Genomic DNA, 57,294 nt, shown 5'->3' with positions numbered 1-57,294 from the left:
ACTGCTGCTCCTTTGCATGACGGCAGGATGCGAGGACTATATTGAGGTGGACCTCCCCTCATCGCAGCTGACCGCTTCGATGGTGTTTGAGGATAAAGCTACAGCCACCGCTGCCGTAACGGAAATTTATGCGAAAATGCGCAGTTCAGGTATGCTCAGCGGGTCCGCACAGGGGCTTTCCGCTGCCATGGGGCTCTACGCTGATGAACTGGAATATTATGGCGCATCAACTTATTTTGCGGCCTCCTTCTATAACAATGCCGTACTGCCGTCCACCTCGCAGGTAGGTTCGTGGTGGTCCGGCGCCTACAACCAGGTATACGGTGCCAATGCCGTGTTGGAAGGGTTAGCCGCTTCACAGGCCATCAGCCAGGCTGACAAGGAACCGCTTATCGGAGAGGCGCTCTTTTGCCGTGCGCTGCTGCATTTTTATCTGCTGAATGTATTTGGGGATATCCCATACATCACCACGACCGACTACCGTGTCAACAGGGTAGCGCAGCGTATGCCTTCCCCGGAGGTATACCAAATGATTGCCCAGGACCTTGAACAGGCCCTAACATTACTCCCCGAAGAATACATCACCCAGGACCGTACACGCCCTAACAGGGCAGCCGCGCAGGCACTGCTCGCAAGGGTCTACCTCTACAGTGGGCAGTGGCAGGAAGCGGCGGACATGGCCTCAGCGGTGCTGAACAACACGGCGCTGTACAGCGAGGAACCTGTTGAAACTACTTTTCTTAAGGAGAGTAATGCTACCATTTGGCAATTCTCACCTGCGGCGGAAGGGCAAAACACTGCGGAAGGTGCCACCTTCATTTTTATTTCAGGTCCACCCTCTTTTGCCACGCTTCGGCAGGAGCTCATGGAGGCGTATGAGGATGGGGACCTCAGGAAAGTGCATTGGGTAAAAGAGGTTCCCGGTGATGGCGGGCCATGGTACCACAGCAACAAGTACAAGGAGCGGGCAGCTACAGGCGCCACCCTTGAAATGTCTGTGGTGCTGCGGCTTGCTGAGGTCATACTGATCCGCAGCGAAGCGAGGGCGCGCCAGGGTGACCTTATTGGTGCGCTGGAAGACCTGAACAGGGTACGCCAGCATGCCGGCCTCGATGACACACAAGCGTCCGGTGCCTCTGAAATCCTGGAAGCGATCCTTCGGGAACGCCGCACAGAATTATTTACCGAGTTCGGACACCGGTTTTTTGACCTGAAGCGGACAGCGAACCTCGATGCGGCGCTGGATCCCCTGAAACCCGGATGGCAGCCTACCGATGCGCTGCTGCCCATCCCGGAAAATGAGCTAATCACCAACCCGAACCTGGGTTCACAAAATCCCGGCTATTGAAATGACTATAATGCAAGCGCTAAATGCAATCATGATACAAGGCTTCTACAGGTATTCCTGCAGTTGTGTGCTGGTGCTTTGTACTGCGCTCGTCTTTGGGCAGGCTGCTCCGCGGGAGTCTGGCCATGACCCATTTGCGGGATGGGGTGCGCTCAACCTTCAGGGCATGAGCACTAATGGTAAATGGCTCACTTACTCCATGGCATACGGTCCAGCAGGGGACACGCTGTTCCTGGTCGAAGCCGATGGCTCCCGGCAGCTTGATTTTCCTAGCGGGAGATCGGGCAGCTTTTATGGGGAGCGCTGGTTTGCCTGCCTTGACAACAGCGGCCTTTCACTGGTGGATCTGGAAAATAGGACCGTTAGTGCCTTCCCGGCGGATGCCTTTGGTTTTGCCGAGAGGAAGCAGGCGCTGTTTTTTACAAAGCATACTTCTGATGGCAATAAGGCGCTACGTGTCAAAAATTTGAACGGCAGCATCTCACTGACCTTCCCAGCGGTAGAGGCTTACAGTTATAATAGCGCCACGGGTAAGCTGGCCATAGCAGCAAAGCAGGAAGCAAACCTGTGTATCATAGTGCTGGATATGGATGATTTCAGCCAGACGGAAATCTATTCGGGAACTGCCTCCTGCCGGTCACTGCAATGGCAGGATAAGGGAGATGCGTTGGCTTATATTTTAGGGCCTGCCAAGGTCAATGGCAATGACACTGGCGAGCTGATACTGCACCGTATGGATACAGGGCGAAGCTACACGCTTCAGCCTAATGCATACCCCGGCCTTATCAGGGGAACGATCACAGCCGGTTACGGCCCTATAGTTATATCCGGTGATGCCTCAAAAGTGTACTTCCAGATTGCACCGGAACCCATAGCCGACAGCATCAAAGGGCCCGAAGTCTGGAACGCGGCTGACAGGGTCATTTACCCTTCAAAGGTTACGGTCAGGGAATGGACGCAAATGCCCAAGCTGGCCGTGTGGGCACCGGTGGAAAACACTACGGCAATGCTCACCAGTGAGCAATACCCTTCCGTGATGCTGGCCGGAAACCATCCCTATGCGGTGCTGTGGGATCCTTATGGCAATGAACCCAGCCCGAACATGTACGCCCCACGCACCTACCATATACTGGATATGCGCACGGGCAGGATCAGCCAGCTCCTTAACGACGGCGGGTTTGCGGGGCAGCTGAGCATCTCCCCGGGCGGAAAGTACCTCAGTTATTTCAGGGGCGGCGATTGGTGGGCCTACGAATTCGCCTCAGCCACGCATTACAACCTGACAAAGAGTATACCCTTTCCGCTCTTTAAAGAGAGTTTTGACTGGCCGGATGAGCCACCGGCTTATGGCGTTATGGGCTGGAGCCCCGGAGATGCTGAAATAATGGTTTATGATAAGTACGACGTGTGGGGCATCACACCGGGCAAAGCGCCCAGGCGCATCACTTTTGGCAGGGAGAAAGGGGAACCGTACCGACTCGTTCCCCAGCTGGCGGAGCAGCATACCAGGGGCAACTATAACGGCTCCTATGTAGGGACAGTAAGGCTGGACCGCCCGTTGCTGTTCAGGGTCGGCTCCGTTTCAGGGGCGTATTGCATGAGGCTGGCATCGGGAAAATTTAAAAAGTTTATTGAAACTGATGACATGCTGTCCCACGGGGTTACTGACAGCGACGGAAAGAACCTTGTGTATATACGGCAGAACTACCAAACCCCACCGGTCATTGAAATAGCCGGCTTGGGTAGGGCTCCCAAAGTACGCTACCGCAGCAATAAGCAGTATTACAATATGCAGCCTTTCAGGGCTGAAAAAGTAAACTACTACAGCAGCCAGGGGGAACGCCTTGACGGGATATTGTACTATCCGCAGCAATACAGGCCGGACAAAAAATACCCGATGATTGTGCATATCTATGAAAAGCAGGCATGGGAAATGCAGAAGTTCATACGCCCCTCTTATGACAATGGTGCAGGGTTCAACCCGGCCAATTATATGATGGACGGCTATTTTGTCTTTTTGCCGGATATCTCTTTCACAGGCAATGACGCAAACCCCGGTGAGGCAGCGCTGGACTGTGTGGAGGCGGCTTTGGAAAGCCTGGAGGCCAGGACAGACATTGATAAAGATAAGATCGGCCTTATCGGGCACTCGTTCGGCGGATATGAAACCAACTATATATTGACACGCTCCCGCAGGTTTGCGGTGGCTGTCAGTGGGGCTGCCATTAATGACATCCCCTCTTTTTACCACTTTGTGGTGCCGGAGTTCAAACGGCCGAATTTCTGGCATATGGAATATGGGCAGTTCAGGATAGGAAAGCCTTACCACGAGGATCCCCGTGGATATAACCAGGCATCCCCTTTGTTTAATTCGGCAGGGATCAATACACCCCTGCTCTCGTGGTGCGGCAAGGACGACCAGCAGGTCCCTTATACGCAGCTGATGAGCCTACACCTTTCGTTAAGGCGGCAGGGAAAAACACATACTGCGCTGTTGTATCCGGGTGAAGGCCATACGCTCTCCGGGTATGGGAACAGGCAAGACCTGACCGTACGCATAAAAGAATGGTTTGACTATTACCTTAAAGGCAGGCCGAAGCCCCTTTGGGCAGAGCCTGATAAATGGAATTGAGTTAGTTTAGTTTAAGTTGATTAAGTTGAAAATGCAGTCCGTCGGGACTGCATTTTCTTTTTTGCTTACGGCATGATACGGTACAGTGTCTGTACGCATCGGTTCTGGTCATCCTTGCCCCAAAGCTGGGTTCCTGTGTCCGACCCGCCTACCCTGCACAGGTGGCTGTTGCTCTCAACCTGGCAGTTCTCTTCATTGTTACAGATAAAAACCGTTGCCCCCCTGACAAAGCCGGGTTTTGTGGTTGCGGTCCTTTTCTGTAGCGTTTGCGCATGGGTGGCAAATGCACCCGAAACAGCCACGGCAAATACACCTGCCACAGCTACCCTCTTCAAAAGATTTGTTTTCATAATAAATAATTTTAAGTTGCGGCCTACTCTGTCTCAGGTTTTCGGCCTTACCCCTGCTGCAGTCGTTTTTATTTTGTTGTCGTGAAGATCGCGGGATGCAGCTGGTAATCGACCAGGTACCTTCCCAGCAGCCCGTAGAAATGATTGCCGTTAACCATAAATGACCGGAGTTTTTCACCCCTTTCGTGATACACATAGAAACTGGATATGTAACGGTTGGCAGCGGCATCATACACATCAATAATGGAAGCCTCCCTCCACATATCCTCCTTCTCGAACCGCCCCCTCAGGGCGGACTGGACAAAGAGAAAACCATTGTCGATACAGGCATTGTTATTGACCGTCAGCGGCGGTGCTGATAGTTTATATTCCCGGTGGCTCTTTACGTAAGCCACCTGTACTTGCGCCTTGTCAATGGTATCAATGGTCTTCCCCCGGCTGATCAGGTTGAGGCGGTTATCGGCAAGCAGGAACTGGTTGCGGTAATAATACTGGTACATCAGTTTTTCCTGTTTGGCATCGAACTGGAGCGTCCCGTCCACATCAAAGCGTCCGTCAACCTGGCGTTGGAGCAAGCCACGTTTGATGGATACCTTGCCGTTCGGCAGGTGAATGCCGGCCAGGGTAAAAGTGTTGTCCCTGTCAAAGCACCGTACCGCTATAAAAGAGGTGTCCACCGCCCTGGCCTGCGAAAAATAAATACTGCCCCTCCAGGCCTCCCGCGCCTTCCACCCATGGCGCTGGTGCCCCCTGAAAATGACGGGGACAGTACCGTCGGAAAGGTAAAAGCCACTGGTGCCAACCTCAAGCTGGAGTGACTGGAACGGCAGGTTATCCGGGAGCAGCCTGATGGTGTCCTGTTCCAGGCCAGAAAGCAATGTATCCAGCCGGGTTACAATGAGCGGCGCGGTAGTATTGCCAAGGTATAGGGTATCGTCAGCAGTCCCGGCAAAGTAATAGCTGTTGTACCGCAGGTCGGCCTCACGGACTTTGTTGGGGTTATGCGGGAAATTCCGGATGAAGGTATTGTGCTCCTGCATGGTAGTGGCAGACCGTTTATAAAGGATGCCAATCATGCCAAGGCCAAGTAAACCGAATACAAATAGTTGCATTACAGGCCCGGTAAACCTGCTCCCGTTTGGGCCGGAAAGCAGTAGCGCTGCCGCTGCAAGAAGGACGAAAGCGAGGTTAAAGTACAGGTGTGCCGTCCAGCCCATCTCCTCCAGTATGCCACCGCAACTGCAGGGAATGTAACTGCTGTAATGCAGTACGATATAAATGTATCCGGTGAAGACCAGCATCAGCGTATAAGCGGCCAGCAAGGCAGCCCTCCGGAACTTTTTAAAGAGTAAAAGCACACTGATGGCAAGCTCCGCTACAGGGACAATGACAGACAGCGGTGCGGCATAGGCCGCCGTGACGGGGGACTGGGCAATCTGTATCCTGAAATTTTCAAAATCAAGCAGCTTGCTGACCGCTGCATATACAAAAAGTAAAATGAACAGGCCGCAGACAGCCTCTATGGCGATACCTTTAACTCGGGAGGATATTTTCATTGCACTGTGAATAAATAACTATGGCTAAGTTATCGCAGTACAGTAGGAATCTTATTTTATAAAGCGTGCCTAAAGTTGTAAAAATTAATTAGATTTATAAAAGATGAAGGGCCACCTGTCGGCAGCCCTTCCGGTCATTTTGAGGCGGCCAGTGCCTTAAGCTTTTCACTTAATTCAACAAGCCCCGCCTTTTCCAGGAAATCATGGGAAAGGTCTTTCAGTTCCTGCCGGGCCTCTTCAGGCGCCGAGGCAAACAGGCCTCCTTTGCCCTCTCCTTTTTCCTGTAGCCCCTGCTCGATAACATGGGTTAGCAGCAACACATTTTTTCTCGAGATACGCATGTCGATACGTACCGCATCATTCATTCCCGGGCTGCTCAAAATAGTGTCGAACACCTGCCCCACTTCATTGGTAGTCAGCATACGCTTTAGATTTAAATTAAACATGTAGAGGAACAAATTTAATCAGGCTGCCCCTATTTATCATAGTTATAATTTACCCATGATTGGATTGCTTCCGCCCGCTGTATAATTTTGTTCAGGAACTTGCAAAGTAACGCATGATCACTCTAATGTGAAGCTCGCTGCTGCTGATAGGTAATGATCCGGAAATAACCTTCGGGCAGGCCCTCAGGATTTTTCCCTGGGATGTAAGAATGGGCGAAAAAGAATCCATTGCGCAAATGCTTCATGGACTCACTTTCGCAATGAATGTGATACTTGCTCTGGACAGCATTTATCTCTCTTTAATCCTGAAGGGATTTAAAAGAGCCTGCAGGTAACAGGTAAAAGATGCCGGTAAGAAAGTTTCCGGACACAGTAAGAGATTGCTGTTTCTGTTGCAATCGGCAAGATGAACGGTTGTATCACACAACCGGATCTTGGCCCCTTCACTCGAAACTCGTTGGGGCATATTGCCCAGGCTGGACAAATAATGATAAGTGATAAAATGAAGTATGATGACAGCACAAAAGAACAACCGTACCAAATGGGTGCACCTTCGGCTTCTCCCGGATGAGTATAAGGCACTTCAAAACAAATTTTCCAGGACAACTTGCCGAAGCCTGAGCCAGTTTGTAAGGGCTGTACTGCTTGACAAGCCGCTTGTGGCAACCTACCGGAATGCCTCCCAGGATGATCTTCTCCAGGCTATGGCAACCCTGACGCGGGAGCTTAGTGCAATCGGTAATAATGTGAACCAGTCGGTGAAAAAACTGCATACGCTACGGGAGGGTGAGGCTGCCGGATGGGCGCTTCAGCATGCCTCGGAGTCGGAGCAGCTTCTACTGAAGATCAATGAAGCAAAAGCTTTGCTAAATTCAATGGCTGAGCGATGGTTGCGGTGATTAAGGTGAGCAGTTCCATACACCGCATCCTCAATTACAACGAGAATAAGGTAAAGCAGGAAAATGCGGTTTGTCTGACAGGAGAAAACTTTCCCGGGGATGCGGTGCAGCTGTCCTTTAATGCAAAGCTGAACTACTTTCTAAAGCGTATGGAGCTCAATACCAATGCCCGCCGAAACAGCATCCATATCTCACTGAACTTCGACCCGTCAGAGAAAGATCTTCCTGTTGAAAAGCTTACTGCCATCGCAGCTGAATACATGGAGGACATCGGTTTCGGCAGCCAGCCTTACCTAGTCTACCGGCACTTTGATGCGGGGCACCCGCACCTGCACCTGGTTAGTACGAACATCCTGCCCGATGGCAGCCGGATTGACCTGCATCATTTGGGTATCCGTAAGTCGGAGCCGGCACGGAAAAGGATTGAGGAGGCTTTTGGGCTGGTAAAGGCACAAGACAGAAACACGGCACGCCTTCACGTGGACAGGCCGGGTACCGGGCCCGCGGTATATGGGAAATCAGAAACACGCTCAGCTATACAGAATGTGCTGGAGGCAGTGCTGGACCGATACCGCTATACAAGCCTTCATGAACTTAATGCAGTGCTGGGCATTTACAATGTAAAGGCGGAACGAGGAAGGGAAAGTTCGCGGGTGGAAAAGCACAAAGGGCTGTACTACCGCATCATCAATAGTTATGGACAGCCCGTGGGTGTACCAATTAAGGCCAGCCTGTTCTATAACCGGCCGACACTTGCAAGGCTTGAAGGCAAATTTGCCCGAAATAAGATAGCAGGTAAGGTACATACGGCAAGGATTAAGAACATGATCGACCACCTTGCCGCGGCAAAGGTGAAGCCTTCATTGGAGGGATTGGAAAGTGCTTTGGCTAAGGAAGGTGTCATCATGGTACAGCGGCGGAACAGCCAAGGCTTTTTATACGGGCTGACCTACGTTGACCACAAGACTGGTGCAGTTTTTAATGGCAGCGCTTTGGGCAAATCTTATAGTGCAAAAGAGATGCAGGAACGGTTCAGCCCCATATCATCAGGCGAAGCTAAACGCACCGAAGAGAGAAAGCTGGAACACATAGCGGCAAATATTGCAGAGAATGATCCGAGGGCCGCAGGGCTGATACAGGAAATAGCAGGCCTTATCGGGACATTGACAGCTGCAGGATACGCCCCGGATTATGTATCCAAACACTACACACGGAAGAAAAAAAGAAGGAAGCGGGGAACTTCGTAATACTAAAATAATTGCTATGAATACAGGTGAAAATGAACAGGCGCTTCGGAAGATATTAGACATGACACGGCTGATAAGCCTGCTGGTGCTCTTCCTGCATTTCTATTACGAATGCTATGGTTTTTTTAATTATTTGAAACTCACCACTGGGTTTACTGAGAAGATCCTAAAGAATATTATAGCCACAGGCTTGTTTGCTACTTTCCATAAACCCAAGCTTATCGCTGTGGGATTTTTGATCATTTCGCTGTTAGGTGCCAGGGGTAGAAAGGACGAGAAAGCCACAACCGGGCAGGCTGCCCGGACTATAATTACAGGTGTCATCCTATATGGCAGCTCGGTTGCTGTTTTATACAGCGGTTTTACAATGCAGGCCATTGCCGTGTTATACATGGCAAGTTGTGCATGCGGCTACCTGCTGATGCTCTCGGGAGGGACTAAACTCTCGCGTATCATCAGGCAAAAATTAGGCAGCGGCGACATTTTCAATACGCTTAACGAGACCTTTCCGCAGGAGGAGCGGCTTCTTGAAAACGAATTTTCGATTAACCTGCCGGCAAAATATCGCCTTAAGGATAAGCAAAGGCTGAGCTGGATAAACATCATCAACCCTTTCAGGGCTTTGATGGTATTGGGAACCCCCGGCGCCGGTAAATCCTATTTTGTGATACGCCATGTCATCACCCAGCATATTGCCAAGGGCTTCACCATGTTCGTCTATGATTTTAAATTCGATGACCTTTCGCGTATCGCATACAACTCATGGCTCAGGCATAAGGACAAATATCCGGTACCTGCCAAATTCTATGTGATCAATTTCGATGACCTGACCCGCTCCCACCGTTGCAATCCCCTTGAGCCTTCAGCAATGACGGACATAACCGATGCGGCTGAGTCAGCGCGGACCATACTGATGGGGCTTAACCGGGAGTGGATCAAGAAGCAGGGTGATTTCTTTGTGGAATCCCCCATCAACTTCCTTACCGCGGTAATATGGTACCTCAGGAAATACAAGGACGGCGAATTCTGTACCCTGCCCCATGTCTTGGAGCTGATGCAGGTGGAGTATGACAGCCTGTTTACACTGCTGCGCACTGAAAAGGAGATCGAGGTGCTTATCAACCCTTTTGTCAATGCATACCTTAATGATGTGATGGAACAGCTAGAGGGACAGATCGCATCCGCTAAGATTGCCCTTGCAAGGCTGTCCTCACCGCAGTTGTATTATGTACTTTCCGGCAACGATTTTACCCTTGACATCAACAACCCCGACGACCCTAAAATAGTCTGTATGGGCAACAACCCGCAGAAGATCCAGATATACGGCGCGGTGCTTTCCTTATATGTGACCAGGCTGGTCAAGCAGGTCAACAAAAAGGGTAAACTGAAGAGCAGCCTGGTATTTGATGAGTTCCCGACCATCTACCTCAATAACATGGACAGCCTCATTGCTACCGCGCGAAGCAATAAGGTCGCCACATGCCTGGGCATACAGGACTTCAGCCAGCTGCGCAAGGATTATGGGAGGGAACAGGCGGATGTCATCATGAACATCACAGGGAACATCATTGCAGGGCAGGTAACGGGCGATACGGCAAAGCAGCTCTCTGAGCGTTTTGGCAAGATCATGCAGGACCGGGAAAGCCTTTCCATCAACAGCAATGATACTTCCATCAGCCGTTCCAAACAACTGGAATCCGCCATCCCCCCTTCAAAAATAGCCTCTTTGAGTTCCGGTGAATTTGTCGGTATGGTAGCCGATGACCCCCTTACTAAAATTGACCTGAAAACATTTCACTGTGAGATACTCAATGACCATGAGGCTATAAAGAACGAGGAAGCGGCCTATCGCGAAATTGAACCTGTGCGCAGGATAGACCAGCAGGCAGTACAACGGAATTATGAACAGGTGAAGCAGGACGTTCAGGAGATCATACAATCTGAAATGGAGCGGCTGCTATCCGACCCTGCCCTCTCCTATCTGGTGATTAAAAAGTAGAAAACTGAATACACAATAATACATATATGATAAACAGTAATTTAGACAGTAACGACATTATTTATATAAGCAATTTTGCTTATATTTGTAGTATGGAAAAGCGCTTTGAAAAATATAGGGGTATCCACCCGGGTGTTATATTGGCAAGGGAACTTAAACAGAGGGACCTGGCCCAGCGCCCTTTTGCCCTGTCAGTAGGCCTGGCTCCCCAATCCTTTAACCAGATCATCAAGGGAAAAAGAAGCCTTCCGCTGCCTGCTGCCTTAAAGATAGACCGGGAACTGGGTCTGGAGGAAGGCACCCTGGCGCTTTTGCAGACCCATCACGAGATCGAGAAGGAAAGAAAGAAACTACTGAAAGAGCACCGCCCCAATATGCAGCTGCTGCGCAAAAGCCTTTTCTGGGATACCGATATAGAAAGCATTGACTGGGAGCGCCAGGCACGCCCTGTAATACTGCGGGTATTTGAAAGGGGCAATATCAGCGAAAAAAAAGAGATCCTGCGTTTTTACGGGTTTGAAAAAACACGCCAGGTAGTAAAGGATAAGGGTAATGCTAGACTTTCAGCAAAATGGAACAAGGCAGGATGATATACTGGAACACGGTTAACGAAGATTTGCGTGCAGCCTTGCTGCTTTTGATGCAGGCAGAAGCATTAGAGGATTTCCGGCTGGTGGGCGGAACGGCCCTTAGCCTGCAGCTGGGGCACCGCATATCAGTAGATATTGACCTTTTTACCGATGCGGAATATGGTTCGGTTGATTTTGAAGCTATTGAGGTTTTCATGGAAAGGGAATTCCCTTATCTGGACAAGGGCTTTGGTACGGCCATCGGCATGGGGAAGTCCTACCTTATCGGCAACAGCAGGGACAAGGCTGTCAAGCTTGACCTGTACTATACCGATACATTCATAACACCGGCTTTGGACTGTGAGGGTATCCGCATGGCCACATTGGAAGAGATCATTGCCATGAAGGTGGACATCGTCCAGCGCGGGGGGCGCAAAAAAGATTTTTGGGACCTGCACGAGCTTCTCGACAACTATACAGTTGCGGAGATGCTCAGCCTGCATCACAAGCGGTATCCCTATAACCATGACCGGAACCTGATCTATGCCAACTTCAGAAACTTCACCCTTGCTGATGATGATTTTGACCCTGTAAGCCTCAAAGGCTACTATTGGGAACTTATAAAGGAAGATATCCAGCAGGCGCTGGAGAACCGGTGAGAAACTTAAGGGTCAAGTGTAAGCTAAAATAAACCTTTTTGCAAATCTTTTATTACTATCCTTTTTCAGGCAATAGCTCGATAGTATCAGAAAGTGATTCCGTTACGATACAGTGAGCGATGTAGCCCTTTGCTTCATTTGCGAGCGCTGTTTCACTGGTAAAGTAATGGACATAGTGCTCCGGACCTTCTTCCTCGAAATAAATAATATCAGTGAAGCCGCGGGCGATAAGGCTTCCCCTAAGCTTCAGCACTTTCTTTTCAGTAGCGGTGTCAATATCCCTTGATATTTTAAGGCGTATCGTTACAGGCATAAATTAGGATTGTATATTTTTTAAGGCTTTTATCTCATTTTGAAGGCTGCTGAACATCTCCCGGATACTCTGCGGTTCCAGGTTGTCAGGCTCATATTCTTTGGTGGCAATGCTGCAGCTGTACTCCCAGATCTCAAGGACATCGGACAGCTTAACATCGTAGGGTTCATAAAATGTATTGTCCGAGATCAGGGTAAGGCTGTTCTTCCCGTTACGGTTCAGGCGCTTATAGACGATCCCTTCATTTCGGGTCAGCAGGATGTACGTACGCCCGTCGCGTACCTCGCCAAGGCTTTCGATGTATTTCCCGATGATAAAGGAACCTTCCCTATGGGGCGGCATGGAGTCCCCTGCTACAGGAAAAGCCCTGTATTTGCCTTGTGGCAGGAACGGCAGGGAGATATGCTGCAGGCTTTCGATGAATTCAGGGTCGCTGTAGCCGCTCAGGTAACCGGCACGTGCCTTGTGGGGGATCACCTCAATGGTGTTCTCCCCTTCCCTGTCCACGGCGATAGGCAGCAGGATACGGTTATCTTCCAGTTGCATGAGCCCGTCAATATCAACCTTCCGGATATCGGCCGTCAGCAAAAGATCAATGCTGATATGGTAGTAATGCGATAATTTGATCAGGATCTCAAAAGGCGGCTGGGACTTGCCTTCTTCGTATTTAGCAAGCCTGTCGCGCGTAATAGCTAAGCTTTCAGCTACGATCGCCTGAGAAACCTCTTTTTTCATCCTGAGGTGCCTGATGTTGTCGGAAAATAAAGACATAGCGTTTTTTGGGATTATTTATCGCAACAAATATAAAATATTTTGGGAATATCTGTCCTAATTTTGTTCAGTACAAATGGGATGGATTATGGAACGCTCGATTGTACATATGGACCTGGATACTTTTTTTGTATCCTGTGTCAGGCTGCAAAATTCTGGCCTGGAAGGGATTCCCCTTATTGTTGGCGGTGGCGACCGGGGCGTGGTGGCTTCCTGTTCTTATGAAGCACGAAAGTTCGGTGTGCATTCCGCAATGCCGATTAAGATGGCGCTCCGCCTCTGCCCCGAAGCACGTGTCGTTAAAGGCGATATGGAATTGTTCTCCCGCTACTCCACTACGGTCTCACAGATTATCGAGGAAAAAGCGCCGGTAATGGAAAAGGCCTCGATTGATGAGTTCTATCTGGATATTACCGGGATGGATAAGTTTCATGGCTCCTACAAATGGACCCGTGAGCTTTCCTCAACCATTACCCGTGAGACGGGGCTGCCGATCAGCTTTGCGCTTTCGGTTAATAAGACGGTCTCCAAAATTGCCACCGGTGAAGGAAAGCCCAGGGGCAACCTTGAAATCCCGCAACCCATGGTACAGCAATTCCTTAATCCATTATCCATCCGCAAGATCCCCATGGTGGGTGATGCAACTTTTAAATTGTTGTCCCGCATTGCGATTCGCAACATACAGACCCTGGCGGAAATGCCCGTGAATGTGTTGCAGGAAATGATCGGTAAAAACGGGGTGGAATTGTGGAAAAAAGCCAATGGGATCGATAACACACCTGTAGAGCCGTACAGGGAGCGTAAATCATTATCGACCGAAGATACATTCCACCAGGATACCACGGACCTGTTATTCCTGCGCGCGGTACTGTGCACGATGGTGGAAAAGCTGGCCTACCAACTGCGCAGCGAGGGGTGGCTGACTTCAAATGTAACAGTTAAGATTAGGTATTCCAATTTTGATACCGAGACCCGGCAGGTGACATTGCCCTATACCTCCTCCGACCATACCCTTACAAAAGCGGTACTGGAAGCTTTTGAAAAGCTCTACCAGCGCCGTATGAGCCTGCGGCTTGTCGGGGTGCGCTTCGGAAAGCTGGTACGCGGGTCATACCAGATCAACCTGTTTGAGGATACCCAGGAAATGATGTCGCTGTACCAGGCTATGGACAGGATTAAAAACCGCTTCGGGTCAGGCGCTGTCATGCGTGCCAGCGGCATGTATAAAACCAAAATGATCTGAGCATGTACCTGAACTGCCATTCTTTCCACAGCCTCCGCTACGGTACTATCCCGGTAAGCGATCTGGTGTCCATGGGCAAAAGCTTGGGGGTTACCGCTATGGCGCTGACCGATATCAACACGGTAACGGGTATCTATGAGTTTTATAAGGTCTGCAGGGAATCGGATATAAAGCCTTTGGTAGGGATGGAATTCCGTGAAGGAAATGCTTTGCTCTATATTACCCTTGCAAAAAGCCGGTCAGGTATAGGGGAAATCAACCAGCACCGTACACGCTATAACCTTGAAGGGGCACCTGTGCCTTCTTTGGCTCCCGATTTTAAGGAGGTGTTTGTTATCTATCCAATGGATAAGGCGCCAGACTCGCTTCGCGAATTTGAATACATTGGGGTGCGGCCTGAAGAGGTCTCCCTTCTGATACGCCCCCAATGGAAAGACAGGCTGGAAAAGATGGTTGTGCTGCAGCCGGTAACCTTCCGAACGAAGGCCGAATACAACCTGCACCGCATACTGCGTGCCATTGACTTGAATACCCTGGGCAGCAAGCTGGCACCTACCGATTACGCAAAAGCTGATGAGATGATGATTCCTTTTCAAGACTGTATTAACCGTTACAGCCGGTATCCTGAATTACTGGAGAATACTAATTCGCTGATCAACAGCTGTAATTTTGAATATACCTTCGGGGTGCCGCGCAACAAAAAGCACTATACCGGGAAAAGGGAAACGGACCTTGAACTGCTTACAGCTCTAGCAGAACAGGGGCTGATGCGCCGTTATGGAAGTGATAATGACGCTGCGAGGGCACGTGTGGAAAAGGAGCTGAAGGTGATTGACGAACTGGGATTCAGCGGGTACTTCCTGATTACATGGGATATTGTGCGATACAGCAATTCCATGGGGTTCCTGCATATTGGGCGCGGCAGCGGCGCCAACAGCATTATTGCCTATTGCCTCGGCATTACCGATATCTGCCCACTGGAACTGGATTTGTATTTCGAACGCTTTCTGAACCTCAACCGCAAAAGCCCGCCGGATTTTGATATCGACTGGTCCTGGAAGGAACGCGATGTGATCCTTGAATATATTTTCAGGCGTTACGGGTCAGACCATGTTGCCTTCTGCGGTACGAACGTGGAATTTAAATACAAATCTATTTTCCGTGAGGTGGGTAAGGTGTTCGGCCTCCCGAAAGAGGAGCTTGATGCCTTGTCGGGTACCGCCATGGACCAGCACGATAAAAATGAAGTGGTGCGGCTGGTGCACCGCTATGGCATGATGATGGAGAAATACCCTAACCAGCGCTCGATGCATTCCTGTGGAATACTGATATCGGAAGACCCGATCACTGATTTTACGGCACTGGAGCTGCCGCCCAAAGGGTTTCCGATCGTGCAATTTGACATGCATGTGGCCGAGGAGATAGGCTTTGATAAGTTTGATATCCTCTCCCAAAGAGGGATCGGGCACATCGATGAATCGGTAAGGCTCATCAAAAAGAACCGTGGCATTGATGTCGATATCCGTGACACGTCGATATCCAAGGATGAGGCGGCCTGCAACGAATACCTCGGACAGGGAAAGACCATCGGGTGTTTTTATATAGAGAGCCCTGCCATGCGGGGCTTGCTCCGCCGCCTGAAGTGCAACAATTATAAGACGCTGGTGGCGGCTTCCTCTATTATCCGCCCGGGGGTGGCGCAGAGCGGGATGATGAAGGAGTACATCTTCCGGCACAACTATCCTGATAAGTTTGAATATTTCCATCCGGTTTTCGAGGAGCAGCTTGGTGAAACCTACGGCATCATGGTATACCAGGAGGATGTCATTAAGATTGCGCTCCATTACGGGGGGCTGGCTGCCGCTGATGGAGACATATTGCGTCGTGCCATGAGTGGCAAAGGGCGCTCCAAAGCAGCCCTGCAGAAAGTGAAGGATAATTTCTTTGCCTCCTGTGCAGCAAAAGGGCATCCCGAACAGTTGAGTGCTGAGATTTACCGCCAGATCGAATCCTTTGCAGGCTATTCCTTCTGCAAGGCGCACTCCGCTTCCTATGCCGTGGAAAGCTACCAAAGCCTGTACCTGAAGGTATACTACCCTATTGAGTTCATGGTGGCGGTGATCAACAACCAGGGCGGGTTTTACCGCACAGAAGTCTATGTGCATGAGGCGCGGATGTCGGGGGCTATTATCCACAATCCCTGTGTAAATAAGAGCGAGGTAGAGACCACCTTGTATGGAAAAGAGGTCTATCTGGGTTTTATGCACCTTCAGGGATTGCAGGGGGACATTGCAAAGACTATCGTAGAGGAACGCTTTGCCCATGGGGACTATGTTTGCTTAGAGGATTTTATCAACCGCGTGCCCATTGGCATAGAAGGACTGCAATTATTGATTTATATAGGGGCTTTCCGTTGTACGGGCAAGAACAAGAACGAGCTGCTGGTAACGGCAAGGCGCATCATGATGAACTTCAGGCCTGAGCAACGCCAGCCCCAACTGCTGCCACAGCCTGTCCGGGAATACAGGCTCCCGGAGCTGAAACGTTCCCCCTTTGAGGATGCCTTTGACGAGATTGAACTGTTGGGGTTCCCGGTATCGGTAACGCCGTTTAACCTACTGAAAACATCCTATCGTGGCGATGTGATGGCACGTGATTTGGTGCATTACCATAAAAAGCAGGTCAGGATGTTGGCTTACCTTGTCTCAAGAAAGCATGTACCCACTAAAATGGGTGCCATGTATTTCGGGACCTGGATTGATGCCAACGGAGAATTCTTCGATACCGCGCACTTTACCGGCAGCCTGAAGGAATACCCTTTTAAGGGAGGGGGTTGTTATTTGCTTTTGGGTACTGTTGAAGTAGACTACCACTTCCCTACCATTACCATATCCAAAATGGAAAAGATGCCCTTCATACCTGATCCGCGTTACAGGGAAAGCGATGTGGAGAGTTCCCAAACCCAGGAGAGGTTGCGTGAGGATGTGTCGATGACCCAACGGGCGCCCTATCCGCAGGAACAGGAGATAGGCCTCCCAAGGCATAAGATGAAAACTGTGAACAGCTAAAGAAACTGACTATGACTTTGTTTAACGATACCGATATGTTTACCACAGGGACTGAAGGCAAGAAAACATATGACCTTCCAGACCTCGAGCTCATGAAATATGATGGATTCATTTCAAAGGAAGAAGCAGACCATTATTATAACATCCTGCTGCACAATACGCCATGGCATGAGTACCGGATGCCGATGTATGATAAGGTTGTTACTGCCCCGCGGATGATTGCCTGGTATGGGGAGCAGGAAGAAGCCGGTGAAAGTGTATTGCCATGGACGCCTGACCTACTTGCGCTTCGGGATAAAGTTCAACTTGAGACCGAGCTTGAATTTAATGCGGTACTGTTGAACCTGTACCGCAATGGCAACGATAGTGTCGCATGGCATTCGGATAAGGAGCATAAAATAGGAAAAAATCCAAGCATTGCTTCCGTTACCTTTGGACAGACAAGGCCGTTCCGGTTCCGCCATAAAAGCAAAGTACCACCACAGCTGGAGATTCCTCTGCATCACGGAACTTTATTGCTGATGTCAGGGACGACCAATACTTTTTGGGAGCATCATATTCCGAAGTCAACGAAAGAAATGCTTCCGAGGATTAATTTGGCCTTTAGACAAGTTAAACATAGTATCCTAAATTAGCAAATAGTTAAGCAATTTGTTTAACCTAGAAAAAATTGATACCTTTGTTATATTAACAACGAACTCATGAGAAGTTTGATGTCATAAAAAATAGATTGAGGTTCCTTACTTTACTGGGTTATTTAATTTTGGTTATCGCACATGGAGGCGAATGTTATGTAATTGCCAACGAATTGGCAAATGAGGGCGCGAAAGCGACTGAGAATAAAGAGATTATCACTAACCGTAATACAGAAGAGGAGGCACATATGGAAATGCAAACAGAGTACACTAACGTAGCTGCAGCGCAGCAGTCACTACAGGAAGCTAAAGCAGGGAACCCATCTAAGGCACATTGAACATAAAAATATATATAACCAGCCCAATAGGGCTGGTTTTTTTATGCAATGGCCTAAAATCAGTTAAGCAAAATCGAAATACCCATACGCCTTAGGTCAGGAAATGCAATAATTGGCATCGGCAGGGAATCGGCCTTGATATATGCGGTCGGAATCACCTGAGAAGATATCATTAATGACTTCACCACAATATCCTCATCAGTTTTGAATAGCCTTTGCAACTGATTAATGTTATCTTGAAGCCACACATCTCTGTCAATATGCTTATCAACCATTCCCCTTCCCCCATTTCTGCCAAGATATCTATCCATCTCCGTTTTCATTTCATGTATATTTTTAGCCTGCGTTGTATTTTTACATTCCAGGCTAAATACCGTCCGGGACGGCTTATGCATCGCTAACACGTCAACATCCCCATAAACCTTTTGAGCATTGAGTGGTCCGCCAGGCCTGATGGCAACCTCATAGTCAATAACTTCAAATCCGGGCTGCTCTTTAAGCCAGTCGCGGACTGCGTTGCGAAAATCAGTTCCCCTTTCTTCCGTATAGCTGCCAATCAACTTTTTGATCTCTGTTCCGCCATTGTTCAGCCTGCCTCCACGCAACAGGTAATAAAGTTGGTGCCTCGCCGCTGTCGCCCCACGAAATCCCCACATAAGGTTAGTTTTACCGTCATGGGCCGGTATACTTACCATAAATCTTCGTGTCAGGCTGAATTCACGGTTATATTTCCACGGAAAAACTTCGTTATTAGTATAGCCTTCAGGCGCCTTCAAATAAGATTCACGGGGAAATAGCTGTAACTTCTCCAACCCATTGCGTACCTGCTGTTCTGGAATACTGGCCTCATTTACAACGCGTTTTATAAACACTTCTTCATCTATTATAATAACCGAATCTTCTGCATCTATGCAAAATTTAACCGCCATGTGGAACATATGGATAAGATTCGTCCAGCTAATTCCCCAATCTTCCAGAAAAGCATCATCATGTGACTTGACTATAGCTGCAATCTCTTCAGATATTTCTTCCTCCTCTTCCTGATAAATTTCAAAACGATCGGAGAAACTCTCGAGCTTCGTATCAACGTCCGCTTTAATGTTTGCCTGCGCAAAAGGCACCATCTTGTCTGAGAAAAGTTCTGAAGTAAATCCGATGCGTCCGGAGGGCAACATTCCTACTTCAGGGTCGTCCATATCAAAGTGCACGGCATCGCTCATCATACCGAAATTAGTTATTTCATGCATAATGGCTAAGAGCCTGTCCACATCATCGAGTGATGGATCCAAATGACCCTGTGCAGGCTGGGCGGCCAAATACTCAATAAGGTTCCGCAACGCTACTGATGTCCGTACCTGTTTGTGCTCATTTTCCGCAATTTCATCCAGTTTTGCCTCCATCCCACCAAAGCACAGCAGCTGAGCAGGGATGATGGTCTTCTCATATTCCCTCTTCCGCACAATCGATTCATGCAGATTCATAAGCACTCTTAAGAGTGCAACATGATCAAATTGACTTACTTCAGCTGCTAACATAGATAACAGTACCATTGTAGCCGTATTGAATAATCGCCTTTTATCTTCTTTTGAAGCAATTTTATCAGGTATTTCGATTTCTGCACTAATCAATAGCGGAAGTTCATCCATTAGCATTTCGAGTTCGGCATCAGACATAAGAAATGGTTTCACAAGCCACCTCATATCGATCATCATGTCAGTTTGGCTATCGGATACTAATATCATTTTTGCCTGGCCCAGCGGCATATATGTATCAATCATTTCGGTAATGTAATCAGATGCCAGCCCCTCACAACCGATTAAATTGAGCCCCTCCAGGAAATTCCTGACCATATGCCGTTCTCCTTCATTAACTGGCCCCGCAAATGAACGTAATGATGTTAAGGGTACATTGAGCACCAGCACTTCATCTGCAAGATGCATATCATAATGCTCGAAAACCTGCGGCGCCAGTACACCCGACGGCGCATCCTGGAAAAGCTCATTATCCAAGACTAACTCGACTGTAAGGGGGCTATCTAGCACAGGATTGATTATGTCTGCTAACGAAGGCATCATTTTGCTAAGCCAAAATGACAGCGCATTGGTGTAGAGTCGCACAGTACTGGCCATTTTATTGTTTTTGACCTGCCGGTTCACCATCCAGATCGGATACCGGTAACCTTCCAGACCCTCTATAAAATAACCTGCTGGCCGAGCCGGCTTATAAATCGGGGCAAAATCGCCACAAGAGACCACCGGGTAAAAATGGATTTCCCCACCTTCTGAAAAAGGTGCAGCATGAAAATTTTCCTTAAGTTTTGCAGCCCTGATGAGTTCGCTCCCTTCCCCCGGAACAATAGTTAAAAAATCTGGTGCCGCGTCATCTGAAAAATAAAAGCTTGAACTCTTACGCTTATACATGCTGTACAATTCGACGATGCCTGACATCGTCCTTGACCTTTCTATAAATCTGGCAAATGCCTTGGCAAATTTCCAAAGGCTGTGCTGGTCCCAATCCTCTCCCTTGTACAAGAGCAGGAAATCATGCACAGGAAACGCAAGCTTATACTCCCTGTCTTTAGGGCTATCAATTCCACCAAAATGCATCCTGCCGCAAGAATCAAATAGCTGCATTACTAGAAACTGGCAATCCCTCAGGTCCTCACGCGATTTAAGCTCGTCAAGGACCGATTTCATATGCTTTGATAATCCTTTGGGTCTATGTTCGGTTCCGGGGTTTTCAAAGATATCCGGGATCAATAGTGGAGTATCAAGCACTACGTAAGCAAGGCGATTATTATCGAAATGGAAAATAGCTTCCATTGGCGCATTATCTCCGGGATAAGGCGGAATGTCGATATCAGTCAAGCGCCACCCCATTTCATTGCAGGCAAAAAGTACCTGATTCCAGAGTTCCTTTCTATATCCCATCATCAATACTTCCTGGCATCCGTATTCTGCAGCCATCCTCAGTATGTACTCATTAAGGGTGTTGAGCTGATTAGAGACCAACAGATAATAAAAACTATTTTGATATGCTATGATAGGATAGTATAAGATAGGCGCAAAGGTCGGATCACCATTAGAAAGGTCTTGCCTATCCGTTGTAAGTATAAAGTCGTTTATCGCCCTTGGATCAATACCCAATAGCGCACAGAGGTCTTTGAAAGCTTCAATTGTAAGGGAATAATCAGGGGGATCGGATTGAACTGAAATATAACCATCTGAATCTTTCTTCTCAAGATTTCCGGTGATTCCCCCCAGTTCCGCAATATGGTCAGCAAAATTCAATAAGAGAGTGATGCCCTGATAAACCCTTGCCCTGAATACTTCGGGAAGCTCCAAGGGAGTATTAAAAATTATATGGGTCAGGACACGGAATATTTCACCTGGGTGGGATGCTATACCCGGGAAGACCACATGATTCCCGTAATAAAAGGAGGCATTTTCAGTAAACAGGTTCTCAGCAGGGTCTTCCATGTGATTGTTCGGAAATTCAGATTTGAGAAGCTTTTGAAAACCGTCAGTCTGTATAGGTCTTCCCGGTCCTAAATGTTGAATCGCGAGAGCTATTATTTCCTCAATCCGTACATTTTTCCCATGATTCTGTGGAAGGAGCTGCAGAGCTGTAATTGCATTCAGTAAACCATGGGAGTCGTGCTCCTCTGCGAATTTTTCGAAAGCCGATACACTTACCTGCCTTCTATGTTTAGGCATATCCGGCAATCTGTCTATATTATGACATTTCTTATTCTTCTTTCCTGATCCGCAAGGGCAAGGGTCGTTCCTGCCAATTTTATCTGCCATAGTTATCTATTTTCCAGAAAGCAATTTAGCAAGACAATACTGCATTTGCAATACGTAAAAATACCTGCTTTAAACAACTTCAGGTTCAGACGTTACATTTCCAAGGCGAAAACGGCCAAAAAGGGCAGCTAAGCTAGTGGGCGGCGTGCGCTGCATGCGCATAATGGCCCCGCTCACCGCGTGCCCACCCTCCGGGACTTATAGCACTCCGCGCCCTTACCGCCCGCTTTGGGCTGGCTTTCTTTTTTTCCGTTTTTCTTTTGAAAAAATGTTATGCGGGATTTGGGGAAGCATATTGAAAATAGTGTCAAACTAAAAACATTTCGATTATGGACATTACAGGACGGGTGACAGCGGATGCGCAGGTGCGCAGCGTGTCAGAAGGCAGGCAGGTGGTGAATTTCTCTGTGGCGGTCAATGACAGCTACAAGGCAAAGAACGGGGAGCGGGTTACGCAGACCGAATTTTTTGACTGTTCCTACTGGATAGGCACAGCCGTAGCGCAGTACCTCACCAAAGGGACTATTGTGGAACTCTCGGGGCGGGTGAGCACACGGGCATGGGTGGACAGCGAAGGCAACGCCAGGGCGGGGCTGAATTTCAACACCTGGAAAATTATCCTGCACGGTGGTGGGGCTACAGCAGAGAAGCCGCAGGCGGAAAGGCACCCGAAGGCGGAGCCTGTGGCGGCAGAAGTTACAGGCAGGCAGGTACAGCCCAACGGGCAGGAAGATGACCTTCCCTTCTGAACAGCGAACATCGTGTTTAACTTTTAAATTAAATTATCATGGCACATAACCTGAATTTCAACGAACTGACTGGAAAATACTCTTTTTTCAGCTTAAAGGAAAAAGCATGGCACGCCCTTGGGCAAACCGTGCAGGAGTACCCGACAAGCCGTGAGGCGATTGCTTTTGCGGGGCTTGACTATGAGGTGGTAAAAGCGCCCCTCTTTGCTAAAGGCACAGAGCCTGCTATTGACTTTGCCGTACCTGACCAGTACGCCACCATGCGCACCGATACCAATGCCATTTTTGGCGTGGTGGGCAAGGATTACCAAATCGTGCAGAACGCCGATGCTTTCGCCTTCTTTGATGCCATTGTGGGCGGCGGGGACGGTATCTTATACGAGACCGCAGGGGCTATCGGGCAAGGGGAGCGCATTTTCATTACTGCCAAGCTGCCCGGGTATATCCGCGTGGGCAGCGGGGACGATGTAACCGAGAAGTACATCTTCCTGACCACCTCTCACGATGGTTCAGGAAGCATTACGGCAGCCTTTACCCCTATCCGCATCGTTTGCCAAAATACCCTTAACGCAGCCCTGCGCAATATGTCGCACGTGGTGCGCATCAGGCACACGGCAAATGCAAAACAGCGGTTGGAGGATGCCCACAGGGTGATGGGGCTTGCCGATAACCTGTCGGTACAGTTGGAGGGCATCTTCAACGACTGGGCTAAAGTGCGTATTGAGGATGCACAGGCCAAAAAGCTGATACAGTTGGCACTCTGCCCGAACAACGAAACCCTTGCTCTTCTGAAAAAAGGTGCGGACGAGGAGCTTTCGAGCGTATTCAAAAATGCGTGTGATGCGGCTTTCGGCTATGCGATGGCAAGCGACACGCAGCAGATGGAGACCACCAAAGGGACAGTCTTCGGGGCGTACAACGCCGTGACAGGCTACTACCAGAATGTGCGCAATTTTAAATCCGATGAGGACAAGCTCAAAAGCATCTACCTCGGCGGTACGGCGCAGGCAAGGGCGCAAAAGGCCTTTGACCTCTGCACCGATTTTGTAAAAGGCGGGGCGGCTGCCCTGCACCTGAACTGATGTATAACCGCAGCCCCGCCGTGCGGGGCTGCACAAACTTATCGCTATGAAACCACTCCAAAGCATGAACAACGTGGACAAGGGCAAGCTGCTCGCCACGCTTTTCCCTGAACAGGTTCAGGGCATACTCGACAGCCTTACGGCGGCGCACTCCTTTTTGAACGAAAACGAAGAGACCCTGCGCAGTACGTGGGAGAATACCCTGCTGCCCTTGGACTTTTGGCTGCAGCTTGCCGAGCAGGCACGGGAGATTATAAACCACTACGGGCAGAAGCTAGCCAAAAGCACAAGCCTGTTTTCCGACCAGTTATTTGACGGGTACATCGCCATCTTTACCATTGACTGCATCGTAAAGCACGCTGCAAGCGTGCCGCCCCTGCCCGAGAACAGCCGCTACAGGCTTGCCGTACAGCTATTGTTCAACCATTATACCGCATCCCCATGAGCCGCCTTGCCCAAACCACAGAAAAGGCTGCCATTGCGGTAATTCAAAAAGTACTGCCCTGCTTCGGGCAGTTGGGCAGCCTCGGGATGAGCGCACAAGATGCTTTTGATGCACGACAAGCGGAGAACCTTTTACGGGGGATTGTGGAGAGCAGCCCCCACTTTGAAGAACCTAAAAATTAGAATTATGGCAATTACGAATTTTTTCAGCCAGGTCGCAGCCCTTGGGTTTGAGGGCTGCCTGAACCTGACCCTGCGCAGGGATGGCGAGCAGCTGACCGTTTCGGTGCTGTTGCAGAACGATGCCTGCGGCGATGCCGCAAAGGCGCACATCCCGCCGCTGATATTGAAAGGGACACCGCAGGAACTCGGCGAGGGCTTTTTCCCCAACATTGCAGCCCCTGTACTGGCGACCTCGCAACTGCTGACCAACATGGAGCAGTACCTCAAAGGGCAGGAAGAAGCCAAGAAAAACTCCGCAATGGAGAAGAAGAAAACCGAGAAAGCTGACAAGCCTGCCCCCGAGGTAAGCCCCAAGGAAAAGAAATTCCTCGAGGCGATGAAGCAGGTGGATGCTTTGGAAGCCGAGGGAAAATACAAGGAAGCATGGTGCAAAGTGCCGCAGCCGACCGAGTACCCTGACAAGGCGGAACAGTTGCGCAAGCGCAGGGACAGCCTTAAGGCGCAGTTCGCCCCCGACCTGTTCGGGGCAGCGCAGCCTGCCGAGGAGCAAGAGGAAGTAAATACAGAACCTAATACCGAAGATTATGCTGATAGCCAGTCAAATGCCGAGGATATTCCTGATGCGGGAGAAAGGGAATGACATCACCCTTACCGACCCCGATGCGAAATGGAGCGTAGATGCCGTGCTGCAATTCTATGCCAATACCTACCCCATACTGACCACTGCCAAGATAAGCGGCCCTGTCATCAGCGATGATAAAGTGCAGTACCGATTTGAGAGCATGATGGGTACAAAAGGATAATCATAAACCTAATAGTTATGGACTATGCGATTAAACATAAACGGGCAGCTTCGGCTGCCCACAAACAAAAGGCAAAAGGGGCTCCACCAAAACGCAGGGCAATTCCTGCTGAACCTCAGCCGCAGGAAGGATGCCGCCGAGGTGCAGCGGGACAGGCTGCAATCCGCCCCGCAGGGGCTACTGCCTATGGTTTTCTAAAGGTGCGCTTCCTGCCCCACCTTACAGGGCTGCCTGTCACAGTACCGCCAAGGGATGAGGAAGATTTTTACCGCTCCTTTACGCTGCTGTGCAGCCATTACGGCATAACTCCTATGGAGACCCGCTCCCTCGGCTATCCCTACAGCAAGGCTCTAGCCTTATGGGAAGCCCGTAAGCTGCTTCGGGCAAGGCAGGAGGACGTGCAAGTAGCAGAATACAGGGATGCTGCGGGAAGCCTTATACTGCAATCTAAAGAAACCTATAACACGGGCAACACGCTTTACTACATTCCTGTCGTGCCGCTGCATCGGCTGCTGCAAGACCGCAGGACAAAACGGGCGGCACAGCTGCTGCTCGCTACCTGTGCTTACCTCTACCAAGTGGCGGGCATCCCCTACTATACCGATGAGGGCAGCTACCTCTGTTGGCAATACGATATGATACGGGAATGGGTTGAGAATGACCGAACAGATTGGGAAGCAGAAAGCTATAATAGCAACCGTTCGCAGCTGAACGCTGCGGAGCATATCGGCAACGTGATGCAGCGCAGGCTGTCCAGCCCGTGCCACCTCAACCGCTTTGCCGAGTTGGTGGAGCAGTTTGTACCGCTTAACCGCTTTGGGTGTGAGTGCCTTTCCATTGCAGAAAAGGCTTTAAGGCTATGGCGGGATCACCCGCAGGGGCATGTGTACCGACATGCTGATACCGAAGTGCTGCACGGGGATGATGATGATTATAACGAGGACTGCATCACAATGGACAAGTACATCGGCTTTTGCGCCGAGACCGAGGGGTGGCTCTACCATACCCTGTCCGAATGCGTGAACAACGAGTTCAACGAGTGCCGCGACATACAAGAGCCTGTGCTGACCCGCACTTTTGACGGGCGCGCGCAGGAGGCGGACAGCCTTGACTTTGAGTGCAGGCTCTTTTCCCTGATGGATGATTTATGCTATTTACTAAATACTACCGACAATGAAAACTCCTGATACAGCACCGACCCTCTACCACCCTGCTGCCGCTATTGTGGTATTCAAGCCTGAGGACAGCGATACTGACCTGTATCTTGAGCATTACGATATGGACGAAAGCGGCTGCCCTGTCAACCCCCGCCCCTTATCGGTAAAGGAAGCACAGGGGCTTTCCAAAGCACTTGATACAAGGAAGGCAGCTGCAAAGGCATTTCTCAAGCCGAAAGGGCTGCTGCCTTCCAATGTGCTGCACATCAACCCCACCGAGAACGGCAGCGTGGTATGGTACACCAAGCCGCAGGCACGCAGGCTGTATTTCACCGAAAGCCTCAATTTCGCACCGCAGGAACTCCCCCTTCCCGCCCTAGTGTGGGCTGCGGATAAAAAGAGGCTGTTCGTCTTTGCCCTTGCTGGCAAAGGAAAGCCCCGCCTGAACACGCCTTTGTATAGTGCGCCGCTTTTTAACCTGTACCGCAACGGCAATGTTTGCATGGGTTCGGTGGATGTGCGCATCAGTCCCTCGGCATCCTTGGAAGAATTTATGACTGTGTGGGAAGGCTATTTCTTCGGGAGCTATTTCAGCCACCTGATTGACGGGCATAACCCTGTAAAGGGCAACCTTATCAGCCTTTACCAAAGCCTTGCGGGGACAGGCACTTTTCCTGTGCAGGAACTTATACCTACTACTAAACAATTAAAACATCTACTCCAATGAAACCAAAAGCCCATTTTATAGCCCCCGAACTGTTGAACCCGACCAATCCCATTGAGGTCTGCCTTATCGGGGCAGGCGGCACAGGCTCACAGGTGCTGGCCGCACTCGCACGGATGAGCCACAGCCTGCAAGCCCTCGGGCATGCGGGGTTTCAGGTGAGTGTGTGGGATGATGATATAATTACCGAAGCCAATCGGGGCAGGCAGCTGTTTGCCGAATGCGAGGTAGGATTATCAAAAGCCGTTACGCTCATCACCCGTTGCAATCGCTTTTTCGGCACAGGGTGGAAAGCGGTCAATAAGAAATTCGGCAGCCCGTCAGGGCAGGCAAAGGCTGCTATTTACATATCCTGCGTGGACACGGCAGCCGCGCGTTTTGAAATAGCAGAAGTGCTTAAAGAAGCGGCAGGCGGCAGCCTTTATGCCAATGCACCGAGGTACTGGATGGATTTCGGGAACGGGAAAGACAGCGGGCAGGCTATCCTTTCCACTATAGGAAAAGTAAAGCAGCCAAAGTCGGAGAAGTTTGAGACTGTGGAAAGCCTGCCGTTTGTGACCGAGGAATTTGGGGAATTGCTGCGGCAGTCGGACAGTGATGACTTGCCAAGCTGCTCGATCGCTGAAGCACTCGAAAAACAGGATTTGTTCATTAATTCGGCATTGGCACAGACAGGCTGCTCGCTGCTGTGGCAGCTGTTCCGAAACGGGTTTACCATAGGCAGGGGCTGTTTTTTAAACCTTGCTGAGTTCAGGGCTGTGCCGCTGCCGTTGTAGCGGCGGCGCGCCGCACGAAACCTTTTCGGGGGTTCGTGCGGCGCAGGATGCTGCAACCTTACCCTGATTTATCACTCCTTGCAATTGTAGTAATTACCTATCTTGCAGTATGCTTAACCTTTATAACAATGGAAAAAGTTATACTTACCCGTGAGGAATTCCATAAGCTGATATGGAGTACGCCCCTGAGCCAGCTGGCAAAAACATACGCGATATCGGATAACGGCCTTCGCAAGATGTGCAAAAAATACAAAGTCCCCATCCCTTTTAACGGGTATTGGCAGAAACTGAAATATAACAAGCCGGTAAAGCCTGAGAAGCTGCCGGCTTTTATTATGGAAAAGTATGCGATTGAACTGCCCCTGCGGGGGGTGGATAATCCGTTTAATGCAGATGTGTCGCCTGAAACCCTCCTGGTACGGCAAATTAAGGGCGACCCTAAAGCACCGCTTACTGTTCCGGAAGAACTGGACAAGCCGCATTTCCTCATTAAGGAAACAAAGCGACATTGGGCTGCGGTCAAAAAGCACAAAGCGGACTACAGCTTTAAAAATCCCTTTTCCTGCCTTAGCATCTACGTTGAAAAGGACACGCAGCCGCGTGCCCTGCGGCTCTTTGATTCGCTCATTAAGCTGCTGGAATACCGGGGCCACAATGTCATTGTAAGGCAGGCAGCGACCTATGCCGTTATTGGTAGTATTGAACTGAACCTGACACTTCGTGAATCGGGCAACCGGGTCTATAACAACGATGGTCCATGGCGGACATCAGAAATTGTTCCCAATGGACGCCTGCACCTTAAGACCGGCAGGCACTCCTGGGACAAGCAATGGCTCGAAAATAAAAACGGACTGGAAAGCATGCTGGCAAAGATCGTCGCGCGTTTAGAGATCGATGCGGAAAAGGAAGCCAAATGGCTGGAAGATTGCCGCCTCTCTGCAATAAGAAGAGCAGAGGAGGAAAAAGTGCGTCAGGAAGCGGAAGCCCGCCGCAGGGAAGAACAGCAAAAAACCGATACTCTGCTAAAACAGGCGGAGCTTTTTTCCAGGGCACAGATGATACGGGCATTTGTACATGAAGTGAAGCGAAAAGCAATTGAAGCTGGCGAAATGCCTGAACAGACACAGCAGTGGATTGCTTGGGCTGAACGTAAAGCCAATGGGTGTGATCCCACCGTCGATAGCCCTAATGGCTTGCCTGGTGATCCGACTGTTTAATAAAAAAGTATAGCAGGCAGTGGTGATACACTGCCTGCACTTATCCCCGCGGGTCTCCCAGCCGCATGAGGGCAGCAATATGCGAGGCATCTTAAATGCCTCGATGCTACGTTACGCGCAAAGCAATGGGGCAATCAAGGGCTATAATGTGTCCTGCAATATCTGCTTTCAGGGATATTAAAGTGGTAAGCAGCGGGCCTTTTATGGAAAACGACTCCCTGTTTGCGAGCACAGCGGCCAGGCACCAGCCCAATGAACACACAATCTTCTCGTCAAGCGACCGTATGGCCTCCAGCAGGAATATGTCAATTTCAAACCTACTATGCATGTAAGCTCTAAAATCCTCTGCAATTTCTATTCCTTCCTTTAGAAGTTGAGCATCATTATACTTCGATAAACCATTATAAAAATCTATAATGCCTGCTTGTGTAAGGGGATATTTTTTCATACTAACGCATTAAGTGCTGCCAAAATAGCAATAACACTGGTTTATCCAGTTGCAAAAAACGTTCTAAAAATTGTTAAAAACGTTCTAAAGACTAATATGACTCACGTTTACATAATGTGAGTAACATATGAAGCTGAATTAGTTTGTTGCGAAAGGCATTTCTATTTGCGAAAAAGTGTTGGTTAATCTTATACCAATTGTGACAGAATTGGCATGAGCTCTGTAGTAAGGGGTTAGCTTTGCTTAATTAAACAAATAAAAAAGATGAAAAAAAGTAAACTAGTTGTGTTAGCAGCAGTCCTGTTGAGCATAACCTGGACGGCCAGTGCTCAGGACAATGGCAGCAACACACAATCCATGGCAGTAAGCTTTGGATTGAAGGGTGGTGCGAACCTGTCAACAATCAATGGCGGCATTGAGAGCCCGGAATCACGGGTCAGCTTTCACGCTGGTGTACTGGCAGAGTTCCCTATTGCGGAGATTTTTTCCATACAAGCCGAAGCATTATATTCAGGCCAGGGGGCTGAATTCGAATACGAAGGCAGTGATGGCGATAAAGCTGAACTGCAACTCGATTATATTAACGTACCTGTTCTGGCTAAGTTTTATCTATTTAAAGGCTTCAGCCTGGAGGCTGGGCCGCAATTCAGTTTTCTGCTTAATGATGAAATTGATAGCAACCCAAACTCAAATACTGGTGACGCGCCAACTCCTTTCAGGAAAGACCTGAAGACTTTTGAGTTTGGCGTAGCAGGTGGACTGACTTTCCAGACAGATCTGGGACTTTTTGCCACAGCGAGGTACATACAGGGCGTCTCGGATATCGCTGACAACATGAATGTGCAAAATGCTGTTTTCCAGATAGGCATGGGGTATAAATTTTAAATGTTTCGACAAATAGGGACGCTAGTAGTAAAATTCCTGCGTTTTCAGCTTTGACTGTATAATGCAGACAACTCGATAAATTGCAGGAAATGCGTGTACAATAAGCGGAAGTGGCACCGTGCAAAAATTAGTTAAAGCTTTATTCCATAATAATTCCCACAAAGTGCCTGCCTCCTACAGCTGCCTTTAATTAGGCTCTTTCTCCAGCGCCTTCCCTGAATAAATATTCATTAGTCCTCTTTACGGATTCCCTATCCTTATAGTCTAACCATTGTTGCCCCATGTGCCTTCGCATCCAGTTATCATAGTGCCGGATTAGCGTTACGTTAGCCAGTCCGCGAAACAGATTTTTAGGCCTTCCGGCTAATGAACGCAGGCTCAGAGAAAATCCGGGTGTAAGGTATTTCATATAGTGCCACCAGCCTTCTGGCATATATAGCATTTCTCCATGTTCCAGATGGGTTATGTAGGGCTTGACCTTTTTAAGAGCGGGGAATTTTTCATAATCCGGGTTATCAAAATCAATACTTTCATTACATAACCACGAATAAGGTAAACGATACATGTACTTACTCTCTTTCGGATCGACCAGAATGCACTGCTTGCGCCCTGCAAAATGAATATGGAAAATATTGGGGAAATCAATATCATAGTGCATGAAAACTTTTGCATCTTCCCCTCCGAAGAAAACCAGGGGCAGGCTCTTCAGAAGTCTTGGCCCGAGATCAGGCCACTGCATATCGGATTTCATAAGAGGCACGTGCTACTTCACGCAGGAATTGAAAATTCCATTTTGTATATGCGTGCCAGTCATCAATCTGGTTTGTAATCACTACAGGTTTCTGAGGCCTGTAATAACACTCCATAAATTCCTTTTTAGTCAGTTTATCCACCCTTTCTATAGAAATAAGTTCTTCAAATGCCATGTTATAAAAATAAGATTCAACAAATTTAATTTGCATTATAATGCCTTAAAATTCAACTGTACCCGAAAAGTTCCGGTGGAGTTGCCTTAAAATGATTTAAGCTTGATAAAAAAACCATCAACGTTCGCATTGAAATAAAAAGGGACATTGACTATTTTTCCATCGTCCTGACGCTTTGCCACAAATAAAATAAAAGTTTTACTGAGCTCATCGTAATACTTTTGCACTATTATGCGATAGAGCCGCATCTTAACCGGGTTTATGCTCCCAAAAACAACAAAAACATCTGGATAATGTTGGCTGAACAGCAAAAGTGACCGCGCTACGGTACCTACCAGTTTATCTATATCGCCATTATCGCTAGCTGTCTGGTCATCAACTGTGAACACATCTTCATTTCCATCAATATACAGTACATCGGCAAGCCCTAAATTATATACTTTCGGATTCAAAGTTGGCATATATCTGATGATTTTTCGAATTTGTCCCTTGCTACCCGTGCTGACAAAGTGAAAAACAGTTAAATCCTCGCTTGGAAAAAGTGTATACGTGTTTAAGTTCATTGGTCATACCAATAAATAGGAATTAAAAATCATTAAAAAACACCACCCTTTCTTCCGCTACGCACTTGGCAGCATACAAATACAAAGAAGCTGACCAGGTTTGCCAATCCTGCCCCTTGGCTTCTGCAGTTTGCGCTTTATACCATTCGTTAAAGCCATACTCAAGATCCGGATTGTCTGACACTTTTATAAGCCGTGTCAGTTCAAAAAGTTTCTCCTCAGCAAGGCGGTTCTTTCCGGCAGCTACAAGCGCAGCAATGTGAAGGGCAGAAATAAAGGGCCATATCCCTCCGTTATGGTACTCTCCGGGCCGGTTATATTGTGAGTATCTCGGCAGCCAATCTTTATCTCCCGGCAGAATAAAAGGGAACAAATTGGGAGGCAATGGTACGGCCAGCTCATTTTTCGCCTTCATTTGCAGACACTCGCCCTCTATCCAATCCAGCATACTTTCCGCCATATCGGGTGACGCCAGGCCCGAAATAATAGCTAAACTGTTACCCAGAAGGTCAAAACGGTCGCTTTTATACTCTTTGTAGGCCCAGAGCGCATAGTAAGGCTTTTGTGGTACCGGTGCCCCGGTATTGTGTTGCGGATTGGTACCATTGGTAATGGTAAAGGCCTGCATCGCAATCTTTAGCTGGAAGGCACGCTCAGGATAACCCAGCATCGACAGATAGGCATATGACAATACATTCACATAGAGCCCATAACCTAACACCCACTGCTCGTCCCGCCAGTCGCTGGTGGGCTGTTGTGAAATAAGATAATCGTCAGAAGGGCTCTGATATTCCATCCATGTCAGGGCTTTTTGCACAGCTTCCTCCAAAAATTCAGTTTTGCCCGTACATCTCCTATAAATAGCAACAGCAAGTAAAAATAAAGGTGTAGTATCGCTTGCCCCCCGGTTCAAAGGGTCGTGCACAAAAGAGGGGATATGCCCCCTGAGTGACTGATTGCCTGCAAGAACCGTTAACGTTTTTTCTATAGAACCAATTAAATAGCGGTTGCCCGAGGCTGCCATTCCCAACACCGAAAACATCAAGTCCCGTGTATAAGGTTCCGGATATCCCCAGGCTGCGGTTCTGGGAAGGCCCATGAACGGCCCGTTCATGTTATTCAGTAGGACTTGTAATGCTGCCGCTTTTGCTTTCTCAACTTCGTTACATGTTAGATCCATAATTGTATCAATATATTCCAAACTTATGGTTTAGAATCTTCAAAAATTGGGCGGCCACTACACGGTAATCAAAGTGATTCAGGACACGTTCCCGCCCAGCAGTTCCCATTTTATCCCGCAGTGCCGCATCATTCATGAGCAGCTTTAAGCCGTTTTGAATATCGTTTACATTAGCCCTGTAGTCAACAGTCCGTGGTTCGTCAAAAGCTACTACGCTATTGGCCTCATAGCCCGATTCGGCGCCCAGAATTACTTCGTTCACCACTATCCTTTTGGCTATCCCCGCCAGATAGGCTGTTTTTCCGTGGCGCAGGGTATCAAGCATACCCATAGCATTAATGCCAATAACAGGCTTGCCGCATGCGCCGGCCTCCACCTGTGGCATGCCATAGCCTTCCAGACGGGAGGGCGCGGCATAAATATCGCATGCTGCTATCAGGTAAGGCGTAAATGCCCTGGATACTATCCCGGTATGAAATGACACCCGGTCTCCGATTCCTAATTCCTGCGCGTAGTTCATATCCCAATCACTCTGTAGCATTGTTCTGGGCTGTGGCCAGACTTTGCAAACGTATTTCCAAGGCGGTAGTTCATCTTTAATAGCTGCGAGCGCTTCCATTACTTCCCTCGCCCCTTTTGAAGCGGCATCTCCTCCTATGGTGAGGATCAACAATTCGTGCGCATCCGCCTTAAGCGCCTGCCGAATGGCAAGTATCTTAATATCCTCTTTGGATTGGGGCCTGAAAGTATCTGTATCACAGCCGACAGGTAGTACCAGGATGTTACCACTGCTGATCCCATCCCTTACGTACATTTCTTTGACCCAATGGGAAGTAACCAAAAGTAATGGCAGCTTGTTAAGCACGCTTTGATAATTGGCTATGTATCCGTCAGCTACAAGCCACGGGACACAGACCATCCCGAATTTTTGCGGATGCAGTACGAGTTGGGGGACATGTCCCCAATACCCTATGCCGACCACTATATCCGGTTTAAACCATCTGTAATACCATTCTTTTTCAATATCCGACTCTGAATTTACGGCATGCACATCTACTCCTAAGGCCAAAAGCCCTCTATAGAGCAGGTCTCCCTGTGTCGAAAGACCACCGGGCACCGATGGATAATCATATAATGCAAGGATTTTCATATTTTGTAGATGTTATTGAGCCACCTCATGGCCGCCCTGCTGTTTGTAAATCTGGTAAACGCCTCTGCTTTTGGAGTGACCCTCGCCTCCCAGCTTGAAGGGCTGAATCCATAAGTTTCCGTTATAAGGCGGTATTTCTGATGCCATAGCTGTGCCGGTAGTTCAACATAAATGTCGGCCGTTGTTACGGCTTTGGGCAAATAAGATCCGCCTCCATCCTCATAAGCGAATAACAATAACTCCCTGCATGATAATGCTCCTTCAAACCAAAGCAATATTATTGCCCTGCCAATCTCCTCATGCCGTATATGCCGGGTATATTCGCCTTCAGGACTGTGTGTTATAATTACATCATAATGGTTATTGGGCAAAAGCTCCAATATAAGTTGTTTTATTTCTCTATAGTCAATAGGCAGCTGGCCAGGGCCATCATCAAGATTTCCAATATTTCCTGCGGCGTGTAAAACCTCAAGTGACTTATGGAATTTAGGCGCACGGTCAGTGTCATATTTCCTGCACAAGCTTATAATATAACATCTCCAGGCAGGACTACTGAGCAGGAAACCACCTGCCCATAACACTTCATCATCGGGATGCGCCACAATAACAGCAACATTTTTATGTGGCATATCCTGTAGTTTTCTGTGAAGGTACTCTATTATGTGTTAAGGAATTGGTAAACAGTAATAATCTGATAAACAATAAATTATTATTAAGAAAAGCCTTTAGTATCCATTCCAATAGCGTACCTTTGGAAATCTGACTTTTATTAGATAGTTTCTACTTTCAGAAGAAATATAAAAAGTAACTACCGGGAGATAACATACTCTCATTAGAAATTTGTTTTACTGAGTTTTAATCTAAAACAATTTACCATGAAGTTATTTTTATTATCCATGTCAGCAATAGGGACGGTTGGCACAATTTATTGTATTGCGTTTAAACTTTCAGATATTAATTACTTTCATGACTGGATCATGTTATCCATGCTTGTAATATTATTAAGTATGTCTGTTATTGGGATAGCACTTAACTATAAATTTTTACACGTAAAGCGTATTCCGTTTCACCAGGCAATTGCAGGTAGTCGTCCAAAAATTTCATTGCCTTTGCCTACAGGTATATTTTCGTCCGCTATTACCCCACCCATAAATTAATGAAAATTTTTGTAGCAGTTGTCATACCTGAAATTAGGATTCTATAATGGATTTTAACGCCGCTAAATACTAAGATTCTTCAGTTATAGCTGCGTTCAACGCTCGTACATTTACAATACGGCTTGCTGATAATCAGTAAGGCGAAGCGTTAGCTATCAACACCTTTACTTTTTCAAGCGATAATTGCGTAATAATTTCCCTATTGTTTAAATGTATAGTAGCTACTTTGTTGCTATCTTCTGAAACACTGACAATAAAATCGATGTTTATACTGTGCGTAAGATTGCTGTCTTTTATGTCGATAAACTTGCTCATGGTACATAGATTTAATTAATTTGTTCGTGTTACATTCCACAGCGGTGCCACTAAGACAAATTCTTCGTCTGTAAACTCCCTGATGGTACACGACGTTTTTTTATCGATATAATCCCCATCTGTAAAACATTGTTCAATCCGTATTGAATGTGACTTAATTTCTTTCAATATACCCTGTATACATTCAGTAATATCGGCGCTGTCTGTAAATACCTGTATTCTGTTTATAATTATCGGCTTTCCCAATAGCTTTGTTAATTTTCGTAAGTCCATAATCCTGATTATTTAGAGCATTACTTAATTATAATGCTATGTCCGTCAATGATAGGCATTCATTCAAAGCAAAGCTGTTAAATTGCTCACAACCTTTTATCTATTGTGAACTTATTGGCAATTTCAAGAGAGATAGTAGCTAACTTTATGAATTTATAATATGGATATATTAACGCTGCTTACGGTACTGGTAATCATTAGTGCCGGGTTTTCTTATTTCAACCAACGCTTTCTGAAACTGCCTGGCACCATAGGTGTTGTGACCATTTCGGTAATTGTTTCGGTTTTAATAATATTTCTGGGTAAAGCAAATATTGCGACCGCAGAGAAAGTCAGGGAGATATCCTCAGGGATAAATTTTTCCAAGGTACTGCTGGATATTATGCTGGGCTTCCTCCTTTTTGCAAGTGCATTGCATTTTGATTATAAAAAGCTCAAAGAGCAGCGATGGCCTGTATTTCTCTTAAGTACGATCGGTGTGCTGCTTTCAACAACAATTTTCGGTACACTCCTGTTCTTTGCCGTAAGGATTATCAATTTTCCCCTCCCATTTGTATACTGCTGTATTTTCGGCGCATTAATTTCACCTACAGACCCGATTGCCGTAAGCTCAATATTAAAACATTCCCAAATTCCTCCAAAACTAAGCGTTATTATTTCAGGCGAATCGCTTTTTAATGATGCCGTTGGGTTACTATTATTTGTGACCCTCTTAGAAATTGCGCAACAACCAGAAGCGTCCCTTACTATATCCCATGTAGCAGGAATACTGTTAAAAGAAGTTTTTGGCGGTATAGTAATTGGGCTCATTGGCGGTTTTACGGGTTTTAGACTCATTAAGTCGATCAAGGACTTTCAGACTATACTTTTAATCTCCCTCGCTTTGGTCCTGGGCATTGCATTGGTTGGCAGTTACTATAAAGTATCGGTTCCCCTTGCAGCTGTAACGGCAGGTTTAATTATCGGCAATAAAAGCTTTAATAAAGACTCTGTTTCCGATAACTTTCTGCTGCAAATCTGGAAACTTATTGATGAGGTGCTGAATACTATCCTGTTCGCGATGATAGGCCTACAACTTGTAGCAATGCCTTTTTTACGGGAATACTGGCTACTGGGATTTGTTGGGATCATAATCCTGCTGGTAGCGAGGATGGCCAGTGTATCATTGCCAACCTTGTTTGTTTTGGGTAAAGTAAGGTTGAGCAACCTTTTCACTTTAACCTGGGCAGGCCTTCGCGGAGGTATTTCCATAGCAATGGCGCTATCGTTACCTGCCTCACCATTTAGGGAAAGTATACTTTCCTGCTGTTATTTTATTGTGCTATTCTCCATAATTGGACAAGGCCTTACTATTAATTGGGTTGTTAAGCGAATGAATAACGTTAAATAAAAATACTGATGTAATTATAGCCATTTATTATTGTACCTTAACGTACTAATTGAAAACCGCTATGAATAAATCTGACAAAAAAATCCAGTTGAGGAAGATGATAACAGAATTTTTTTTAGCTACCGAACCGGGTCTTTTGACAAAGCTTCGTAATAAAATATATAACGAGATTTGCCAACTACCTATGTCATCAAGCGACAAGAATAGTCTCGAAGAGGAAATGTATCTTTGGAATTACAATAGTGATCAGTATATTGAAAATATTAAGAATAGTTCGTACAAGAATACTACAGCTGCTGACTTTGATAAAATGCTGCAAAAAGTTGATATATCTTTGCTAAGTAACTAATCGGTTAAGACAGTACAATCTGCTACCAAATTATAATCTATGGCAAAATCGTGGCAATATTATTTAACGATTTTGCATTTGCAGTAATGACGCGGGTTTCAGCCACTAGGTTCGAATCCTGCTCTACTGTTCCTTGACAGGAGAAACTTTTCGCGTCTTCAAAAAGTAACATTATCAATACAAAGTGTTTCTGAAAACTTTATCTTTGTAAAATAATCAGCCCCAAAGTTCTATTCTTCCTGTATCATAAAACAAAGCGGTTTTATTTGTATTGTTTTGCAATTTTTGCTAAAACTTTGTACCCTATTTGTACCTCGCCTGATGTAAAGCCTTGAAATTACTGGAAAGTTAATTTCTGTATCGGAAAGTAAATCAAGTCAACAACAGGAAACAATAAGAAACATTTCAACATTAAAACCTTTGTAAACTCACGACTTCCGTGAGTTTATATTTTCCGTTTGTTTCCTTTTGTATGGATATTAATTCAAAAGTTGTATTGAGCATTTATTGATTTTAAATTTATCCTGTTAAACTCAATAAAACTCAATAAAAAATGACTGTTACAATTCGCAAAAGAAAATTGAAAGAGGGACGATACGCACTTTATTTAGACCTTTACGCCCATCAAAATCAATGGCAGGAAAACTTAAAGCTCTACCTCGAAAATGAAAAAGGTAATCCAGCAAAAAAACAAATGAATAAACAGACATATGCTATTGCAGAAAGAATACAGACTGAAAGACTGTATCAATTACAAAATGATATATTTGGATTTAAAAAACCTGAAAAAACATATCGCACGTTCAATGAATATTTTCTCGACTTAGTAGCTGAAAGAGAAAGAACAGGTGTTAATCTTGTAAGCTGGGAATGTGTATATAAACATCTAAACAAATTTAATAGTTCAATTTTGTTTACTGATTTAACTGTCAGGTATCTCGAAGAGTTCAAGTCTAAGCTATTAAATAACTTAAAGCCAAATTCTGCCTCTTCCTATTTTAATATATTAAAAGGGTCTATCCATGAAGCATACAGGAGAGGTTTAATAAAAGACAATCCTGCTGCAAGGGTAAAATGCATTAAAGAAGTAGATACAAACAGAGAGTATCTCACAAAAGAAGAAGTTGATAGCCTAATTGCTACAGATTGCAGATATAATGTACTTAAACGAGCCTTTTTATTTTCTTGTCTTACAGGTTTACGTTGGAGCGATGTTCACAACCTGAAATGGAAAGACGTTAGAACCGATAACGGTGCATATCATATTGTATATACGCAACGTAAAACGAAGAATTCAGAAGTACTACCAATAGCGGCAAATGCAGTTAAATTAATGGGAAATATTGGAGATAATAACGAAAGAGTATTTGTCGGTCTACGATATAGCTCATATTTTAATACTGCTTTATTTACGTGGGTAGCAAATGCAGGTATAAAAAAGCACATAACCTTTCATTGTGCAAGACACACGAATGCAATATTACTCTTGAATAATGGAGTTGATATTTATACTGTTTCCAAAATGTTAGGGCATCGAGAACTAAAAACAACTTCGGTTTATGCCAAGGTAATGAATAAAACAAAAATTGAAGCCGTGGAAAAGTTACCAAATTTTAGTTTATAATTAAAATAAAATATATTTGTACATCATTATGGAAAAGGTAGATGTGTGGCCGGCTATTTTTAAGCGTTTTAACGCGAGATGACCACTCAATTGGTTAATTAAACAAGGGTAATGCATCTATCTTCTGTAATGTACGCTATAAAACTTCCATATAGTCTCTTGTGTATGTTTATTCGTTACACGTAAAATTATTACTTGAACTACTTGAGTACCTGTGATTTTATCATTAATTACTGCTCTAAGTCCATACTTTTGTTCTAATCTTGAAATCGTTTCTTTTTGGTTAAGTAGATATTTCTCAGTAACTTCTTCTATAATTTGCTTAGCAATACCCAATAACTTTAAAGAAATAATTCTACGTTCTTTACCTCTTCTATTATGCAAAATATGTCTCCATCCAATTTTAGATATAATAATTTCACTATTAATAGCTTTACAAAACACAGCCTTCTTATTTTTCCATGATTTAAAAAATTCTCTTGCATCTTTTTTTAAATTCATCGATAATAATAATCCTTTGCTGTCGCTGTTAAGCAAAATTTTTGGTAAGTGTTCAATTGACTGCAAAGGTCTTATCAGTTTAAGAAAATCTCCTTTGCTATGTTCACCAAAAACATTTACTCTAGGGATTCTTACAATAGTTTTTGTATTATCAGGTTGTAAATTTTCATCTTTAAGATTGACCCACCATGCTTTTGCGTGTAATCTATTTTCTTTTAAAAGAATTTTATTATTTATATCTTTTAATATATTTCCATGTTTATCCTTAATTGGTAATGAAGGATTTACAAAAATCAATATCGCAGGTTCTAATTGTTTCTTCCAGTATTCAATATGTTTAAGTAAACCTTTTTCGTCATCTATTGAAATTCTTATTTCATCCTTATTGATACTTGAAATATAGGTAGGTCCACATTTCACTTGAACATTAATCCTAACTCCTAAATCGATTCCTTTTCTAAGCATTAATATCAAGCCATCTATTCCTTCATCATTCCTACTATCAAATGGTTGCCAACCACATTCCCAAAATTCTTGCACATACTGAGAAACAATTCTTACACCAGTAGCTTCATTCTTTTTTCTAATTCGATAATTTACGTCCATAAAAAATATTATTAAACAATATTAATAATTTTCGGCTATCGTAGTGATTATATAAAAAAAATATTCTACATTAGCAATGAAGTATCTACACAGAAGTCTATTCAGACAATAAAGTTCTTCTTCACTTCAGATTAAGAAGTAAAAATCGCCGGGTTAATCCCAGATCGAAGAATTTTATTTTACTAAAATGCAAACTATTTTATCGGCTATTGAGCAATTGCTTGATAGAAAAATGAATTCAGGGAATGATGATTTTCTTGATGTTCAACAAACATGCTTTTTTCTTGGAATAAGCAAGAGTACTTTGTATAAAATGAATTTTGAGAAAAAACTCCCCTACTACAGGGGAAACGGCTCAAAAAAAATTTACTACAAAAAATCGGAGTTAATTGCTTACATTACTCAAAACAGGCTAAAATCAAAAGCAGAAATTGAAGAGGAAGCAAGACGTTTTCTTAAAGACAGGAAAGGAAGCAGTCATGTATGATTCTGTTACTTTTCAAATTGAAGAGTTTAGTCCTGAAGAGTTTAATCATTTAACTGAATACTGCATCCAAGAGACTCCGAAACCTCTTGGGGACAGGCTTCAAATAGATTGGGGAAATTTAAGAATTAACTATTTTCCAAAAACTTCGATTATTAAGGTTTCCAACTCTCTTCACAAATTTTACAATGGGCAAATTTTAGGATTAGGTGCTATTAATAGCAATGATTACACAATGAGCAATCTTACCGAAACGGTGGAATATTTAGAGTTAGCTTTTCAAAGAGACTGTAACGAAATGAAAATATTAGGGCGATTTGAATATGGCTTTAATATTGTCACTGGAGATTACAAGCCTTATGCTGATATAATTGAACGATTTCAATCTGTTGTAACAACTGCCACAAATCCTTTTAACGTGTTCTATAACAAATCAGGGAAGCCATATAGTAAGTTTTGCTCCTTTACACATTATACAATAAAATGTTACGACAAGGGTAAGCAGAGTGGTTTATACGGAACTAATATCCTCAGATATGAAATAGTGCATAAATCCTCTGTTAAAACGAAAAATGTATTTGGTTGGAAAGATATTTCATTGGCTGACTTATTGAAGAAAGAGATTTGGGATAAATGTTACACCGTGATTATGAAATCCTTTGATAGTATTAGAGTATTAGCCTTTCCGAGTGACGGTATAGAGGCATATACTAAAACTTTATGTTACTCCTACTCTATGCTGAATAAAGACTTTAAAAAGAACTTAAAACCAATGATGGCAGAATTCAAACTTGTTCATGATAATCTTAAAGAATCATCTTCTAGCCCTCATTCTTTAATAAGAAAAAAGATGAAAGAAAAATTTGAGAAGTTAATAACCACATAAAACAAAAACAACAAGTTTCAGCATTTATAATATAGGGTGAAGCTTAATTAATCAGTAATAAAATATGAAACCATCTATATATAATTTTAATAATAATAAAATTGCTCAAAAAGCTTATAATGATATTCTAAATAACAACAAATCTCAATTTCTTACAGGAAAAGCAGGAACAGGTAAATCGACATTACTTAAGTATATTTTAGAAAATACAAATAAGAAATATGCTGTTTTAGCCCCTACTGGTATCGCAGCTAATAATGTGGAAGGAGAAACAATACACTCTTTCTTTAGAATTCCTTTAGATTTACTAGATACTAACTTTAAAGGGTATAATGAAATACGATATACTCATGATAAAGAAATGTTTATTAAGGAGCTAGAGTTGCTTGTCATAGATGAAGTTTCAATGGTTCATTCATACATCTTAGATTGTGTTAACAAACTTCTTCAGAAAATTAGATGTTGTAAAGAACCCTTCGGAGGTGTTCAGCTTTTAACTGTTGGAGATCCATTTCAATTAGCTCCTGTTGTTGTTGGAAATGAAAGAGCGTTAATTAAAAAACATTGGAATAGCGAACATTTTTTTGATGCTAAATCCTTTAGTAGCTTAAAAGAAAATTCATCTGAATTAAAAATATGCTATCGACAAAAGGATTCGTCTTTTATGGAAATACTAGATTCAATAAGGTTAAATTCAATATCAACTGAAATGCTAAATAATCTTAATAATACTTGTGTAAAAAAAATAAGCGACATAGATACTTCTGCCATTATAATTACAACCATTAACAACAGGGCGAAACAAATTAACGATAATAGATTGGCCCTATTAGAAGGTACAGAGTATAATTATAATTCTTTAGAGTCAGGAAAAATTAAATTAAAAACTATCCTGTTGAAACGAATCTAAGACTAAAAAAAGGAGCGAGAGTTATGTTTGTAAAAAACAATAGAGAAGCAGGTTATAACAATGGTACTTTAGGAATAGTTGAATATCTTGATGATAAAAAAATTATAGTTTTAACTGATGACAAAAGACTAATTGACGTAAATAAGGCTGAATGGATTGAATATGAATACAAAAGCAGTAGCAATGAAAAATTTAAAAAAGAAGCAGTTGGATTATTTGTACAATACCCTTTAAAATTAGCATGGGCAATAACTGCTAATAAAAGCCAAGGACTAACTTTTGATAAGGTTCATATTGATTTTGATTATGGAGCTTTTTTACATGGGCAAACTTATGTAGCACTAAGTCGATGTACAAATATTGATGGTTTAAGTTTTTCTTCTTCTTTGTATCATAATGATTTAATCATAGATAAAAAGGTAATAGATTTTTATAGTAAATATCTTTGTTAGCCTTATAATTTTGAAAGAGGAATAAAACCATATATAATTAATCGGAACATTGCGCAAATCAATGCTAAACATAGGTAAACGCAGTGTTCTTATATATTTTGTTGAAGTTCAAAAAGAAAATATTAATTTTACAGCAAACTATCAGAAAAATATGATGTAAAAAAACTAGTAAATTAAAATATATACTTGCATTTAGCAAACTGATTCTGTTCTTGAAAAGTCGAAATTTCTTAATCCACAGGAAAAAGTTTAGCAAAATGCTCAAGCGTATGGCTTGGGCGTTGCTTTACTTTGTGGAAAGGGCTTCGACTCCCTCGAGAACAGGTAATGTCAATGACTCAAGCCTGTTTTTTTTATATATAATCAAAACATCTAATTTATGAAAGTTAAGCTTACCTTATTTACTGTAATATTATTACCTTTTTTTTACTCGTGCCAAACAAAAAGCGAATCATCAGGTGATGCAACGGAAATATTTCAGTTTGAACTTATCCACATAGATAAGGATGGTTTCAACAAAGTGGGAAATTCTTACCAATATGAATTTAGAGGAAAAGTAAAAAATTTATCTAGTTACACATTTGAGAAAGTTTATACAACCGTAGAAGTTGAATTTACGCTAGCAAATAAAAGTACACTAACTGAAAAAGAGTATCGGGATGTATTAAGTATGTATACTGACTTTGGTGATAGTGAGAATATGTGGGTGCAAAATGAAACTCGAGAGATCGGAGAGAAACTGATTATTAAGTCAGACTACATCCCACTACATTTTAAAAAATATAAAATTAGTAAAGTTGAAGCTATTTTAATCTTTAACTGTGAAGATATCGAACGTGACATATCAGAGGAATATACTCTTAGAATTGATGTTACAAATATGTGGACAAAGGTATAAGGATTATACAATTTTTATATAAATAAACATTTTGACGTCCTAACACATATTGTAAGATAAAATTTGCGTAAAAAAACACTAATAAAAACTTGAAAAGTTAAAAAATCGTGCTATTTTGTGATATTAAATTTTTCATAATATTATTAAGTGGCAAAAATCTTCAAAGACATTCCAAAACATTGGAAATGGGTTACTTTAGATGAAGTTTCTGTTACAAGTAGTGGAGGAACTCCCGATAGAAAGAACTCTAATTATTTCAGAGGGGATATTCCATGGGTAAAATCGGGGGAGCTTAATTACAATGTTATTACACAAACAGAAGAATATATAACACAAGAGGCTGTAGATTATTCAAGTGCTAAAATTTTCCCAAAAGGTACATTATTGATTGCATTATATGGTAATACTGTTGGTAGAATGGCTTTTTTAGGTGTTGATGCAACTACAAATCAAGCTGTCGCTTCAATAAAATCATTTGGCGTAAATCCTAAATACTTATATTATTATCTGATGAGTTCCAAAGATGAACTCTTAAACAAAAGAGAAGGAAGTGCACAGCCTAACATTAGTCAGAAAGTACTAAATAGTTTTCCTTTTCCTGTTGCTCCAATTGAGGAACAAAATAGAATTGTTGAAAAACTTGAAGAGTTATTTAGCGAATTAGATAAAAATTTAGAGCAGTTTGAAAAAAGCTTAAAAGATGTTGAGAATTTATGGACAATATCATTAAATAAAGCTTTAGGCAAAAATAGTAAATTAGTCAATCTTGAAAGTTTAGTTGAAATAAAAGGAGGAAAAAGATTGCCTAAAAATTTTAGTTACAGTGAAAATAAAACTGAATATCCGTATATTAGGGTATCCGATTTTTCAAACTATTCTGTTGATGAAAGCAAACTCAAATATATATCTGAAGAAGTTTATGAAAAATTAAAAACTTACTCAATTGATAGCGAAAATGTTTACATATCAATCGCAGGTACTATTGGATTAGTTGGTTCTATACCAAACAATTTGTCGAATACAATTCTTACTGAAAATGCAGCTAAATTTATTTTTGATAAAGAAAGATTATTAAAAGATTATTTAATTTATCTTCTCGATTCTCCCTTTGTAAAACAACAAATCAATCAATCAATTAAATCGACTTCTCAGCCCAAATTGGCTTTGTACAAAATTTTAGAATTTAAAATTCCAAAACATACAATTCTTGAACAAAGAGCTATAGTTGATAAGTTAGAAGAGACCAAAATTTATTGTAACAATTTAAAAAAATCAATAAACGAAAGTTATTTAGCTAGTCTAATGCTTAAAGATAAAATCCTTCAAGAAGCCTTTCAAGGAATACTACTTAATCAAGTAAATACAGATACTTCAACTGATATTTTGCTTAAAAATATCCAAAATGAAAAAGAACAGTATTTATTGAGTCAGCAAGAGGTAATTAAAAACCGTCCCAAAATCAAAAGAATGGAAAAAGAAAAATTATCTATCATTCAGGTCTTAGAAAAAAATAAAAAACCTATTTCTGCAAAACAATTATGGGAAGATTCTATGTATAATGATAACATAGAAAAATTTTATTCAGAACTTAAAAAAGTTCAAGAAAAAATCATTGAAGAAAAAACGGAAAAAGGAAGTTTAATTTCCCTAAAATGAGAATTGATAGTTTATACATTGAAGACTTTAAAAATCTAAAACAATTTAAAATTGATTTAGACGAAAATGAATTAAATACTGTCCTTCTTGGTCAAAATGCTACTGGTAAATCTAATTTTATTGAGTCTTTAGTTTTGATTTTCAAATATTTAGACTTAAGCAAGGCTGGTTCAACTCCACGATTTCCAGAATTTGAATATGAAATAAAGTATAAATGCAGAAAACACAACATAAAAATTACTTGTAAGATAGATGAGAAAACAAAAAAGTCATCTTATGAAATATATGTTGATGAAAAGAAACAATCCTACAAATCATTCTTTATAAATAAAGAAATCTATTTACCCAAGTATGTGTTTACCTATTACTCAGGTATCAGTAATAAGCTAAAAGACCATTTTGATGAAAATCAAAGAAATTTTTATAATAAAGCCAAAGTCAAAGGAGTAACAAAAGAAGATGTTGAAGATTTTAGAAGAATGTTCTATGTTCAGTTGGTGCATTCTTATTTTGTATTATTAGCGTTCTACACTTTTGAAGAAGAAAAAACCAAAAAATTTCTTTTAGACTATTTGAATATTGAAAATTTGGAATCAGTTTTATTTAAGTTTCAAAAACCTGAATGGCAAAAAAATGCAAAATTTCAAGATGAGTTTATGTGGGGAGCAGAAGGATTGGTACGAGAGTTTTTAGATAAACTTTGGGAAATTTCATTTGCTCCAATTGATGTTTATGAAGAGCATAAAGAAAGTTTCAGAGATTCTTCAAATAAGCAAAAAGAATTCTTATATCTGTTTGTTCCTACCAAAGAAAAACTACAAGAATTAAATAAGTTTTATCATACAAATACCGATTTATTTAAAGCATTAGAAAGTACCTATATTTCTGACTTAATTGATGAGGTAAGAGTAAAGGTAAAAAAGACAAATGTTAATAATGAGATTACATTCAAAGAATTAAGCGAGGGTGAACAACAATTATTAACTGTTTTAGGACTTCTTAAATTTACTAAAGATAAAGAAACACTTGTTTTGTTAGATGAACCTGACACACATTTAAACCCTCTATGGAAATGGCATTATTTAGATTTATTGAATGATATTTATAGAAATGATTCCGAAACAGAAAGTATGGACTTAACTACCCATATCATAATTAACACACACGCCCCATTAGTTATTGGTGGGTTAAAAAAAGGACAAATAAGAATTTTTAGAAGAAATCCTGAGAATGGAAATGTAATAGCTGAACCCGCTGAAAAAGACCCCAAAGGAATGGGCGTTGCAGGAATCCTTACAAGTGAATTATTTGGTTTACCAACTATTTTGGATAAAGAAACTCAATTACTTTTAAATAGAAAAAGATATTTGCAAGGTAAATTAATGAGAAATGATATTACAAATGAAGAATATGAAGAATACAAAGTCAAAAAATCACAATTAGAAGAATATGGATTTTATGAAGAGGTTGAAGATAAATGGTTTCAAATGTATTTAGCTGAAATGTCCAAATATGAGATAATTCAACAAATTGAGTTTACAGACAAGCAAAAGGTAATGCTTGAAGAAGCCAGTAAATTAGCAGTTGAAAAAATTCTTAAAGAAATGAATCAGAACGATAATGAGGTACATTGACATTTCTGATTTTGAAGTAACTTTCAATAGACTGAATGCAGATACCACATTTAAAGATTGGCTAGATGTGGCAAACCAGCATTTGGAAAATATTAAACCTTTAGACGCTAAAGGAAGAAGTGACTATTGGTCAAAAAATAATCATTGGAGAGCATTGTACTCAACACTTTCAGAATTATCAGGTCATAAATGTTGGTATTCAGAATCCCCAGAAAATTCCTCTGAATGGGAAATTGAACATTATAGACCTAAAGCCCAGTCAAAAAATGAAAATGGAGTTGTTATAAGAGATGATGGATATTGGTGGCTATCATTTCATTGGAAAAACTTTAGATTAGCAGGTAGTTTAGTAAATAAATTAAGAAAAGACCGATTTGAAAATGGAACGGAAGTATATGGTAAAGGAAACTATTTCCCTCTAAACCAAAATTCTTTAATAGCACAGCCTGAAGACTTTATCTGTAACTGTGAGAGTCCATTATTAATAGACCCAATAAATCCAAATGATGTTACTTTAATTTCTTTTGATAGTAACGGAGATGTTTATCCAACTTATAGTGCAGAAGAAAATTTAATTAATAATACAAAAGCTATATTATCAATAAAGTTCTATGGCTTAGACCATACTCCTATTCAAAGAAGTAGGAATAAAATATGGCAAAAATGTGAAACTATAATTGAAACAGCTAATAATTACATCAAACATCATAATCCAACTCAATTACAAATTAATTCAAAAATAAGTGAATGCTATGTTGAATTAGTGAATTTAACGAAAAAGACAGAACCGTACACCATGGTTGTAAAATGTTTTATAAAAGAAAAATCTAAAGATAAGGATAATTATCCTTGGCTTGAAAACATAAATGCAGTATTACAATGACAACAAATAATTTAGTAGCAAAAATATGGTCATTCTGTGATACATTAAGAGATGACGGAGTTAGTTATGGGGATTATTTAGAACAAATAACATATTTGTTATTTCTTAAAATGGCTGATGAATATTCAAGACCCCCATACAATAGAGATTTTAATATTCCTGAAAATTGTAATTGGCAATTTTTTCTAAAACATCCATTAGAGGGACTGACATTAGATTATATCAATGCTCTGAATACATTATCTCGTTCAGGAAAAATGCTGGGTAATATATTTAATGGAGCTCAAAATAAAATTCATGACCCTTATAAATTAAAAAAACTTATTGAACTCCTTAATGAAGATGATTGGGTTTCTGAATCGGTAGATATTAAAGGAGATATTTACGAAAGTTTATTACAAAAAAGTGCAGAAAGTAGTGGTGCAGGTCAGTATTTCACACCTCGTTCAATTATAAAAGCAATTGTAGAATGTATTGAACCTAAACCATTAGAAACAATTTCAGACCCAACCTGTGGAACTGGTGGTTTTTTTCTTGGCGCAATTGAATTTTTGAATAATAACTATTCCAAACAACTGCAAAAAGAAAATGAAAAGAGATTTTTACAATTTGATACTTTTCATGGATGGGATATTGTTCCTTCCACAGCAAGATTATGCTTAATGAATTTGTTCTTGCATGGAATTGGAGATATGAAAGAAACTCCTGAAATAAAGGTTGAAGATAGCTTGCTTGAACAGCCAAAAGATAAAGTAAAAATCGTACTTGCAAATCCACCGTTTGGAAAAAGTAGTACTTATACTATAACTAATGATGAAAAGTTAGCCAAACAAGAATCATATATATTAAGAAATGATTTTTGGACTACTACCAGTAACAAACAATTATGTTTTGTTCAGCATATAATAAGTATGTTAGAAGAAAATGGTAGGACTGCTATTGTACTTCCTGATAATGTTTTGTTTGAAGGAGGTGCAGGAGAAACTATCAGAAGAAAACTTTTAGAAGAAACAAATTTGTATACCATTTTAAGACTTCCTACAGGAATTTTTTATGCTAATGGTGTGAAATGTAATGTTTTGTTTTTGGATAAGAAAAAGTCAAAGAAGAAAGAAGTTTGGTTCTATGATTACAGAACTAATGTTCATCATACATTAAAAAAGTTTCCATTACAATTTGAACATTTAAAACCATTTGTTGAATGTTATAAAGCCGGAAGCAGAGAAAATACAGTCGAAACTTGGAGTGAACAAAACTTAAATGGACGATTTAGAAAATATACTTATGAAGAATTGATTTCAAGGGATAAAGTAAATTTTGACATTACTTGGCTGAAAGATGATAGTTTTATTGATTTAGATAGCTTACCCGAACCCGAGATATTAGCACAAGAAATAATTGATAGCTTAGAAAGTGCTCTAAATAGTTTTAAAGAAGTTGTAAAAAGTTTATCCAAAAATGAGTAAAAAAACTAAAAATAAAATATCAAACGAAGACTTCGAAAAATATAAAATTTTAATAACTGCTCGAAATTTTCATTATGACAATTTTAATAAATGGGCTAGTTATTTTTATGTAGCAATTGGAGCTATTTTAGTTGCATATTATACAGTTGTATGTAGTGAATATTTCGAAAATAAAAAGCTATTAGAGTTTCTTATAATTTCTCTGGGCTTTACATTCTCATGTTTATGGTACTGGAGCATGAAAGGGTATTATTATTGGAATATAAATTTTATCACGCTCGTGAACAATTATGAAAAAGAAATATTTGGATGGACGAAAAAAAAAGAATCTATTTTATACATGCCAATAAAAATACCCAAAATAATTACGCTAGTCCAATAATGGGAGCAAATATATCAACCTCAAAAGTAGCTATCCTTTTTTCTTATATAGTTACTGTTACTTGGGGATTTCTCCTTTTTCATAATCTAAATTTAATGCAAGAATGTTGTAACCAGTCACTAAGATATTTGTTTTCATTTATATTGTCCACAATTTTAATCTGGATACTTAGTATTACTTTTGCAAAATCAAAATTATTTAGTAAAATAGATCATTTTGATGATCTAAAAATTAAACAGTAAACCATGTCTATTTCAGTTGATTCTCTTTTTAAGACAGTTAATTTAAAATATTCTAAGCCATATAAGTGGAATGAGAAATTAGATGCAAATATTAATGGAGTTTATGTAATCTCAACATCAAATGATCCTTTGATACACAATCAAAATAAAATTGAACTAAATATTTGTCAACAAACTTTTAATAGTTGGCTGAATGATGCTCCCAATTTAGAAATTGAAAATGAGAAAGTATTTTGTATTAGCCAAGTAAAGCACTATCTCATGAGATTTTGGGATGAAAATGAAAATATATTATATATTGGCGAATCAACTTCTAAAACCAATCCAATTCAAAAAAGAATTAATCAATTTTATATTCACAAAGTTGGAAAAAAGGGTCCTCATACTGGTGGTTATTGGATAAAATTGCTATCTTGTCTTGACGATTTATATATATACTTTGCAGAAAGTCAAAATCCAAGAGAGACGGAGTTTAAAATGATCTTGAAATATGTTGAATTAAAATCAGGATTAAATTTATTTGAATTAGATAATATAGCTGATTATTTTCCTTTCGCAAATTCAAAAGTAGATTTGTTAAAAATTAATTCAATTAAAAATCATGTCAATCGAAATAAAAGGGAAAATTATAAATAATATTGAGTATTCATTGATTTGCTTTTAGAACACCACATATTATAAGGGTGCATTACTTTCTGCATCGGTAAATAGCAGGCGCAAAACTATACAAAACATCACAAACAAAACCAGTTAAATTTTTATAAAACAGTAATTTAATTGGTTTTTTATTTTTAGCAACTTTATCTTTATCTGGTGATGTTTGGCTCAAATTTGTATCCTACTATTACCCAGACAAAAAAATATTCTGAATCGCAGAAATGGCTCATTTATCTAATTGATAAATATTACAGACATTTTTATAAGTAAAAACACCTGTTTTTAAAAACAGGTAATTCTACGCAATAATAAACCATTAACATTGAGTAAGTTAGTATTGTATAAATGGTCATCGATTTTTACCGGCCTAATACCCCCACGCCAGCTTAACCCGGTAACCAAGACTTGGTGAAACCCGCTGTGGAAGGCGACATTATCATTTTGTTAGGTATGGACATTATGATTAATGAAATGAGCAACTGGCTATTCAAGCTTATTTTTAATCCAAAAAAAACAAATAAAATAGGTTAAATATTATTTATTATTTAATTAAAGCTTAAAAATATTAATAAAATGTAAAAAAAATCCATAACAATAATATAATAATATATTTTATTAATAATATATTTGCTATAGATGAACGACTCGAACACATACTTCCGTATTAAGCAATTGCTAAACGATAACCAGCTGCAGGATATAGTGGATCTGATATCAGAAGCCCCTTATGATGACGGAAAAAATACCGCGTCAAATGCTGCACGTGAAGTAAAGCATAACCAGCAAATGAATATGCAAAGTAGCCAGTATATGGGTGTTCAGCAAATCCTGCTTACGGCAATCAACCAAAATGAACTGTTTAGAAATGCTACTTTCCCAAAAAACATTTACCCCTTTCTTATAAGCAGATATACTACAGGGGAAGGATATGGATGGCATGTAGACAGCCCCCTGATGGGTAACATGATGCGCACGGATATTGCAATGACAATATTTCTTAACGATCCTTCGGAGTATGAAGGCGGGGAACTGGAACTAAGCGCCCCGGCGGGAAACATACTTTATAAACTTGATAAAGGCGATGCTATTTGCTATCCATGCGCGCAGTTACACAGGGTAAGGGAACTAATAAGAGGTGAAAGGCACGTGGCAGTTACCTGGATACAAAGCCTTGTTAAGGGAACTGAAGAGAGAGCCATACTTAATAGCCTGCGCGAGGTAATTAACAGTTTGGGCAATTCAGGGAACAACAAGCCGGAATTGAATATTTTACAACAAAATTACAGTAACCTGCTCCGGAAATGGAGTGAATAACAAACCAAGACAAAAATCATTTTATGTTTCATTTTAAACCAACTGATTATGGAAGGAACTATTGGAGAAATCCGCCTCTTTGCCGCTTCTTTTGCCCCAAAATCGTGGTGGTACTGTGATGGCAGTATAATTGCCATCAGGTCAAACACAGCACTGTATTCAATTTTGGGCACCACCTACGGAGGTGATGGTGTACAAACTTTTGCACTGCCCGATCTTCGCGGCCGCACGGCTATAGGAGCCGGCCAGGGCCCCGGGCTTAGTTATTATTCTTTAGGGGAAAGCATAGGGGTGAATACTGTCACCCTTACCTCGGTTAATCTGCCGCCACACACACATGCCGCAAGTGTAAATGTAACAATCCCCACTTATTCAGATGAAGGAACTACCGGGAGTCCCACAGGTAATGTTTTAGCTTCCAAGCCACAAATGTATACCACAGAGGAGACCGACACACACCTTAAGCCTATACCATACAATGCCAGCATAGGTATTGCAGGAAGCTCTATGCCTTTTAATATAATGCAGCCCGTAATAGGCATGAACTATATTATTTGCATGTATGGGGTTTTTCCTGCCCGTCAATAATTAACCTAGTGATTTTAGTAAAAAATTAAACTTTAAAAATATTATCATATGGAAGGTACAATTGGAGAAATCCGCTTATTTGCAGGGAACTTTGCTCCCCGAAGCTGGGCCTATTGTGACGGCACAGCCTTAAGTATTAGTGAATATTCAGCTTTGTATGCAGTAATTGGCGATACTTATGGCGGTGATGGGATCACAAATTTTGAGCTTCCCAACTTTTACAGCCGCATAGCCATAGGCACAGGTACGGGCCCTGGTCTCCCCGGTGTAAGTTTAGGAGAGGTGGGCGGTACAGAAACAGTAACGATGACAATAAATCAAATGCCTGCCCATACTCACATTGGTTTGGCTAACATAACTACTCCTGCCTCGTCGGGAGCAGGATCAGGCGGACCTACAGATGCAGTGCTGGCATCAACCAACGGAGCTTACTCTTCCGAACAACCGGATTCGCATTTGGCTCCTATCACTACACCATTAACGCTTAGCGCTACGGGTATGGCAGTGCCCTTTAACATTATGCAGCCTGTTACGGCACTCAATTACATCATTTGCCTGGAAGGTATCTTTCCTTCCAGAAATTAATTAACTGGTTTTAACTCTAAAAGCATTAAAATTATGGAAGGAACAATGTCAGAAATAAGAATGTTTGCCGGCCCGTTTGAGCCTAAAACATGGGCATACTGTGCAGGACAGTTGCTGTCCATCAATACTAACCAGGCACTATTCAGTCTATTAGGAACAATGTATGGGGGCAATGGCGTCCAGACTTTTGCTTTACCCGATATGCGGGGTCGCGTTCCTGTTGGCACAGGTACAGCCCCTGCTGTTTCCTCATTCAAGCTTGGCGAGATGACAGGAACACCAACGGCTACTGCTACTTTGGCTAATCTGCCTGCTCATATGCATTATCCTGTACCTAATACGGCAGTGAATATCCCTGTGTATTCTGATTCGGGAGATAGCGGATCGCCTTCTAATACCAATCTTGCCGCATTGCAGGGGCTGTATAGTTCTGCAACTCCCGATACAACAATGCGACAGGTGCAAACTGCTGTAAATATAAGTGCTGTAGGAAGCAATCAGCCTATGAATATTGAACAGCCTTATTTAGGGATGAACTATATTATTTGCTTATGGGGCATTTTCCCTTCGAGGGGCTAAAGTGAATAAATATTAATTAATATTCCCCTAACAACCATAAAAAATTGTTAGGGGAATAGCATTAAATATCAAATACATGAAAATAGGATTACTCTTGCCCAGATCGGTCATATATCCATCAATGTCTTTTGACATTATGGACGGCTTTAAACAGGCCTTAAAAATGCAGGGTATTGAAAATAGCCATCAAATAGTGTCGGCAGGAATAGGCATAGCTGGTAAAAACGAGGAAATATATGCCCAAAGCGAACAAATGCTGCTTGACGGTACAGATCTGATTATCGCTTATATAAACCCTATGGCAGCCGAGTTTATACACCCTCTTTTTGTAAGCGCGGGAAAACAGCTTTTAGTGCTCGACAGTGGCTATCATTTTCCTCAGTTTCTGGAAAGGCTGTCTAATGCACGTTTTATTTCTTTGCAGGGGGCACTTTGCGCAAGAGCCATAGTACGAAAAGCTATAGAACAGGGCAACAGTAACTTTGCTTTTGCCTGCTCTTTTTATGATGCCGGATACCGCCTGCCTTATGTATATTCGGCTGCAGCCGAAGAAAAAAATGCAGGCGTGGCCTTTAGCCACGTCACGCCTTTGCGCAGAGAAGATTTTACCCTTGAACCGCTGGCGGAATATTTGCAGGATAATAACAAGACTGCTTTGTTTGCTACTTTTTGCGGCGACATGGCTGAAGATTTTTTTAGGGAAAGCACAAAACTTAACCTTATAGTTTCCCACAACACCTATGGAAGCGGCTTCATTGCCGAAGAGCAATGGCTGGGAAAAATCCCTTACCCGGGGCGTGACTGGCAATGTGCCGTGCCGTGGTCAGTTGCTATGGATTCTAATGATAACCGGGAGTTTGTAGCTGCTATGGAGGGCATAAGGCAAGGCAAAGCAAATATTTTTTCGTTACTTGGATGGGAAGCTGCCTTATACATAGCAGCTACAAACGGCGAACTGTCAGGGAATATCAGCATAAATTCTCCGCGGGGCAAAATATATATGAACCCCGAGACTGGTTTTTCGGAAGCACCTGTATATTATGCCACAGTTACAAAGAATAAAGAAACCGGTAACTGCTACTTAACAAATATAACGGAAGCCAGAGGCTTGGATATAGATCGCGAACGTTTGCAACATGATATAGATTTTATAAGGACTACTACTGCCAATTCCTGGCTTAATGCTTATGCCTGTTTAGATTCATGACTATAAATCGCCACATAGCCATTTTATGCAATAACCGTATGGCCCTGCCTGCAATACAGTCCCTTCATGAAATGGGGCTTTTGTATGCAATAGGGACACCTTCCGGTAATAAGGATATTATGGACTTTTGCTCTGTTTATGCAAAACAGGCAGGCATCCCTTTAATTATTCTCAAAAAAGAAACTCTCATCCCTCAGTTAAACAAACTAATGCTGGCAGGGGTAAAATATGCCTTTACCATGACCTTTCCCTGGAAACTTCCATCTGAGGTGCTCAATAGGTATTCCGGCAGGTTTTATAATTTTCACTATGGCCTGCTGCCCGAAATGCGGGGTGCCGACCCGGTATTTGAATCGCTCAGGCAGCAACGTACCGAAACAGGCATTACGGTTCATTCTATTGAAGAACAGATTGATTGTGGGCCGATTATCATGAAGAAAATACTACCTATTGATGCTTTTTCCACACATGGGCTGCTGTGTACACAGCTTTCCTATCTTGGTGCTAATATATTGCCCGAAGTACTGACCGTGATAAATAATAGTATAAATGGCATACCTCAGGACGAGATACTGGCCAAATATTACAAAAGGCCGGGCGCACGCGAAGTGTGTATTAATTGGGAAACACAGGATGCACATTCTGTGCAGGCGCTTACAAGAGCCTGCAACCCCTGGAACAAAGGTGCCTATACGCAATGGAACGGGTGGAATATCCGCATTGTAGAGGCTGTCGCAGCTGAAGGTATTAGGGAAGAAAGGCAAATACCCGGAACTGTGCTGTCCATAGAAAAATCAGGGGGAATAACAGTTCAGTGCAGTGGCAACACACAGCTGAATGTAGATATCATCTTTACAGATGAAGGTTTTATGCCGGCTTACCGGCTATCCGGTTTCGGAATGAAAAAAGGAGACCGCTTTTTTAGTATTTAATTTAACTTACTGTATATGAAACACTTTTATTTTACAATCAGGACTTTATTTTTAGTCGTCCTTTTTACGGGTGTGTTGCTTCAGGGTCATCGTGCCTTTTCACAAACCACCCTTGCAGCCGGAGATATTGTATTTACGGCTTTTGATTCTAATCCGTCCCCTTCTGCCGGCGATGAATACTCATTTGTGCTGCTTAAAGCTATCTCGGCAGGTACACAAATCAGTTTTACTGATAGAGGGTATAACGGTTCCGGGTGGGTTGGCGCAGGTTCTACAGAATCTACTGCAACCTGGACTTCAGGCTCAGCACTGCCTTTTGGTACCGAAATAAAGATAAAGGGGTTAACAGCCACACTGGCATCAAACTCTTCCGTAAACGGTACTGTAGCACTTACCGAGGGTACTTCTTCTAACGGTTTATCACTGTCAAATGTAGGCGACCAGGTTATTGCCTTTCAAGGCGGTAGCGGATCGGTTACCGGAGGAGGAGTTACATTTATAGCCGGTATTAACTTTTTTAATTGCGGGAGTGGCACGTCAGCATCTTCATGGAATGATGCTCCTTGTACCATAGGTCCCAACGCCTCGCGGATGCCTCCCGGTTTGGTATCGGGAACCAGCGCATTTTTTACAGGTGGAAACTCACCTCAATCAGGAAAATTTAACTGTTCCGGCAGCCCGTTTACAACTGCGGCTCAAATACGCACGGCTGTAATGAATGATTCAAACTGGACATTGACTTTTTCTCCAAATCCTTCTACAACAGTGCCTTCAGGGTGTTTTGACACCCCTCCTGCTCCTCCGGCTCCAGCTTTTACAAGTCAGCCAACCCAGCAGACAGTATGTGCAGGTAGTTCTGTAACTTATACCGCAACAGCCAGTAATGCCACATCATACTGGTGGCAGATATCAACAAATAATAGCGACTGGTCTTACATTGATCCCACTTTTGAAAATGCTACAGGTATCCAGTCTAACACACTTACTGTAATTAATGCTTCCCTGCTTTCAGGCTATTATTTCAGACTTGAAGCTACTGGTGCTACGGCTCCGAAAGCATATTCTAATTCTGTACAAAATGTAATAGCAAATATTTCAGGTACTACAGTGGTTACCAATGTTGCCTGCAACGGCGGTGCTACAGGGGCCATCAACCTT

60 protein-coding genes and 1 pseudogene (1 of these 61 only partly in view) are annotated in these 57,294 nt (G+C 42.9%); 45 read left to right on the top strand and 16 right to left on the bottom strand.

From position 1 onward, the window contains the following. Positions 1-1,348, top strand: the 3' portion of a protein-coding gene (locus GSF09_RS00300) for a RagB/SusD family nutrient uptake outer membrane protein (protein ID WP_159798923.1). It extends 47 nt beyond the left edge of the window; 1,348 of the gene's 1,395 nt are visible here — the last part of the coding sequence; the start codon falls outside the window, past its left edge; it ends in the stop codon at positions 1,346-1,348. 31 nt (positions 1,349-1,379) lie between these two features. Next, positions 1,380-3,980, top strand: a complete 2,601-nt coding sequence (locus tag GSF09_RS00295) for a S9 family peptidase (RefSeq protein ID WP_159798922.1) — start codon at positions 1,380-1,382, stop codon at positions 3,978-3,980. Between the two features lie 65 nt (positions 3,981-4,045). Here the strand turns inward: GSF09_RS00295 and GSF09_RS00290 are convergent, their stop codons facing one another. The 3 genes from GSF09_RS00290 to GSF09_RS00280 all read right to left on the bottom strand — a co-directional run bounded on the left by GSF09_RS00290 (position 4,046) and on the right by GSF09_RS00280 (position 6,332). Continuing rightward, positions 4,046-4,330 carry a hypothetical protein gene (locus GSF09_RS00290; protein ID WP_159798921.1) on the bottom strand — a complete coding sequence of 95 codons (285 nt, stop codon included), beginning with the start codon at positions 4,328-4,330 and terminating at the stop codon, positions 4,046-4,048. A 68-nt stretch (positions 4,331-4,398) separates the two neighbouring features. Beyond that, on the bottom strand, positions 4,399-5,886 hold the full coding sequence (locus tag GSF09_RS00285) for a MauE/DoxX family redox-associated membrane protein (RefSeq protein ID WP_159798920.1): 1,488 nt from the start codon (positions 5,884-5,886) through the stop codon (positions 4,399-4,401). Positions 5,887-6,020: 134 nt separating this feature from the next. Further along, the gene (locus GSF09_RS00280; protein ID WP_236564826.1) at positions 6,021-6,332 is read right to left on the bottom strand and encodes a hypothetical protein; all 312 of its coding nucleotides are present in this window, start codon (positions 6,330-6,332) and stop codon (positions 6,021-6,023) included. 509 nt (positions 6,333-6,841) lie between these two features. Between GSF09_RS00280 and GSF09_RS00275 the strand changes: the two genes are divergently transcribed. From GSF09_RS00275 to GSF09_RS00255, 5 genes are all read left to right on the top strand, one after another. Further along, positions 6,842-7,231, top strand: a complete 390-nt coding sequence (locus GSF09_RS00275; RefSeq protein ID WP_159798919.1) for a plasmid mobilization relaxosome protein MobC — start codon at positions 6,842-6,844, stop codon at positions 7,229-7,231. Further along, positions 7,219-8,478: a relaxase/mobilization nuclease domain-containing protein gene (locus GSF09_RS00270; RefSeq protein ID WP_159798918.1), complete on the top strand. Its 1,260-nt coding sequence runs from the start codon at positions 7,219-7,221 to the stop codon at positions 8,476-8,478. Before GSF09_RS00275 ends, GSF09_RS00270 begins: the two co-directional genes overlap by 13 nt. A gap of 16 nt (positions 8,479-8,494) precedes the next feature. After that, positions 8,495-10,477 (top strand): conjugal transfer protein MobC, encoded by a 1,983-nt coding sequence (mobC, locus tag GSF09_RS00265; RefSeq protein ID WP_159798917.1) that lies wholly within the window; start codon positions 8,495-8,497, stop codon positions 10,475-10,477. A 92-nt stretch (positions 10,478-10,569) separates the two neighbouring features. After that, entirely contained in the window at positions 10,570-11,067 is a 498-nt protein-coding gene (locus GSF09_RS00260) for a plasmid maintenance system antidote protein (RefSeq protein WP_159798916.1), read from the top strand. Then, positions 11,049-11,705 carry a nucleotidyl transferase AbiEii/AbiGii toxin family protein gene (locus GSF09_RS00255; RefSeq protein ID WP_236564825.1) on the top strand — a complete coding sequence of 219 codons (657 nt, stop codon included), beginning with the start codon at positions 11,049-11,051 and terminating at the stop codon, positions 11,703-11,705. The genes GSF09_RS00260 and GSF09_RS00255 overlap by 19 nt, the downstream gene beginning before the upstream one ends. 55 nt (positions 11,706-11,760) lie before the next feature. Here the strand turns inward: GSF09_RS00255 and GSF09_RS00250 are convergent, their stop codons facing one another. Both GSF09_RS00250 and GSF09_RS00245 read right to left on the bottom strand, forming a co-directional pair. After that, a complete protein-coding gene (locus GSF09_RS00250) occupies positions 11,761-12,018 on the bottom strand; it encodes a hypothetical protein (protein ID WP_159798915.1) in 258 nt (85 codons plus the stop codon). 3 nt (positions 12,019-12,021) lie between these two features. Continuing rightward, positions 12,022-12,789, bottom strand: coding sequence for a LexA family transcriptional regulator (locus GSF09_RS00245; RefSeq protein ID WP_159798914.1), 768 nt, complete (start codon positions 12,787-12,789; stop codon positions 12,022-12,024). An 88-nt stretch (positions 12,790-12,877) separates the two neighbouring features. On the opposite strand from GSF09_RS00245, the gene dinB reads away from it, so the two are divergent. The 4 genes from dinB (at position 12,878) to GSF09_RS00225 (ending at position 18,073) form a co-directional block, all read left to right on the top strand. Beyond that, positions 12,878-14,032, top strand: a complete 1,155-nt coding sequence (gene dinB / locus GSF09_RS00240; protein WP_159798913.1) for a DNA polymerase IV — start codon at positions 12,878-12,880, stop codon at positions 14,030-14,032. 2 nt (positions 14,033-14,034) lie between these two features. Further along, positions 14,035-17,100: a DNA polymerase III subunit alpha gene (locus tag GSF09_RS00235; RefSeq protein WP_159798912.1), complete on the top strand. Its 3,066-nt coding sequence runs from the start codon at positions 14,035-14,037 to the stop codon at positions 17,098-17,100. A gap of 11 nt (positions 17,101-17,111) precedes the next feature. Further along, positions 17,112-17,735, top strand: coding sequence for an alpha-ketoglutarate-dependent dioxygenase AlkB (locus GSF09_RS00230; protein WP_159798911.1), 624 nt, complete (start codon positions 17,112-17,114; stop codon positions 17,733-17,735). A 95-nt stretch (positions 17,736-17,830) separates the two neighbouring features. Beyond that, positions 17,831-18,073, top strand: coding sequence for a hypothetical protein (locus GSF09_RS00225; protein ID WP_159798910.1), 243 nt, complete (start codon positions 17,831-17,833; stop codon positions 18,071-18,073). Positions 18,074-18,132: 59 nt separating this feature from the next. Here GSF09_RS00225 and GSF09_RS00220 read toward each other — a convergent pair whose 3' ends face one another. Then, complete coding sequence (locus tag GSF09_RS00220; protein ID WP_159798909.1) at positions 18,133-21,879, bottom strand: YecA family protein; 3,747 nt, start codon at positions 21,877-21,879, stop codon at positions 18,133-18,135. 329 nt (positions 21,880-22,208) lie between these two features. On the opposite strand from GSF09_RS00220, the gene GSF09_RS00215 reads away from it, so the two are divergent. From GSF09_RS00215 to GSF09_RS00165, 11 genes are all read left to right on the top strand, one after another. After that, complete coding sequence (locus GSF09_RS00215) at positions 22,209-22,628, top strand: single-stranded DNA-binding protein (RefSeq protein WP_159798908.1); 420 nt, start codon at positions 22,209-22,211, stop codon at positions 22,626-22,628. 38 nt (positions 22,629-22,666) lie between these two features. Next, positions 22,667-23,710: a DUF932 domain-containing protein gene (locus tag GSF09_RS00210; protein ID WP_159798907.1), complete on the top strand. Its 1,044-nt coding sequence runs from the start codon at positions 22,667-22,669 to the stop codon at positions 23,708-23,710. A gap of 46 nt (positions 23,711-23,756) precedes the next feature. After that, the gene (locus tag GSF09_RS00205) at positions 23,757-24,155 is read left to right on the top strand and encodes a hypothetical protein (protein WP_159798906.1); all 399 of its coding nucleotides are present in this window, start codon (positions 23,757-23,759) and stop codon (positions 24,153-24,155) included. Then, the gene (locus GSF09_RS00200; protein ID WP_159798905.1) at positions 24,152-24,337 is read left to right on the top strand and encodes a hypothetical protein; all 186 of its coding nucleotides are present in this window, start codon (positions 24,152-24,154) and stop codon (positions 24,335-24,337) included. Before GSF09_RS00205 ends, GSF09_RS00200 begins: the two co-directional genes overlap by 4 nt. A 4-nt stretch (positions 24,338-24,341) precedes the next feature. Continuing rightward, the gene (locus GSF09_RS00195) at positions 24,342-24,977 is read left to right on the top strand and encodes a PRTRC system protein E (RefSeq protein WP_159798904.1); all 636 of its coding nucleotides are present in this window, start codon (positions 24,342-24,344) and stop codon (positions 24,975-24,977) included. Further along, positions 24,922-25,140: a PRTRC system protein C gene (locus GSF09_RS00190; protein WP_159798903.1), complete on the top strand. Its 219-nt coding sequence runs from the start codon at positions 24,922-24,924 to the stop codon at positions 25,138-25,140. The genes GSF09_RS00195 and GSF09_RS00190 overlap by 56 nt, the downstream gene beginning before the upstream one ends. 24 nt (positions 25,141-25,164) lie before the next feature. After that, complete coding sequence (locus GSF09_RS00185; protein ID WP_159798902.1) at positions 25,165-25,338, top strand: hypothetical protein; 174 nt, start codon at positions 25,165-25,167, stop codon at positions 25,336-25,338. Positions 25,339-25,451: 113 nt separating this feature from the next. After that, positions 25,452-26,327, top strand: a complete 876-nt coding sequence (locus tag GSF09_RS00180) for a hypothetical protein (protein ID WP_159798901.1) — start codon at positions 25,452-25,454, stop codon at positions 26,325-26,327. Next, on the top strand, positions 26,314-27,024 hold the full coding sequence (locus GSF09_RS00175) for a PRTRC system protein B (RefSeq protein WP_159798900.1): 711 nt from the start codon (positions 26,314-26,316) through the stop codon (positions 27,022-27,024). Before GSF09_RS00180 ends, GSF09_RS00175 begins: the two co-directional genes overlap by 14 nt. Continuing rightward, positions 27,021-27,797, top strand: coding sequence for a PRTRC system ThiF family protein (locus tag GSF09_RS00170; protein ID WP_159798899.1), 777 nt, complete (start codon positions 27,021-27,023; stop codon positions 27,795-27,797). Before GSF09_RS00175 ends, GSF09_RS00170 begins: the two co-directional genes overlap by 4 nt. Positions 27,798-27,925: 128 nt before the next feature. Continuing rightward, positions 27,926-29,014, top strand: coding sequence for a hypothetical protein (locus tag GSF09_RS00165; RefSeq protein WP_159798898.1), 1,089 nt, complete (start codon positions 27,926-27,928; stop codon positions 29,012-29,014). Positions 29,015-29,120: 106 nt separating this feature from the next. Here the strand turns inward: GSF09_RS00165 and GSF09_RS00160 are convergent, their stop codons facing one another. Beyond that, positions 29,121-29,462, bottom strand: a complete 342-nt coding sequence (locus GSF09_RS00160; protein ID WP_159798897.1) for a hypothetical protein — start codon at positions 29,460-29,462, stop codon at positions 29,121-29,123. A 264-nt stretch (positions 29,463-29,726) separates the two neighbouring features. Between GSF09_RS00160 and GSF09_RS00155 the strand changes: the two genes are divergently transcribed. Next, positions 29,727-30,347 carry a porin family protein gene (locus tag GSF09_RS00155; RefSeq protein WP_159798896.1) on the top strand — a complete coding sequence of 207 codons (621 nt, stop codon included), beginning with the start codon at positions 29,727-29,729 and terminating at the stop codon, positions 30,345-30,347. A 190-nt stretch (positions 30,348-30,537) separates the two neighbouring features. On the opposite strand, the gene GSF09_RS00150 is transcribed toward GSF09_RS00155, so the two are convergent. From GSF09_RS00150 to GSF09_RS00130, 6 genes are all read right to left on the bottom strand, one after another. Next, positions 30,538-31,098 carry a cupin-like domain-containing protein gene (locus GSF09_RS00150; RefSeq protein WP_370515955.1) on the bottom strand — a complete coding sequence of 187 codons (561 nt, stop codon included), beginning with the start codon at positions 31,096-31,098 and terminating at the stop codon, positions 30,538-30,540. Further along, entirely contained in the window at positions 31,073-31,273 is a 201-nt protein-coding gene (locus tag GSF09_RS13815; RefSeq protein ID WP_370515954.1) for a hypothetical protein, read from the bottom strand. The genes GSF09_RS00150 and GSF09_RS13815 overlap by 26 nt, the downstream gene beginning before the upstream one ends. 86 nt (positions 31,274-31,359) lie before the next feature. After that, positions 31,360-31,836, bottom strand: a complete 477-nt coding sequence (locus GSF09_RS00145) for a hypothetical protein (protein ID WP_159798895.1) — start codon at positions 31,834-31,836, stop codon at positions 31,360-31,362. A 22-nt stretch (positions 31,837-31,858) separates the two neighbouring features. Further along, positions 31,859-33,016 (bottom strand): glycoside hydrolase 100 family protein, encoded by a 1,158-nt coding sequence (locus GSF09_RS00140; RefSeq protein ID WP_159798894.1) that lies wholly within the window; start codon positions 33,014-33,016, stop codon positions 31,859-31,861. 7 nt (positions 33,017-33,023) lie between these two features. Further along, positions 33,024-34,133: a glycosyltransferase family 4 protein gene (locus GSF09_RS00135; RefSeq protein WP_236564824.1), complete on the bottom strand. Its 1,110-nt coding sequence runs from the start codon at positions 34,131-34,133 to the stop codon at positions 33,024-33,026. 29 nt (positions 34,134-34,162) lie between these two features. Beyond that, positions 34,163-34,795 (bottom strand): PIG-L deacetylase family protein, encoded by a 633-nt coding sequence (locus tag GSF09_RS00130; RefSeq protein WP_159798892.1) that lies wholly within the window; start codon positions 34,793-34,795, stop codon positions 34,163-34,165. A gap of 246 nt (positions 34,796-35,041) precedes the next feature. Between GSF09_RS00130 and GSF09_RS00125 the strand changes: the two genes are divergently transcribed. Beyond that, positions 35,042-35,323, top strand: a complete 282-nt coding sequence (locus GSF09_RS00125; protein WP_159798891.1) for a hypothetical protein — start codon at positions 35,042-35,044, stop codon at positions 35,321-35,323. 132 nt (positions 35,324-35,455) lie between these two features. On the opposite strand, the gene GSF09_RS00120 is transcribed toward GSF09_RS00125, so the two are convergent. Together GSF09_RS00120 and GSF09_RS00115 are read right to left on the bottom strand one after the other, a co-directional pair. Next, positions 35,456-35,638: a hypothetical protein gene (locus GSF09_RS00120; protein WP_159798890.1), complete on the bottom strand. Its 183-nt coding sequence runs from the start codon at positions 35,636-35,638 to the stop codon at positions 35,456-35,458. A gap of 15 nt (positions 35,639-35,653) precedes the next feature. Further along, positions 35,654-35,911, bottom strand: coding sequence for a hypothetical protein (locus GSF09_RS00115; RefSeq protein ID WP_159798889.1), 258 nt, complete (start codon positions 35,909-35,911; stop codon positions 35,654-35,656). A 160-nt stretch (positions 35,912-36,071) separates the two neighbouring features. Here GSF09_RS00115 and GSF09_RS00110 point away from each other — a divergent pair, with 160 nt between their 5' ends. The 3 genes from GSF09_RS00110 to GSF09_RS00100 all read left to right on the top strand — a co-directional run bounded on the left by GSF09_RS00110 (position 36,072) and on the right by GSF09_RS00100 (position 39,274). After that, the gene (locus tag GSF09_RS00110) at positions 36,072-37,301 is read left to right on the top strand and encodes a sodium:proton antiporter (RefSeq protein WP_159798888.1); all 1,230 of its coding nucleotides are present in this window, start codon (positions 36,072-36,074) and stop codon (positions 37,299-37,301) included. 184 nt (positions 37,302-37,485) lie between these two features. Beyond that, a complete protein-coding gene (locus GSF09_RS00105) occupies positions 37,486-37,650 on the top strand; it encodes a hypothetical protein (protein ID WP_159798887.1) in 165 nt (54 codons plus the stop codon). Positions 37,651-38,203: 553 nt separating this feature from the next. Further along, positions 38,204-39,274 carry a site-specific integrase gene (locus GSF09_RS00100; protein WP_159798886.1) on the top strand — a complete coding sequence of 357 codons (1,071 nt, stop codon included), beginning with the start codon at positions 38,204-38,206 and terminating at the stop codon, positions 39,272-39,274. A 117-nt stretch (positions 39,275-39,391) separates the two neighbouring features. Here GSF09_RS00100 and GSF09_RS00095 read toward each other — a convergent pair whose 3' ends face one another. Further along, positions 39,392-40,381, bottom strand: a complete 990-nt coding sequence (locus GSF09_RS00095) for a DUF4365 domain-containing protein (RefSeq protein ID WP_159798885.1) — start codon at positions 40,379-40,381, stop codon at positions 39,392-39,394. Between the two features lie 187 nt (positions 40,382-40,568). Between GSF09_RS00095 and GSF09_RS00090 the strand changes: the two genes are divergently transcribed. From GSF09_RS00090 to GSF09_RS00005, 18 genes and pseudogenes are all read left to right on the top strand, one after another. Then, entirely contained in the window at positions 40,569-40,868 is a 300-nt protein-coding gene (locus GSF09_RS00090; protein ID WP_159798884.1) for an AlpA family transcriptional regulator, read from the top strand. After that, positions 40,813-41,751 carry a hypothetical protein gene (locus tag GSF09_RS00085; protein ID WP_159798883.1) on the top strand — a complete coding sequence of 313 codons (939 nt, stop codon included), beginning with the start codon at positions 40,813-40,815 and terminating at the stop codon, positions 41,749-41,751. The genes GSF09_RS00090 and GSF09_RS00085 overlap by 56 nt, the downstream gene beginning before the upstream one ends. A 64-nt stretch (positions 41,752-41,815) precedes the next feature. Then, entirely contained in the window at positions 41,816-42,661 is an 846-nt protein-coding gene (locus tag GSF09_RS00080; RefSeq protein ID WP_159798882.1) for an AAA family ATPase, read from the top strand. Positions 42,662-42,684: 23 nt separating this feature from the next. Further along, positions 42,685-43,113 carry a hypothetical protein gene (locus tag GSF09_RS00075; RefSeq protein WP_159798881.1) on the top strand — a complete coding sequence of 143 codons (429 nt, stop codon included), beginning with the start codon at positions 42,685-42,687 and terminating at the stop codon, positions 43,111-43,113. A 379-nt stretch (positions 43,114-43,492) separates the two neighbouring features. Next, positions 43,493-44,011, top strand: a complete 519-nt coding sequence (locus tag GSF09_RS00070) for a hypothetical protein (RefSeq protein ID WP_159798880.1) — start codon at positions 43,493-43,495, stop codon at positions 44,009-44,011. Between the two features lie 147 nt (positions 44,012-44,158). Continuing rightward, positions 44,159-45,667, top strand: a complete 1,509-nt coding sequence (locus GSF09_RS00065; RefSeq protein WP_159798879.1) for a restriction endonuclease subunit S — start codon at positions 44,159-44,161, stop codon at positions 45,665-45,667. Continuing rightward, a complete protein-coding gene (locus GSF09_RS00060) occupies positions 45,664-47,301 on the top strand; it encodes an AAA family ATPase (protein WP_159798878.1) in 1,638 nt (545 codons plus the stop codon). The genes GSF09_RS00065 and GSF09_RS00060 overlap by 4 nt, the downstream gene beginning before the upstream one ends. Next, on the top strand, positions 47,288-48,184 hold the full coding sequence (locus tag GSF09_RS00055; protein ID WP_159798877.1) for a hypothetical protein: 897 nt from the start codon (positions 47,288-47,290) through the stop codon (positions 48,182-48,184). The genes GSF09_RS00060 and GSF09_RS00055 overlap by 14 nt, the downstream gene beginning before the upstream one ends. Continuing rightward, complete coding sequence (locus tag GSF09_RS00050; protein ID WP_159798876.1) at positions 48,181-49,650, top strand: class I SAM-dependent DNA methyltransferase; 1,470 nt, start codon at positions 48,181-48,183, stop codon at positions 49,648-49,650. The genes GSF09_RS00055 and GSF09_RS00050 overlap by 4 nt, the downstream gene beginning before the upstream one ends. Continuing rightward, the gene (locus GSF09_RS00045; RefSeq protein ID WP_159798875.1) at positions 49,643-50,032 is read left to right on the top strand and encodes a hypothetical protein; all 390 of its coding nucleotides are present in this window, start codon (positions 49,643-49,645) and stop codon (positions 50,030-50,032) included. Before GSF09_RS00050 ends, GSF09_RS00045 begins: the two co-directional genes overlap by 8 nt. 245 nt (positions 50,033-50,277) lie before the next feature. Further along, a complete protein-coding gene (locus GSF09_RS00040) occupies positions 50,278-50,910 on the top strand; it encodes a hypothetical protein (protein WP_159798874.1) in 633 nt (210 codons plus the stop codon). Positions 50,911-51,567: 657 nt separating this feature from the next. Then, positions 51,568-52,245: a Fe2+-dependent dioxygenase gene (locus GSF09_RS00035; protein WP_159798873.1), complete on the top strand. Its 678-nt coding sequence runs from the start codon at positions 51,568-51,570 to the stop codon at positions 52,243-52,245. A 48-nt stretch (positions 52,246-52,293) separates the two neighbouring features. Further along, positions 52,294-52,833 carry a phage tail protein gene (locus GSF09_RS00030; RefSeq protein WP_159798872.1) on the top strand — a complete coding sequence of 180 codons (540 nt, stop codon included), beginning with the start codon at positions 52,294-52,296 and terminating at the stop codon, positions 52,831-52,833. A gap of 48 nt (positions 52,834-52,881) precedes the next feature. Continuing rightward, positions 52,882-53,418 (top strand): phage tail protein, encoded by a 537-nt coding sequence (locus GSF09_RS00025; RefSeq protein ID WP_159798871.1) that lies wholly within the window; start codon positions 52,882-52,884, stop codon positions 53,416-53,418. Between the two features lie 45 nt (positions 53,419-53,463). Next, a complete protein-coding gene (locus GSF09_RS00020; RefSeq protein WP_236564823.1) occupies positions 53,464-53,997 on the top strand; it encodes a phage tail protein in 534 nt (177 codons plus the stop codon). A gap of 76 nt (positions 53,998-54,073) precedes the next feature. Continuing rightward, on the top strand, positions 54,074-55,204 hold the full coding sequence (locus GSF09_RS00015; protein WP_159798869.1) for an ABC transporter substrate-binding protein: 1,131 nt from the start codon (positions 54,074-54,076) through the stop codon (positions 55,202-55,204). Beyond that, complete coding sequence (locus tag GSF09_RS00010) at positions 55,201-56,136, top strand: methionyl-tRNA formyltransferase (RefSeq protein WP_159798868.1); 936 nt, start codon at positions 55,201-55,203, stop codon at positions 56,134-56,136. The genes GSF09_RS00015 and GSF09_RS00010 overlap by 4 nt, the downstream gene beginning before the upstream one ends. Before the next feature lie 15 nt (positions 56,137-56,151). Beyond that, positions 56,152-57,294, top strand: a pseudogene (locus GSF09_RS00005) (hypothetical protein); the annotation flags it as partial.

It is taken from the genome of Flavobacterium sp. MK4S-17, assembly GCF_009848495.1.
Classification (GTDB): Bacteria; Bacteroidota; Bacteroidia; order Flavobacteriales; family Flavobacteriaceae; genus Flavobacterium.
Note: the sequence above shows the minus strand (reverse complement) of the source record. Positions and strands in the feature narration are given on the sequence as shown.

Excerpts from the sequence above, each read along its gene's own strand:
- GSF09_RS00295 (WP_159798922.1), top strand. The coding sequence starts at position 1,380 with ATGATACAAGGCTTCTACAGGTATTCCTGCAGTTGTGTGCTGGTGCTT.
- GSF09_RS00290 (WP_159798921.1), bottom strand. The coding sequence starts at position 4,330 with ATGAAAACAAATCTTTTGAAGAGGGTAGCTGTGGCAGGTGTATTTGCC.
- GSF09_RS00285 (WP_159798920.1), bottom strand. The coding sequence starts at position 5,886 with ATGAAAATATCCTCCCGAGTTAAAGGTATCGCCATAGAGGCTGTCTGC.
- GSF09_RS00280 (WP_236564826.1), bottom strand. The coding sequence starts at position 6,332 with ATGTTTAATTTAAATCTAAAGCGTATGCTGACTACCAATGAAGTGGGG.
- GSF09_RS00275 (WP_159798919.1), top strand. The coding sequence starts at position 6,842 with ATGATGACAGCACAAAAGAACAACCGTACCAAATGGGTGCACCTTCGG.
- GSF09_RS00270 (WP_159798918.1), top strand. The coding sequence starts at position 7,219 with ATGGTTGCGGTGATTAAGGTGAGCAGTTCCATACACCGCATCCTCAAT.
- mobC (WP_159798917.1), top strand. The coding sequence starts at position 8,495 with ATGAATACAGGTGAAAATGAACAGGCGCTTCGGAAGATATTAGACATG.
- GSF09_RS00260 (WP_159798916.1), top strand. The coding sequence starts at position 10,570 with ATGGAAAAGCGCTTTGAAAAATATAGGGGTATCCACCCGGGTGTTATA.
- GSF09_RS00255 (WP_236564825.1), top strand. The coding sequence starts at position 11,049 with ATGGAACAAGGCAGGATGATATACTGGAACACGGTTAACGAAGATTTG.
- GSF09_RS00250 (WP_159798915.1), bottom strand. The coding sequence starts at position 12,018 with ATGCCTGTAACGATACGCCTTAAAATATCAAGGGATATTGACACCGCT.
- GSF09_RS00245 (WP_159798914.1), bottom strand. The coding sequence starts at position 12,789 with ATGTCTTTATTTTCCGACAACATCAGGCACCTCAGGATGAAAAAAGAG.
- dinB (WP_159798913.1), top strand. The coding sequence starts at position 12,878 with ATGGAACGCTCGATTGTACATATGGACCTGGATACTTTTTTTGTATCC.
- GSF09_RS00235 (WP_159798912.1), top strand. The coding sequence starts at position 14,035 with ATGTACCTGAACTGCCATTCTTTCCACAGCCTCCGCTACGGTACTATC.
- GSF09_RS00230 (WP_159798911.1), top strand. The coding sequence starts at position 17,112 with ATGACTTTGTTTAACGATACCGATATGTTTACCACAGGGACTGAAGGC.
- GSF09_RS00220 (WP_159798909.1), bottom strand. The coding sequence starts at position 21,879 with ATGGCAGATAAAATTGGCAGGAACGACCCTTGCCCTTGCGGATCAGGA.
- GSF09_RS00215 (WP_159798908.1), top strand. The coding sequence starts at position 22,209 with ATGGACATTACAGGACGGGTGACAGCGGATGCGCAGGTGCGCAGCGTG.
- GSF09_RS00210 (WP_159798907.1), top strand. The coding sequence starts at position 22,667 with ATGGCACATAACCTGAATTTCAACGAACTGACTGGAAAATACTCTTTT.
- GSF09_RS00205 (WP_159798906.1), top strand. The coding sequence starts at position 23,757 with ATGAAACCACTCCAAAGCATGAACAACGTGGACAAGGGCAAGCTGCTC.
- GSF09_RS00200 (WP_159798905.1), top strand. The coding sequence starts at position 24,152 with ATGAGCCGCCTTGCCCAAACCACAGAAAAGGCTGCCATTGCGGTAATT.
- GSF09_RS00195 (WP_159798904.1), top strand. The coding sequence starts at position 24,342 with ATGGCAATTACGAATTTTTTCAGCCAGGTCGCAGCCCTTGGGTTTGAG.
- GSF09_RS00190 (WP_159798903.1), top strand. The coding sequence starts at position 24,922 with ATGCTGATAGCCAGTCAAATGCCGAGGATATTCCTGATGCGGGAGAAA.
- GSF09_RS00185 (WP_159798902.1), top strand. The coding sequence starts at position 25,165 with ATGCGATTAAACATAAACGGGCAGCTTCGGCTGCCCACAAACAAAAGG.
- GSF09_RS00180 (WP_159798901.1), top strand. The coding sequence starts at position 25,452 with ATGGAGACCCGCTCCCTCGGCTATCCCTACAGCAAGGCTCTAGCCTTA.
- GSF09_RS00175 (WP_159798900.1), top strand. The coding sequence starts at position 26,314 with ATGAAAACTCCTGATACAGCACCGACCCTCTACCACCCTGCTGCCGCT.
- GSF09_RS00170 (WP_159798899.1), top strand. The coding sequence starts at position 27,021 with ATGAAACCAAAAGCCCATTTTATAGCCCCCGAACTGTTGAACCCGACC.
- GSF09_RS00165 (WP_159798898.1), top strand. The coding sequence starts at position 27,926 with ATGGAAAAAGTTATACTTACCCGTGAGGAATTCCATAAGCTGATATGG.
- GSF09_RS00160 (WP_159798897.1), bottom strand. The coding sequence starts at position 29,462 with ATGAAAAAATATCCCCTTACACAAGCAGGCATTATAGATTTTTATAAT.
- GSF09_RS00155 (WP_159798896.1), top strand. The coding sequence starts at position 29,727 with ATGAAAAAAAGTAAACTAGTTGTGTTAGCAGCAGTCCTGTTGAGCATA.
- GSF09_RS00150 (WP_370515955.1), bottom strand. The coding sequence starts at position 31,098 with ATGAAATCCGATATGCAGTGGCCTGATCTCGGGCCAAGACTTCTGAAG.
- GSF09_RS13815 (WP_370515954.1), bottom strand. The coding sequence starts at position 31,273 with ATGGCATTTGAAGAACTTATTTCTATAGAAAGGGTGGATAAACTGACT.
- GSF09_RS00145 (WP_159798895.1), bottom strand. The coding sequence starts at position 31,836 with ATGAACTTAAACACGTATACACTTTTTCCAAGCGAGGATTTAACTGTT.
- GSF09_RS00140 (WP_159798894.1), bottom strand. The coding sequence starts at position 33,016 with ATGGATCTAACATGTAACGAAGTTGAGAAAGCAAAAGCGGCAGCATTA.
- GSF09_RS00130 (WP_159798892.1), bottom strand. The coding sequence starts at position 34,795 with ATGCCACATAAAAATGTTGCTGTTATTGTGGCGCATCCCGATGATGAA.
- GSF09_RS00125 (WP_159798891.1), top strand. The coding sequence starts at position 35,042 with ATGAAGTTATTTTTATTATCCATGTCAGCAATAGGGACGGTTGGCACA.
- GSF09_RS00120 (WP_159798890.1), bottom strand. The coding sequence starts at position 35,638 with ATGAGCAAGTTTATCGACATAAAAGACAGCAATCTTACGCACAGTATA.
- GSF09_RS00115 (WP_159798889.1), bottom strand. The coding sequence starts at position 35,911 with ATGGACTTACGAAAATTAACAAAGCTATTGGGAAAGCCGATAATTATA.
- GSF09_RS00110 (WP_159798888.1), top strand. The coding sequence starts at position 36,072 with ATGGATATATTAACGCTGCTTACGGTACTGGTAATCATTAGTGCCGGG.
- GSF09_RS00105 (WP_159798887.1), top strand. The coding sequence starts at position 37,486 with ATGTCATCAAGCGACAAGAATAGTCTCGAAGAGGAAATGTATCTTTGG.
- GSF09_RS00100 (WP_159798886.1), top strand. The coding sequence starts at position 38,204 with ATGACTGTTACAATTCGCAAAAGAAAATTGAAAGAGGGACGATACGCA.
- GSF09_RS00095 (WP_159798885.1), bottom strand. The coding sequence starts at position 40,381 with ATGGACGTAAATTATCGAATTAGAAAAAAGAATGAAGCTACTGGTGTA.
- GSF09_RS00090 (WP_159798884.1), top strand. The coding sequence starts at position 40,569 with ATGCAAACTATTTTATCGGCTATTGAGCAATTGCTTGATAGAAAAATG.
- GSF09_RS00080 (WP_159798882.1), top strand. The coding sequence starts at position 41,816 with ATGAAACCATCTATATATAATTTTAATAATAATAAAATTGCTCAAAAA.
- GSF09_RS00075 (WP_159798881.1), top strand. The coding sequence starts at position 42,685 with ATGTTTGTAAAAAACAATAGAGAAGCAGGTTATAACAATGGTACTTTA.
- GSF09_RS00070 (WP_159798880.1), top strand. The coding sequence starts at position 43,493 with ATGAAAGTTAAGCTTACCTTATTTACTGTAATATTATTACCTTTTTTT.
- GSF09_RS00060 (WP_159798878.1), top strand. The coding sequence starts at position 45,664 with ATGAGAATTGATAGTTTATACATTGAAGACTTTAAAAATCTAAAACAA.
- GSF09_RS00055 (WP_159798877.1), top strand. The coding sequence starts at position 47,288 with ATGAGGTACATTGACATTTCTGATTTTGAAGTAACTTTCAATAGACTG.
- GSF09_RS00050 (WP_159798876.1), top strand. The coding sequence starts at position 48,181 with ATGACAACAAATAATTTAGTAGCAAAAATATGGTCATTCTGTGATACA.
- GSF09_RS00045 (WP_159798875.1), top strand. The coding sequence starts at position 49,643 with ATGAGTAAAAAAACTAAAAATAAAATATCAAACGAAGACTTCGAAAAA.
- GSF09_RS00040 (WP_159798874.1), top strand. The coding sequence starts at position 50,278 with ATGTCTATTTCAGTTGATTCTCTTTTTAAGACAGTTAATTTAAAATAT.
- GSF09_RS00035 (WP_159798873.1), top strand. The coding sequence starts at position 51,568 with ATGAACGACTCGAACACATACTTCCGTATTAAGCAATTGCTAAACGAT.
- GSF09_RS00030 (WP_159798872.1), top strand. The coding sequence starts at position 52,294 with ATGGAAGGAACTATTGGAGAAATCCGCCTCTTTGCCGCTTCTTTTGCC.
- GSF09_RS00025 (WP_159798871.1), top strand. The coding sequence starts at position 52,882 with ATGGAAGGTACAATTGGAGAAATCCGCTTATTTGCAGGGAACTTTGCT.
- GSF09_RS00020 (WP_236564823.1), top strand. The coding sequence starts at position 53,464 with ATGTCAGAAATAAGAATGTTTGCCGGCCCGTTTGAGCCTAAAACATGG.
- GSF09_RS00015 (WP_159798869.1), top strand. The coding sequence starts at position 54,074 with ATGAAAATAGGATTACTCTTGCCCAGATCGGTCATATATCCATCAATG.
- GSF09_RS00010 (WP_159798868.1), top strand. The coding sequence starts at position 55,201 with ATGACTATAAATCGCCACATAGCCATTTTATGCAATAACCGTATGGCC.